This window comes from Bacteroides finegoldii DSM 17565 (assembly GCF_000156195.1).
Taxonomy (GTDB): domain Bacteria; phylum Bacteroidota; class Bacteroidia; order Bacteroidales; family Bacteroidaceae; genus Bacteroides; species Bacteroides finegoldii.
Genome location: NZ_GG688326.1, coordinates 1 through 57,671, shown reverse-complemented (window position 1 = coordinate 57,671; position 57,671 = coordinate 1). Strand labels below are relative to the sequence as shown.

Sequence of the window (57,671 nt, the reverse complement as noted above, 5' to 3'; positions counted from 1 at the left end):
TTTGCCAGAGCGAACGTTATAAAAATGTTTTAATGCCGGGATATACACATCTGCAGATTGCCATGCCCTCTTCTTTCGGACTATGGTTCGGTGCTTACGCCGAAAGCCTGGTGGATGATATGCTGTTTCTGCAGGCTGCATTTAAGATGTGCAACCGTAATCCGTTAGGTTCTGCTGCCGGATATGGTTCTTCGTTTCCGTTGAACCGGACGATGACAACTGAGTTGCTCGGTTTTGACTCTATGAATTATAATGTGGTATATGCCCAGATGGGACGTGGCAAGATGGAACGTAATGTTGCGTTTGCGTTGGCCACGATTGCCGGAACAATCTCCAAATTAGCTTTTGACGCTTGTATGTTCAACAGCCAGAACTTCGGATTTGTGAAGTTGCCCGATGATTGTACTACGGGTTCCAGTATTATGCCTCATAAGAAGAATCCGGACGTGTTTGAATTGACACGTGCCAAATGTAATAAGTTGCAATCGCTTCCCCAACAAATCATGATGATTGCCAACAATCTGCCTTCCGGTTATTTCCGTGACTTGCAGATTATAAAAGAGGTCTTTCTTCCGGCTTTCCAGGAATTGAAAGACTGTTTGCAGATGACAACTTACATCATGAACGAGATTAAGGTAAATGAACATATCTTGGATGATGACAAATATCTGCTCATTTTCAGTGTGGAAGAAGTGAACCGTTTGGCACGCGAAGGTATGCCTTTCCGCGATGCATACAAAAAGGTCGGTCTGGATATTGAAGCAGGTAAATTCTCGCATAGTAAGGAAGTACATCATACACATGAAGGAAGTATAGGCAATTTGTGTAATACAGAGATCTCTGCATTGATGCAGCAAGTGGTCGATGGATTCAACTTTTGCGGGATGGATAGAGCAGAGAAAGCACTGCTTGGAAGATAAAATGAACTTTCGGAGGATAGTTTTTTAAACTTTCCTCCGAAAAGATTTGGCAGAAACAAGTAAACTACTTATCTTTGCACCCGTTGAAAAAATGCGGAAATAGCTCAGTTGGTAGAGCATAACCTTGCCAAGGTTAGGGTCGCGAGTTCGAGTCTCGTTTTCCGCTCTTCTTTGAAAGGATGCTCGAATGGTGGAATCGGTAGACACGAGGGACTTAAAATCCCTTGGCCATTGCGGCTGTGCGGGTTCAAGTCCCGCTTCGAGTACGAGTATTCTTTACTAATCCCCTTGTAAACGTGTTGTTTATGAGGGATTTTTATTTTATTACGGGCATATTGCGGGCAAAAGTAAAAATGAATCCCCTTTTCACACACGTGTAATGACCCCCAAAAAATCTTCATGCTTATTTCTTTCCCCTTTTTTATAGCATCCACAAAATCCACATTTTGAGCATATCTTTCATACATGCGAATGACTACGGAAAAATCTTTGTAGTGTATCAGTTCCAAATAACAGCTATTTGGAGTTATAGGACATGAGGATTATCAAAAATCACATTTTACCCTTACTAAAACCTTACTATATTTTTTGTTTTACCCTTGCCGTAATCTTGCCGTTATTTAACAATTCATCTTAGGGTAATCTTAGGGTATTTTGCTCGTTTTCCCGTCGTTTTCCCGCCGTTTTCTCTAGTTATAAGGTGAGAATAATCACCTATTGGAATCTAAGCGAATAATGTAAATATAGATAAATGTACATGATTTAGAAAACAGTGCATGTTCGAGGTACTTATAACCGTTTCCAAACCGTTTTCTTGCTTCGAAAGCAATAGTATGTTTGTACTATGAGTGTGAGATTTTCCCACGTTATCCTATGCCGTTTTACTTGAATAACGCTTGTTTAACGCTCGTTTTCGTGTTTTGTTTGTGTCTAAGCGGTTTTCTTTTGCCGGGCGAACAATATATCATCCGAAAAGAAAAAGCCCTAAAATCGCAAACCTTGAAAGCGAAAACGGGTGTAAATAAATGATGCTGCCTCATCTCACGACGAAACAGCATAAACACAAAATTCTTTTAAATGTAAGCCCGGCAACCGTATTGTTACCGGGGTGGCTTTGTTGATTGGCGTCAACTTTCATGTGTCATTTATTGATGTGAGTTGTAGACCATTTCATTTAGTACTGTACAATTGTCTTTACTGAGACCTGCATTAAAACTGGTGCCGGATTCCACAGTTACCAGCCTGTCAATAACGCAAGTCTGGCAATACATTACGTTAACCGTTACTTTATCGTTGTTCTGTAGAATCTTCAGCAGTCTTTCGATGAACTGTTCTCCTTCTTCTGTCCGCTCTTTGCTTGCGGGTTCTATTATCATTCCCATAGTTATATTGATTGATTTCTGTTGTTATCGTTAAACATTTCATCCCAGATACAGAAAGCAAGAAGGATGATACAAATAATTAGTGTAGCGTTCATAATTGATTAAACATCAAAGAAGTGTTCTCCGGGCTTCTTGAAAAAACGATATCCGGTATACAAGCAACCTAATACTATCAATATTTTCATCTCGTTATAGTTTAAGAGTTGTAACCTGTTGGTATATCGTGGAGGCTCTTATTATTTCTAATGGTGTGCCGGTCACTTCTATTGCTGTGTACTCTTCGTATTCGAATACATTATGCTTTATTCCTTCTATCTTTAGCATGGTAGTAATATCCTCTACTTGCTTGCTCTCGTGGAGCTTGTAGACCTTTGTTTCTGTCATAGTGTATATTTTATGATGGGGTAGCGTTTTACGACCCCATCCGATTAATAATCAATCACCACAATACAACCCACATCCGTAGCCCATTGCACGACTAATACGGTCCTGGTACTCATTATAAGAGATACCCTCTTTGCGTGCTGCTATCTCGGCTTTCATGCGTTCCGCTTTGGCTTCCGCTTCTCTTCTGATCCGGTCGGCTTCGATTTGTGCACGAAAAAGAACCGAACTAATAGCGGCTTGCTCTCTTTTCTCACGTGCCTTTTCTTCATGTACTTTTTCTTCCTCTTCGATTGCTTTGCATTTTTCTGCTATGGACTTTTCCCATTTTGCTGTTTTCCAAGATTTACGGAGTGCATCGGCAAATGTCGGGTACTTTGCACAGGCGTTCGTAAATAGGGCCCAAGCTTTTTTCATTATCTTGCTTAAATCGTAACGTGCCATATCTTTATATCGTTTTATGTTATTATTATGACGCAAATATATCGTATTAAAATATACAATCAAAATAAATAGCACGGAAATATCATGTATAAGAGTATATTTAACCTTTATTTATACTTTTGTTCGATATAATGTAGTATGTTTGTACTATAATCTAAAACGATATAATATGGAACTAAGAATTAAAGATGTATTAAAGGAAAAAAAAGTGACCGTTGTATCACTTGCAGGAATGATAGGGATAACTCAGCCAAATATGAGTAATATTGTTAATGGTAAATCTACACCTTCTCTCGAAACATTGGAAAAGATTGCATCAGCTTTAGAGGTTGATATTACAGAACTGTTTGGACCTTCTTCTTCCGGTGGTATTATTGGAGTGATCCGCATAAGAGATACCAATTACAATATAAATAGCGTATCGGACTTGTCCTGGCTGCTGGATAGAATAGAAAGCGGAGAAATTGTTTTATAATATCAAAGTAGAATAGTCATGAATGAAGATTTAAAACAGTTGTTAGATAAAGCTGACACACTCAAAGAAGAGTTATCCGCTTTACGTCCATTACCGGAAGATGCGTTGCAAAAGATACAGGACGCCTTAGATATAGAATACACTTACGAAAGTAACCGAATCGAAGGTAATACCCTTACATTGCAGGAAACCGCCTTAGTGGTAAATGAAGGCGTTACCATATCCGGCAAGTCTATGCGTGAACATTTGGAAGCTATCAATCATAGCGAAGCTATTGATTATATCAAAGATATAGCGAAGAAGGATATAGAGATAAGCGAACGCACTATCAAAGAAATACATGCTCTTATCTTGCATGGAATAGATCGTGAAAATGCCGGGCGGTATCGCACCGTTCCCGTTATGATTTCCGGTAGTACCCACATGCCGCCACAACCTTATCTAATACAGAAACAAATGGAGGATTTTATGATAAAGTACCGACAGATGGAGGAAGAAAAAGTACATTCGGTACTTATAGCCGCATATCTTCACGACGAACTTGTACGTATTCATCCGTTTATTGATGGAAACGGGCGAACGTCACGTTTATTGATGAATCTTTATCTTTTACGGAATGGGTATACATTGGTTACTTTAAAAGGTAGCAATGAGGATAAAATAAGTTATTATAAAGCACTGGAAGAATCTCATACAGAGAATAAGCCGGAAGCCTTTCAAAAACTTGTTGTTGAGGCCGAAATAGCCTCTTTGCAAAGATATTTGTCTATAATGCAATAGGGTATGAATACAAATGAAATAGATAAATTGAGCTTTTGCAAAGCTCATGCCTTGTTTGAAACTGGAGATATAGATCGTATTGAGGTGGCAACCGTAAAAGGATTGTGTGACATACACCGTTATTTGTTCGATGGGTTGTACAGGTTTGCTGGACAGGTGCGTACGTTGAATATAGTAAAGGGAAACTTTCGTTTTGCTAATTGTATGTATCTTGATGTGATGCTCCCAGTAATAGAAAAGATGCCGGAAACGAAATTTGAGGAAATCATTGCTAAATATATATGATTGTAGCCATATCCGAAGAATTGCTGTTTAAGCTAGTAGAATTTGCAGAAAATCTGGGTCGTAAAAAAGAACGGATCAACTCCTTTAAAGAATCTCAATTTATATCTCAAAATCAGGCACATATCCGGTATGGCAAAGGAAATGTTACTAAATGGGTAAAAGCTGGCATAGTGAAGAAATATAAAGATGCTGATGGAAAGTTACGTTCCGGCGTTCGTTATGATGTGCTTGACCTGGAATCAGCCGCTTTTAAATGTAATTATATGAAAGAACTTTCCCCTTTGGCAAAGGCTGAAATGAGAGAAATAATAAGCCCCGTTCCTTGATTGGTTCGGGACTTTTGTTTATACTTAGCCATTAAAACTATAATTTATATTCATCGTTCAGACGTTTTATGACTCTTTTTATTGTTGAGGCTGATAGCTTATGCTTGTTTGAAAGAAAGTCCCGAATTTCGGCTTTTTTTCGTCCTTCTGCAAGCATATCTCTATACTCATAGAACATAAAGATACATTATATCATCTGCGCTCACTCCGTTTCTGTTCATTGTAGCAAGTAGAAAGCGGCTTGATGCTAAAACCTCATATGCTTTCATCTGCTTTGGGAATATAAGGTAAGAAATCAAAGCCTTTAAACTCTTTACTGTTGATGGTATGAGTTACCTTTTGTTTATCAGAAAGACCTATAATTCGGGAAACTATATTGGGATTAAACGCACCAACAATAGCACCTTCTAATTGTTGTGTCCTGATGACATTCTCTATGCGTGTAATGACTACGGAAAAATCTTCATGACTACCTTTTTTAAAATCGTTCCAAAAGGACTTACTAACATCTAAATAAGCCATTAACCCGGTCAGAGAGTAAGGACGTTGTGTAGGGTTTTCTTCTTTTTCCTTTATTTCTCCTTTCGTTTTATTCTTGATTACTTTCCATGGAGTCCTGTCACAATAGGCAAAATACTCACAGGCTGCTTCCCACAACTGTTCAGGAGAAGCAAAACGCTTGCTTCTCCCATGCTTATTTCTCAACTTCCAAAATTGGTTTCCTTTAGGTGCAGACATAACTAATGTTCTTTTAATTGTTTGATTAAATCCGCTTCTTCCTGGTTCTTGACTACAACGGTCAATCCTGTAGAAACTTCTCCTGAATGCTCGGTGTTCTGTTTGTTCTTCCATCTATCAGGAGCAAGGTTTGTAAGAAGGAATATACCAGCTCCCACATTAGGCTCAACACGGACATTTTTTCTTACTTCCTTTTTCAACTTCTTTTTCTTGCCTTCCATATAGTATTCGGAAGAAACCTGTTCGTATTCATACCCAATGGCAGACCTTGCAAGGGAAGAAACAACATTGCGTTCTAACCCGTTTTTGAAATCTTCTTTCGCTTTTTTATAGCAGTTCCGAAAGTTTCATTTTCCATCCATCGGTAATAGGTACTCTTTCCGATTCCCATTACATTACAAAAATCAATAAGCTTTGTACCACCATAATCTATAAGCCCGTTCTCACATACCCAGTCAACACACTTTTGAATTATCTGTTCATTAAATTTTGCCATATCTTCAATAGTCTTTTATATTTAGTCATTAAATTACAAATCTCCTAGATGATCCAGAGCTTCGTCCGGTATTTCCATATTTATAGCCTCCTCCATAGAGATGGAATGTCCCAAATACTCTTCTAAAAGCATTTTTCTAGTTTGATTGGCCTGTTCGGTAATGCTCCGAATCTTTTCTTCTACATTTTCTTCCATGTCATTATAATTTTAAAAGTTTGCACTCGCATATATCATTCTCATTAGTCTTTATCTCTATGATAGCCAAATAACAGCCATATTGTGCTAGATAAACCGGTACATCCATCTCTAAATCTCGTAAATCGATACTGTTGAGACGGATATACTCGGTCACTACCTTTGCATCATTGATTAGTCCTTTGTACGTCTGGTAGTTATTTGCAATTAAGGTAGTCCATTCTAGCCCTTTGAATACTCCTTTTGTACCGTCAAGAAGCAATATTCGGGGATTTGTTTTATTGTATTGTAACTCCCCGTTTTCGTTGTAGGAATACATAGGGATATAAGCTACTCCATTCTTTGTATCGCAAGCGGAGAAAGGCAGTTTAATAGCATCACGTTCGTAATCTATCGTGGCATCATTGACCTGTATATTTCCATCGTAATCCCCTTTTACCTTATCATCTTCTTTATACCGGAATCTGTTATTTTGAGCTATATTGTCAAGAGTATATTTAAGGCTTCGTGGAGTTGCACTCCTATAAGCCATAATAACACGGTTAGTCCAATCTACAGCTTTAGATTTGTTTGCAGACAGATTATCGAAGGGAATAAACTTGATTCCATTTACGCCATCCGGTAAGGCAAACAGACCAACCATTGAGGCAATGGCCTTGATAAAGTCTATTTGTTTAACATCAGGAAGATTGGGAACTAAGGGAAGTTTCTCTCCAAAAAGAACTTCACCTCTAGCTGATAATGTAAGATTCAAATCGGTATATTGAGATGCCGTAGTAGTTGTATCATTCGTGTTTAACACAAAGAATAATGTATCTTCTTGTTTTAGTGATACTGTTGCATCAATGTTAAATCCTGCATTATATTGCTTATTGCCAATTTCCTGAAATGATGTCGGCTTTATAGAATGCACGAGAGATTCATTAACCCGTATTTCCAAATATACTTTATCGATATTACTTGGATTGTACGCCATTGTAAATGTTGTAAGAACAATCCCCTTTACTTTAGTATTTACTGAATCATGGGAAGATGAAAAACCTCTAGTTGTTAATGTTCTAAAAGGTGATACAGAAGATTGATATGTAAATTCCCTTATATTTCCGTACTTAAGTTGAGTACTATCTCCATTGAATTTGATATTAAGACCTATATTTCCGGATAATTGGGTACTTCCTCCTGTTAATTGTTCCCTGGATACTCCATCTCCTGTAAAATTGATTCTATATTTGTCATACAATTTTTGTGAATCATTCCTTGTCAAAAGAGGAATAATCATTCTGTTTATAACAGTAAGTTTTTCAGAAGGAAAATTAAACGTCACTCCGCTTTGCTCCTGAATCTTGTCTAAAATCCATTTCACAGTAACTACAGGATGATACCACACGTTCGGATCACCGGAATTGAATCCGTAATCAATAAGAGGAAACTGTACAGAATTGCTTCCTTTATTATTCCACACTACCCAATCTACTCCCTCTTCTGTTCCATATTCCAAATCCGTTAGCTTCTTACCATCGTTTACCACACCAGCGAAGTTAGTGACATTACCCCAAGTTAAAGCTATCTCTATAAATTCTCCGGTTTCAAGTAATACTACAATTGCATCTTTGATTATCTCAATACCATTTCGCAATAATGTACCTTTATGTTTTAGATAAGGATAACGGCTCGTTGAGCTCGGCATGTGAGAACACTCAATCAAAGCAAGATTTCTCGCTGTTTTCGGTAGCTTGATAGTATAGCTGCTATTACTTACGATCTTACTAATATCGGTTAGCAAATTACTTTTATAACTCAAAGTAATATCCGTTTTACCTAGATCAACCTTTGTATTATTGATGTATAATTCGTCTCTTATCATAATCATATTTTTATTTATGCCGGGTAGATCGTCCGAAGCAGACCTACCCGGTATTGGGTTATACAATCTTTGCCAACACTTTAATTAACTCTTTTGCTGATTCGTTAGTCAGACATACGGAGATGGTTCCATCCTCCGCAATATCGTCCGCCTCCAGATTACCGATCTCGAAAATTAGTTCATCGATATGTACGCCATCTTCTTTGGCATGATGAACGGAAAAATCGTATCCTGAAAAGTTATGTAATGACATCCCGTTTTCCGCTACTCCCCTCGTGCTAAGTTTTAGTAAGCGGATTGCCAAATTAACGGCTTCTTCCTTACTGATACTACATACCAAATTGTTATCTTCTGTCAAATCTGATTCAGGATCAATTTCTCCAAAAAGAAAAGTAATCTGTTCGGGTAACCTTTCCTTTCCCTTGTGCGTAATGGCGCACGGTGATGTCTTTTGTACACTGAAATTTAAACCGTCTTGGTTCTCGATCGAATAAACTTTTTTTCTCATAACGTTAAAAATTAAATTGGTTATTAAAATATTTGTTCTCTAATTTTTTTGCAACGATTAGACAAACACCTATCCGGTAATACTTTTCCTCGCTTGATGGACGTTTACTTGAATGGTTCTTTTTAAAATTAGCCTACGAAGGTTTTATAAACCCATTATCTAAATAATATCTCGCTTGCTCATATTTGGGGAATGTCAAAGCCCAATAACCAAAGGCATTGTTACCGGGATAGCTAACATAGTTAAACCGTTTATTTATCTTGCGTTTAAACACTTCATAAACGATTGCTCCTCCTGGGAATATACGTTTGTATAAGTAAACTTCAGTTTGGGGATTATATCCGATTTGGATAAATCGCTCTTTGTTCTTAATAAACTCTTTCTTTAATTCTTTAATTGCTTCCATAACTTTTAAATGTTGCTCTCGCTCATTTTAAGGTGAGCGAAAATGATAATCTATTCTTTTTGGTACTCTTGCTCATCTGACAGATGAAAGTGATTTTCGCTCGCTTTATTTTGGCTAAATATATTTTTTTGCTCGTTTATCTCTTCCATACCAAACTCTACTCTCGGATTCCGTCGGTCTATCCGTTTCTCCGCATGAATCTCAAAACATAGGCTGTCGTTTGTAATAGCCTCCACCATTTGCAAGCAATCAAGGATCGTTTTTAGAGCATTATCCAGGTCGAAGCGAATATTTCCATGCCAAACACGAATAAATAGCTTGAAACGACCGGAAATGCGCTTTCCTCGATACTTCTTGCATTGTAGGCAGAAGGATTTCTCATACTCCCTGATTCGGTCGTTTTTGATGATCCGTTTCTGGCCGTCTTTGCCCGGTACGGCTTGATAGTTATTTGCTTTCGCTATCACTTGCCCGTATATTATTTCTATTTCCATACTCAAACGTTATATGTTATTTGCCGGGAAACTCCTATCTCTTTGGCATAAGCCATTATTTCACCAATATTCATACCTTTCTGTGTATGCCGTTCTCGAAGAAGAACGTCCGCCACGTCCCAGTTATCCGGTAATCCTTCACATATCCGGCTAACTGTTACATCTATTCCGGCGCTGTGCAATATTTCGGCTTTTTCTTCCCATTTTGCCAACATTCCACTATCAGGATATAAAACTACTCTTTTGCCTGATAACGGCTTGAAAACGGCTGTTTCCGTCCATTTGCATCCGTTACAGCCTCCCGTTGCTATCCAAGTGATTTCGGGCATCAAAATAGAGCATATAAGGGCTGATTTCTCACTTTCAACAATTCCTATCCGGGATGAGGTTTTTATTAAATGGCAACCGAAGAATGTTTGCTGAAGATTAGCCTCATAGTTTTTGAGAAGCGTTTTCCCGGCAAACCAAATCTTATCCATCGGTCGAGTATCTGGAATATACTTTTGCGCCTTATCGCTCCACATCTCCGCCCGGTCTTGTTTTTTCATCCGTTTTCCCGTATTGGGATTATAAGCCATAACCTTTAGTTGGCATAATTTGCCTTTTTCGTTAATCTGTGGAAAGGTGGTAGATAATCCGTCATTGTTTCTCCAGTGACGAGATGTCCCGACATTATAGAGATCAAATACCCGGTTTGCCTCAACATCTCCGAACTCTTTAGACATAAACCGGAATAGATTGTTTCTGTCTCGGTGTGTATCTGTTGCCAACAACGAAGAAGGTAGATAAGATACGGGAATTGCTTTAGGTGGTTCCGGCTGTTTCCATGTGGTAAACTCATTTCGTTTATCGGCCGGGTGTGCCTTGAAATATTCCGAAGGTGTCAGATGATAGCCGCAACGTTCCCGGTTGCAACGTCCGCACGATTCATCAATAGGAACATTCCTTTCATCAACATAATAAGTAAATTCTCCTTTATGTCCGCATTGCGGGCAGGTGTGGCGGGTGCTCGTTCCTGCGTATTTTTGTAGGTGATATGTATGTTCACTCATAAATCAAAATCTTTATAAATTTATGGCACCGTATTAATAACCGTATTTTTACCGTCTACCGTCCTAACCGTATTCACCCCCTTCTATAGAAGGGGTGATGAGTACGGTAAAAAAGTACGGTACGGTAACGGTTATTAAAATGGTAGTGTATCATTAGCTTTTTCAATCTTTGGCAGGTAATAACAGCCTACCTGATTTTTGATAATATATCCATTCTCTACCGCTTTCGTAACATTCTTTTCTGCCGCTCTTTCTTTCACTCCAAGATGTAACATTAGTTTCTGTCTTAAATCCGAATAGGTTATAGTTGCCGGATATTGAGGCATGATGCTTGATAAAGTCTGTTGTAGTTTATCCGTTTTTGCTTCAATGGGTATGTATTCAGCTTCAACGGGAAGCCCTTCCAAAACCATAAATGCAAAGTCCATCGGTCGCATATCTCTAGTTTTAGCCCATTTGCACAACGTTACATCTCCTTTAGCCTCCGCAAAAATTGCTGTTTCGCACTTCCGCAAAGCTTCCGATCCAAGATGTCCCCGGGCCTTTTCACTTCCTACATTGGCGTGAATGACTGTCAGAACGTGGCAATCATATTCTTTTGTAAAAGCCATCAAATCATTAATTACAGACGTTGATTGCTCCGAACTGTTAGGGTCGGCTATTAGATCACTAACTCCATCAAGAACGACAAAATCAGGATGATATAGATTCATGCACGCATAAAAGATTTTATGTCTTATTGGCGGCTGATACTCTCTCAACATGTGAATAATGATATTATCTGAATTGATGTTAGTTGGAAGCCCTGCAATGCGGTGTAGTCTCCGCCCGATCTTCGCCACGTGCCCCGGTGCTTGCTCCGTATCAATCCAAAGTAACTTTCCAGATCCGTTCGGGTTGTCTAATCCCATACACCCGTTTTCATTCAGGAACGCCCCGGCAATACCGGAACATAGAAAACTCTTTCTTGCACCGGGTAAACCAATAACGAAAGAAAAATTCCCCCGGGTACATACAGGTAGGTTTCCTTTTGATACGAGCATTTGCGGATCGGGTATATTTTGTGATAAGTCCAGGCGGCTACATTGAATAGCATCCATTATATCGGATGGAATCTCAATCACAGGCTTTTCAAATTCGCTAACAATCTGTTTTATTGCTTCACTCATTGCCATTAACCTCCCAATCAATAGACATTTGCCGTTTATCCGGCTCTAACCAATATAGTTTTCTTCTATCGTCCAAACGAACGTCTTTAATATTCCAACCTTCTTTTCTAAGGTCAGATATGACTTTCCGGCTATCGTTTCCGCCAGTAAGGGTGTTTAAATCTTTACTAGTGTACTTGCCACTATCTAAGAATAGTTTGCGAATCTGTTGTTTGATTCGAGATGATTTGCTATCTTTGCTCCTGTTGTTGAGGAGATTGGCGGTCGTGGAGGCTGCCTTTTTCTTTTCTTCCATAGTCAGCCCCTTTCTTATTTAGTAGTATCTATGTAGTGATCCTCCATGAATTTTTCTAAGTCGGCACGTTTTACATAGATTTTTCGTCCGAACTGGCTGAAAGGGATTCTTCTTTCATCTCGATAGGTTTGCCAAGTTTTAGCCGATATTCCAAGTCTTTTTCTTACTTGGGTGGATTCTATCCATTGGCTATTAACTTCTTCTTCTGATTTCTTTTGAAGAAGGCTTTTTACTTCTCTTACTTCGTCCATCAATCCATTAAGAAAAGATTGTGGAACTACCGCCATTGATAGGGAAGCCGGTGCATTACTTTCATTTACCATTGCATCATATATTTACAGGTTAAAACTTAATTCTGATTGCTGTGATGCAAATGTAATATGGTGTAATTATTTGATTGATAATGTTTTGTAGAACTTAATCGTAGAAAGTGATACACCATAATGTTCTAAAAATGGAACATTATGGTGTACAAAAAGCCTATTAATATTCTATTATTAGAACATTAATAGGACTGTATTTATTATTTATGTTCTATTTAGTATGACATCTGGTAATTGGTATCTGATTTGATAACTAATTTATAGTTTGTACACTCATCAAATAACCTTTTCATGTATTGAATATTAGCGTATTTGTTTGTTTTGTTCCATCCGTTTTTTATTTCATCTTCAATAAAGCCCCAATGATCTAAACATTCATATGCATATCCTAGATGTTCATGTTTTTTTTTGCAACCATATTTTATAAAGACTAACAATGCAGAGTATTGTCTTTCATTGGTTCTTGGGGCGCCCTTTCTTTGTTTAGCTTTTATCCGATCTTTTAACTCGTTTATAGTCTCTTGAATTTGTTCGATGGTAATCTCTCTTTTTAAATAAGATCCTGATCTATAATATTCTATCATATCATCGTCGATGTCATCATAGCTATATCCACCCGCTATTTCTTCTGCACTTAGTCCAGCTTCTATCGCATATTCTCTCCAATAGTTATCTATAAAGTCATGCACATCTTCGGATAAATCGCATTCAAGTATTTCTCTTGCTTCATCGTAGGTCATAGGACTAGAATCTAAATCGGCATCTTTATATTCAGATTCTAATGCCATTTCTATTTTTTGCTTTAAAAAAGTGGGGAGTTTGCATCTTTTTTTTGCACTGCTGATGATTATTCCGTTTGTGTCTGTTTTACATACTAATAAGGCAGTAGCGATTTCTAGCTCTTTCTGAAGGTGAGCTAATACTTCTTTCCTTCTTGATTCGTTTAAAAATTCAACATTTGCATACCTTATTTGTGATAGTGCTTGATAGATATCTTTTGCATATTCTTCAAATGGGGATTTTAACAAAATACGTAAAAAGGATTCTTGATGCTGCTCATCTTCCTTTTCAATTTTTTCAAGCTCTTCAGGGGGGAGGGTAAAATTGATTTTTCTTTTCCCTCCAGTAACCAATAGGGTGTCTTTGGGAGGGTATATGAATCTTTTTCTCATGGCCGCTTCAAATGCAAGCTCTGCTATTTTTTTGTTCGTTTCATCTTCCATATCTATATCTTTTTATTTTTCAATTCTTTTAAGTATATCCCTTAATTTATCAGGAGCGATCTCCTGAAGTTGTTTTATTAATAATTCTTCATCAATATTGTTGGTGTCAAATACTTGTTTCATTGTTGCATCTTGACTTGTTGTATCAAATTTCGAAAGATATGTTTCTGTTATCTTTAAACTAGTATGTCCTAGAGCTTTGCTGATGTCATAAACGTTGGCTTTCTTCTGTCTCGCTATATTAGCAAATGAATGTCGGGCTATATGCATGGAAATCTTCTTTTCGATTCCCGCCAATGTTGCTAATTTTCCTAGATACTTGTTTAATAAACTGTTTTTACTGTTGGTATGTTGAAGCAACATCTTCTTTAATTCATAGGGGAGTTGCTCTTTTTCTTCCCAGGTGGCAGCTTTTGCGTATGGCGCTTTATTATCAAGCAGAGGAAAAATATACTTCGATGTTCGGCTATTCAAGTCTACGTATTTCGTAATAATAGCCATTGATTCAGGAAGTAGAAGTATTTCTTTTAATGTTCCAGTTTTGTCCATGCGATAGCTTATCCGCCATCTTCCATTTTCGTATATTATATTATTCTCCCTTAATTGTATTAAATCCCCAGCTCTCATCCCAGCGCAGTAAAAAGCTAATAGAAAACAATTTCTAGTATGCCATATTAAACTGCCTTCTTCTAACTGTAAGGCTTTTAAAGATTCTATTTCTTCAATAGTTAATTTTTCCTTGTTTGTATCAATGGTTTCGCATTCGAAATCATCAAAAGGATTGTTTTTAAGAGATAGACCTTTCTCTCTTAATTCTATTCTTCCTTTATTGTAAAGGCTTTTAAAATTATCGAATTGTTTACTAATAGTATTTGGGTGTAAGGTTAGAGAAGAATTTTTAGAGTTGGGAACTTTCTTTAGATATGCTTTAAACTTGTTTAAGAAAGATAGGTTTATTTCGTTAAAAAGTAAATCCTTCTTTAATCTCTTCAAATATTCTTCTAGTTCTTTCCCGTTGCGTGGGATTAAAGGTATTGCGGTTGGGGTGATCCCGTTTATGAAAAACTTTAATTTATTGAGAAGAGTTATGTATTTGGTGTATGTTCGGTATTCTCCGGCTTCATAGGTACGTTGTGCATATTCTTCTGCATAGCTAATAAAGGAAAAAGAATTTGCTTCTGCATTCATTCCTGATATGATTTTTCCTGATGTAACCGCTCCTTCGATTGCAAGCTCCTGATAGGTTTCTTTGGCTTTCTCTATAGTTTTGGATAGTATCATGTTCCAAGCTTTAGAATTTGGTTCTGAAGGTCTGATCCAATTATCACCTTTGGGGGTAGGATTCCAATCGGATTTTCTGTTAACTTCTATACTGGTCTTTAGCTTTTTCCTGATTCCGTTTACTGTCACCCGTAAAAAGACGGAATATTTTCCATTTCTTGACGGCTTATCATTTAACTCAAATCTATAAGTTGCCATAATCTTATTTTTTATCTATGGCAAATATAATGATATCTAATTTTACGGGCAAATTTACGGGCAAATATTTGTTACTCTATTACATTTTATTACCTTTGCATTGTTTTTTAGATTTCTTATTATATTGTATTATAGATAATTATAGATGTGTTTTGATATGTTTGAATATAACTATATTAGTCCCGCTTCAAGTACGAGTATTCTTTTTTTTTGAAAGGCTTTATGAATATAGATTCATGAAGCCTCATTTGTTTTTATGAGTGTACTATGTACGGCTAACACCGGAAAGTACGATGGTGAAGAAGTTGTTCAACTTTATTTGAGAGATGAATATGCTTCAGTAGTGCAACCGTTGAAGCAATTGAAACATTTTGCACGCCTCTTTTTGAAGTGTGGAGAAGAACAGGAAGTGAAGTTTATTTTGTCCGAAGAGGATTTTGCACTTGTCGATCGGAATTTGAAAAGGGTGGTAGAACCGGGAACTTTCCAAGTAATGATCGGTGCTGCTTCTGATGACATCAGATTGCAGACGAAAGTGGAGATAAAATAGGAGATACTCTCTATTCATCTATGAAACAAAAATATCAAATTTAGATCTCACAGTGATTTGCACCTGTTTTATTGTCAAATTGTCAATATAATATCTAAACGGATGAATATCAGGTAGCTACTGTCTGACAATAGCCACTGAAAACAGGCTGACAATAAAAGATATCAACTTTTATTGTCAGCCTTGCTTTTGTATCTTATAATATCTTTACTACCTGATAGACAGTACCTTTATAAGTATGTTTCGAGGTAATTCCGCACTTTTGAAGCATTCTCCCGAAATGATATACTTTGTTGTCGGACAATGAAATACCGCTTTTCTTCTTCAAGTAATTCAGTATTTCTACCGGAGTAAAGAATTCACCTTCCTCTCCCGCTTGTGGAGCCCTAAAGTATTGATAAAACAGTTGGAGCATAGCCGGTGTTTGCTCAAACTCCCGGTTGTTCTCGGTCATAATCTGCTCGTCTTCACTATTAAACCAGTAACGCTCACCATGAGAAATTTCGTGCATGGCTTGCGCGTAAAGCTGCTCATAATCTATCGGCTGTGTAGTGTCGATGTTTCCTGTCACTTCAATACAGATGAAGCGACGGCTCCCCGAAGGGTCGGTCAACAGATCCTTCTGATTGCTTGTACCGATAAATGAAGCATACCGTTGTAACTCAAGCACCGAGCGGCCATGTGGTTTTCGAAGGTTGACCACCGGTTTTTGGAGAATATGTTTCAGAAACCCCTGTTGGGTCAGCGTAATCTGATCGAACTCATCAATGTTGATGAGCGCAAAACGATTCAGATACAGTTCCGCATCCCGTTTCTGGCTGAAATCAATACTGTCCGTATAGTAAGCCCGGAGTGCAGGCGGAATCATTTCACGGCAAAAAGTAGATTTATGAGTTCCTTGTGCTCCCACTAATATAGGCGATGTACTATTGGCATACATTTTATTTACTCCTCTCCAATGCGAAACCATATTCAAGAACCAGCGATGAAAAAGTAATTCCCAATGCGGATTATTGCAGGGAACCCTGTTGGCTAACGCATGGATACGGTCTTTCCCATCCCAATGTGGCAGGTGAAACAGAAACTCCTCTAGCGGATTATAGATAGGCACACGGTTGGAGTGCAAGTAACGGTCTATGTCCCTGTCCCATACTCCGATTCCTTCAGATTGGGCGTCCAGCATAATGCTGTTTTGTGCCCGTTTGTCGATGGGATGGAAATAGAACCGGAACGAGAAACGCTCCCGGTATTCCACCTCTCCGATCTGCGTATTGTAACGGAACTCATAACGGCGGTTCATAAATTCATCCATTTGCAGGCTAAGGCGTTGCTCTTTGGTCAGACAGTTGCTTTTCGGCACTCCCTTACATTCCTTATATACGTTTCTTATCATTTCACGTACCAGCATTGGATTCTTTCTTTTGTTGTAACGGATGATGGTGCGTCTGGTTGCCTCCTCTTCCGGAATGCCTGAGTAGTAGCAGTTCTCGGCAAGCGGGACTATTAATATTTGCAAATCATGATCGTTTCGATGCCAGTCCGTTTCCATTTCTTCGAATGTTTTCCGCAATGTCGCTTCATAAAGCAATGCTACCGTATCTTCCGTGTCATACCCCGGCAGTGCTCGATTCAGCGGAGATGCTTCAGTGCTCGATTTCTCATGATAAGTCATCTCGCCGGGCATACCGATGGGCTGTGAAAGATAGAAAGGTACGGGAGCGGGACGATAAATCAAGTCCGGATCATAGCTAAGACGTGAGAATTGTTCCAGTTTCGGCTCTTTTAATAGAATGTTGAAGGGAAGTTGAGGCTGATAACATTTAATGGCAAGCCGGTAAGCATGTGCCTGAAAAACTTCGGCTTCTTCCGTTGTTTGCGGTAAAGTGCCGTCCGGACGGGTGAAGCAACTCCATATCTTGACGCTTTTACCACTTGCTCCCATAAAAGCCAGCATTGTTTGGGGAAGTTCGGCAGCCTTTTGCTTCACGATTTCCACTTCTGTCTTTCCGGCTAGCGGACCGATGGTCAGTTTTACAATGCCATTGTAGGTTTTCATTCGCTTCACTCCGTTCACTCGCCCGAAGGCTGCTGCGGGAATCACTCGTGGTAGTTTGCTGGCGAAGGAACAAGGCTCATCGGGTAGAACAAAATGCAGGGCCTGACGTAATCCGGTTACCGGGCGGAGCTTGGTTTCTTTTTTCATTTTTTCTATCAGCAGGTCGATGTCTGTTACGCTTAGTGCCTCCGTATCTCCGTTTTCCCTGATCTGTGTAATCTTCATTTTTCTTCTCTTGATATTTAATGAGAGTAAGTGTTTGTTATTGGTTTCAAAGGTACGGATAAGGTATCTGTAAAGCAAACTATTTGCGCTTTATCGCGATAAAGAATGTGCTTTCTTGTTATACTCTATTCAAGAAGGCGGACTTGAAACATTAACAAGCAAGTAAAGATATGCTCGCCACTGTGTATTGTTGCATAAAGACACCGTTATTCTTACGTTAACTTACCGGTATTGGTAGTTCGCCACGGCCGTGACGAGATCTTCCCACGGCTGTGGTAGGAATTCGTCACGGCTGTGGAAAGAAGTCACCACGGCCGTGGGAAGGTAAAGATACCGGTACTTTACAGGGAAAACGCATTATACTCTTTCCTTAATATTTTATACATTTATCTTACACCAATATTGTCTTTTCATCTTATTAATAAGATATTTATCTTTCATTTACAATATTATTTGAGTACATTTACGTGATTATAAATCACAATTAAAATGAAGCAAGAAACTAAAAGAAAGATTGAGATCAGCAACCTACATGAATTTGCTGATTCATTAATATTGATAGATAACCGGATAGACCGTTGTAAAAAACATCAGGCCAGTACCATTGTTCTTATTGCAATTTCTGCTGTTATATGTGGCGCTGATACTTGGAATTCAATAGAAGACTTTGGTAAAAGTAAAGAATCTTTTTTTGCAGCCAAGCTTTCCAATTTTAATGGTATCCCTTCCCATGATACATTTAATCGCTTTTTCTCGGCATTAGATCCTTTAAAATTTGAAGAATCTTATAGGCAATGGGTCCAAAGCATTCTCAAATGTTATTCGGGGCATATAGCCATTGATGGTAAAACCATACGAGGAGCCTATGAATCTGAACAGGACAAGCGTCATCGTAAACAAGGAGTGCTTCCTGATTCAAATACGGGAAAGCACAAATTACATGTCATCAGTGCATTTGCAACAGAACTGGGAATCTCCCTTGGACAGTTATGTACACAAGAAAAGGAAAATGAGATAGTTGTCATTCCTGAATTATTAGCTATGTTGTGTATAAAAGATTGTATTATTACAATTGACGCTTTAGGATGCCAGCGTACAATTGCAGAGAAAGTCATAAAGGGAGAAGGTGACTACATTTTTATAGTGAAAGATAATCAACCGAAATTAAAGGAAACAGTACTATCAGTAACAGAAAGTATTGTATCAAAAGGTACAACAGTACGATTTGACAAATATGAGACGCATGAAGAAGGACATGGCAGGAATGAGTCGAGAATCTGCTATTGCTGCAACGATCCTGGTTTTCTGGGAGCAGATATTAGAAAGAAGTGGAAAAATATACAGTCTTTCGGATATATTGAGAATACCAGAAATACAAACAAAGGCACTACAGTGGAAAAAAGATGTTTTATATCTTCCTTGAAACCTGATGCGCAGAAGATACTTAAAAATAGTAGAGAACACTGGGAAATTGAGAATAATCTACATTGGCAGCTAGATGTCAATTTCCATGAAGATAATACCAGAAGAAGAAATATATCAGCATTAAACTTTTCCGTACTGGCGAAAATTGCATTGGCTACATTAAGAAACAACAAAAGAGAGATACCAATCAATAGAAAAAGATTAATAGCAGGGTGGGATAATGAATTCTTATGGGAACTTATTTTACATGATTTATAATGCGTTTTCCCTGCGGTACTTTAGCTGAACAATACTGCTGCTTTAGCCGAACAATGCTGCTGCTTTAACGGAACAATACTGTTACTTTAGCCGAACAATACCTGCTTCTTTAGTGAAAGATACCGGATGTGCAGTACTCATTTAACTACTCATTTAACGGGGCGACATTCGCTTCGTAGCGAGTTTATATTTCTTATAGGCTCTTTGCTAATATTGAACTTCCTCTCTTTCAATACAAAACTTCCTGTATTTATTTCCGTATTTCCACTTTGTTTCGAAAAAAAAAGCATATCTTTGTCATACGCTTTCTGTTCACCAGCGTGGTGAAAACAGGTAAGAAGCGTTATTTATTTTGAAATAGGAATATTATTGCATTATCCCTCGTCCTTGAAATCTAGCAAGTTTCTGTCCGTAGAGGGGTGGTTCAACAGATATTCCACGTGAACGGTCGTATATCAACATATTGATGGAAGATGTGTTATATATAAACGATTAGCGTGGATGTCTGTTGTTATCATTATCTTATGGACGGGTTTGCTAGGCCTCAAGGACAGATAATGATTCAACAGCATTCACGCTTTTCTTGTACCCGGTTGGTTTCATGATCCTTATAAATCCCCAACTCTAATCTCCTGTCCGCCCGGAATACAAAAAGCGCGAATGTTTGTTGAATCAACATCAATAGAGTGCTATTTATTCCTTGTTGTATAACAAATTAAAAACAAACACTATGTCACAATGGATTAGCATAGAAGCGGCAGCCGAGAAATACCGACTCGAAAAAGAGTATATCTGGCTCTGGGTGGAAATGAAAAAAATCACAGTGTCTTATGAGAACGATACAGTTTCCATAGATGATGATAGTATCCAGCAATTCATAAAACGGACTAAGCTGGGAATTACGTCTGAATATATCGATGAATTAGAGCAACTTTGCATGGAAAAAAACAAAACCAGCCGATTGTATGCTTCACTCTTGAATATGCGGGATCAGGAATTAATGGCAATTAGAGGACAAAGTTCGCGACTGGACGGTTTATGGAAAATGGTGGAGGAACAATACGAAAGACTGCGATCCTTCGAGAAGAATTCTATGTCGGACAACGCTATTTGTAGCAACTGCTGGATCAGAAAGATATGCAGGAGATTGAAACGAATTCTATAATTCTGCTGTGAATTTATCTATTAAATAACAGGCTGACAATAAAAGTACGATCTTTTTATTGTCAGCCTATTGTCATAGCCTATTGTCAGGGTGCAATGAGTTGCTAGTCACCGTATTATCCAGCCAAAACTCCTGCTGACAATAAGAACCCTCCAATTTATATGTAAACCTAAAACCTATGAAACTTTTCTGTTATTAATTACACGCATGGCCGCAGTATAGTATTCGCAAGGAACAGAAATCAAAATACTGTTTAAACCATTGTCTTTCGTTGACACTTGAATATAAGCTGCATTCAACAAACTCTTTACGCTGGCTACCTCCCAAGGACTACCAGCAAAAACTTTGACTTGAGAAATCTTTCTACTTGTAATCATGATCTTTATAGTGTGTTTTTGTTTTTACTGCGACAAAGATAAGAGAGAAAAGCAACATAGAGGTGCAATATTGTTTCATATATAGTATACAAATGATTCATTGAATCAGGATTTGTATTAATTGACCAGTTTTTTGCGTTAATAAGAGTTGTTTTCCCTCACATCATTCATTTCTTATTTTGCGTATTTGTTATTGTTTCTACAAGGCTATTGATATAAACCTCTATATTATCATAGGCAGTACTTAGATTTCTTCCGTTTGCATCATATTTGTTTGGGTTCAATCCGTTGGCGGTTTCCCATTCGTCAGGCATGCCGTCATTGTCAGAATCAGTAATTTGTGGCAATGATTTTAATGTTGGCCATGCGCTCCAGTCGCTACCAGCTCCGGAAGGCTTTAGGTCTTTCTGACTATCGATAAGTCCGCCCTTAGGATAATTCTGACTTTTCCAATGGATGATACCTTTGTCGCAATGTTCACAAGGACCGTTCGGGCAGGGGGCATCTCCTAATCCGTTGTGTTCGTTCTTTCCGATGAATTGTGCCGTTCCTGTGCGTGTCTCTTCAACGATACGAGTATCTATATCATCTCGTTTGAGACTGCAACCCGCATATTTCAACACCAGCTCGTAAGCTTTTTGTGCTGTGTGGGTAGTTACCGCATCTACTTCTACCGGAGTATCCCGTTTCAGTTCATCGAGAGAGTGACCGGTGTTGTTACGGATACCAGTCCAGTTGTCTTTGTTCACTTTTGCGGCGGATGCTTCTGTCAGTTGGTTTCCTGCCTCGAAGTAATTCCGGCTGATATGATACTGTCCCAATACCCCTTTGATCGGTGCAAAATCTCCATCAGAAGAGCTGATGTCGATAGCCATCACACGGTTGGCCACTTTGGCATCCGTAGCGGGTCCGGGTTTGTAGTAGTTGTCCACAATGTTAATACCCATTGCTGCGCCGCCATAACATCCGTTACCGCTCCAGTTATAAATAACATTATTACGCATATCAGTACGTTCCTGACCTTGATATTTTACTCCGGAACCGAAACGTGGTGTGCGACTGTCATGGTGTGCCATCAGATTATGATGATAGGAAGCGTTGACTCCTCCCCAAATACCGCCATATCCATGAGGGCCTTTGGTATGTCCCGATAAGCGGAGACTTTCTGAAATAATACACCATTGCATAGTAAAGTTAGTATTATCATAGAATGAAGCACATTCGTCAGTGCTCCAACTGATGGAACAATGGTCAATCATGATATTGTTTTTCTGGCGTCCTCCCAGAGCATCTGCACCGTCGGAAGCCGAAGAGCCCAGCAAATCCGTATCTCCCATTCGGAAACGCAGGTATCGTAGAATTACATTATCGGCCGATACATTTACTGGAAAGTGAGCCAGGCAGATACCGTCTCCGGGAGCTGTCTGTCCGGCTATCGTGACATCACCGTTCCGAATGTCCAGTGTCGATTTTAGATAAATGGTGCCGGATATACAGAAGACAATTATACGAGGCTCCTTTTGTTCGATGGCATACCGGAGGGTACCCGGTGCTTTGGAGTCTTCCAGGGATCTGACAATATATACCTTTCCACCTCTTCCTCCTGTAGTGTTCATTCCTCCTCCTTCAGCTCCGGGAAAGGCATATGCTGTTTCTTCCACTGGTGGAGATACGGAGGGAGAATCCGGTGGAGTCTCCTGTTCTTTATTTTCTTCATTGACTGAAGATGTGGAACAGGAGGAGAACGCTTCTACTTGTGTGGCAAACAGTAGTGCCACGAAAATGAATTTTACCTTGTTGTTTTTCATATCTTACCTGATTTTTTATAAAGTGTGATGATAGTGATACTGATACAAATGTAAGCGGATAGAATTTGATAGACAACTGGTTGCATAGATAGTGCACCAGATTGCACAAAAAGTCCGCAACTTTTGAATGATATTAAAAAAAGTCCACGCAAACAAACAAATAGTGAGAAAGTATTCATGTTGTTCCGTATACTTTTGTAACGTGAAATAGTAACTGCTCAAGACAGGACGACCAAATAATAATGGAATAAGAATCTATCATTAAGAATATAACAAATAATTTATGAAAGCACATTTATTTTCAAAGATGTCCCAAGGACTATTGTTGTTATCAGCTTTGCTGGCAACAAGTTGCAAGGAAAGTAGCAATAACTTTTTTGTTCCCGACCATGAAGCCCCTTCTTTGGTGTCTGTAACTCCTGCAAATGGTGAAACGGCCGAAGAAAACAATACGATTCTGCTTACTTTTAACGAGTATGTGAAAGCGGGAGAAGAGAAAGCGAATTTTAATGGCGAGGAAGTGGAGTTGACTTTCAAAGGTAAAACAGCGTCTTACGCTTATACTGCTTTGGACTATAATCAGGTCTGTCAGTTCAGCCTCCCCAAAGGTGCAGTCATAGACTTTCAGGGAAATGTATTCGAAGGTGTTAGTATTCAGTTTACAATCAGAGAACGTCCTCAACCGGAAGCACGCATATTTGATGCGGTGGTCAGTCCTGACGGAAAAGGAAACTATACCAGTATACAGAAAGCAATAGATAATGTCCCCTCGAAAAGAACAGAACCTTGGCTTATTTTCGTGGCGAACGGAACGTATGAAGAACAAATAATCATTCCTGAAGACAAACCGTATATTCATCTCATCGGACAGGATGTGGATAAGACAATTGTCAAGTTACGAATTAACAGCTCAACCGAAGCCAGTGCGACTGATCCGGATGTGTGGAAGTACTCTTATAAGAACTTAGGAAAAACGGAAGCCGCTATGGTGTCAGTGAAGGCTACGGATTTTTACGCAGAGAATATATCTTTTGTAAACGGATATGGCAAAGAATTACAGAAAGGCCCTATGGCATTGGCAATGTATACCCAGAATGACCGCAACTCATTCAATAATTGCAAATTCCTCTCGTACCAAGACACCTGGCAGACCGGGCCTAAATCGGATAACGGCAGACTGTATGCACAGAATTGCTGGATTGAAGGAGCCGTTGATTACTTCTATGGAAACGGGAATTGCTTTCTCGAACATTGCACCTTTTATAATATGAGGGATGGCGCAATTATTGTTGCTCCTTCTCATAAAGTAGGAACACGTTGGGGATATGTGTTGAATAATTGCATTGTGGATGGAAATGAATTGGCTGATACAGAAAGTGTCAAGTTGGGGCGTCCCTGGCACAATTCTCCGATAGCTGTATATCTCAATACGATTTTTAATATAAAGATAGCTCCGGAAGGATGGACGGATATGGGAGCTATTCCTCAAATGTTTGCTGAATATAACAGTAAAGATAAGGAGGGGAATACTGTAGATTTAAGTCAGCGTAAAACGCAATATACCTATCAGGATGAACAAGAGAATCCGGTGACAGGCATTTGTCAGGCTGTCCTTACGGCAGGTGAAGCAGCTCGGTATACGTATGAAAACGTTGTTCGTGAGGGCGATAATTGGGACCCGAAGAAATATATGGAACAAATATCCGCACCGGAAAATCTGAAAAGAGAAAACGGAATATTAAGTTGGGATGCTTCAAAATATGCAATTTGTTATTTGGTAATTGCGAACGATGAAACTGTACAAATAACCAAGGAAACGTCTTGTAATGTTGAGGAAGGAAAGACATATCAGGTGAAGGCCGTTAGTGAGTATGGGTCTTTGAGTGAACCTTCAAAAGAGTGATGACAATTAAAACTTTAAAATATGAAAATGATAAGTAAAGTATTCAGTTGTATGTTGGCTTTTTCTTCTCTGTTGGGGAATGTGGAAGGACAAAACATCTATAGAATATGGTATGACAAACCCGCTTCTTATTGGGAAGAAGCACTCCCGGTTGGTAATGGACGGATTGCAGCAATGGTGTTCGGTGACCCTCAACTGGAACAAATACAGTTGAACGAAGAAACAGTGTCGGCGGGCTCTCCTTACCAGAACTATAATGAAGAAGCAAAAGCGGCTTTGCCGGAAATGCGCCGGTTGATTTTTGAAGGAAAGTACGAAGAAGCGCAGAACATGGCGGCAACGAAGATTCTTTCACAAGTGGGGAATGAAATGCCTTACCAGACAGTGGGTCGTCTGAATATCCGTTATCAAGATCACAAAAAAGTAAATAATTACTATCGTGATCTGGATATAAGCAATGCAGTAGCTGTGACTCGCTACGAAGTAGACGGAGTGGAATTTACCGAAGAAACATTTGCATCATTTACCGATCAACTGGTTATCAGGCATATCAAAGCATCCAAACCGGGAACAATCAATTGCGAACTGTTTTTTAATACCCCGATGAGAGATCCGAAACGTAGTATTTATGGAAAGAAAGGTTTGCGGCTGGAAGGTATTACGTATGGCAGCCGTTATTTTCCGGGTAAAGTGCACTATTGTGCCGATTTGGATGTGAAACATAAAGGTGGAAAAGTGATAACTGCCAATGACACGTTGCTTAGCGTTCAAGGAGCCAGTGAACTTACATTGTATATCTCGATGGCGACTAACTTTGTCAACTATAAAGATATATCGGGCGATCCGTATCAACGGAATAAAGCTTATTTGAAAAATGCAGCGAAAGATTATAGTAAAGCGAAAGCCGCTCATATTGCTGCTTATCAGAAACAATTCAATCGTGTAACTTTGGATTTGGGTGAAACTTCCCAAGCCAATAAGCCGATGGATGTACGTATCAAGGAATTTTCTTCATCCTATGATCCGGCATTGATAGCATTGTATTTCCAGTATGGACGTTACTTATTGATTTCATCTTCACAGCCCGGATGCCAGCCCGCCAACTTGCAGGGCAAATGGAATCATAACCCGGGACCTCCCTGGAGCTGCAATTATACAACGAATATTAATGCTGAAATGAATTACTGGCCGGCGGAAATCACCAACTTGGCCGAACTTCATAAACCATTCATCCAGATGGTACGTGAATTGAGCGAGAATGGGCGTGAAGCTGCCAGTCGAATGTATGGTTGTCGTGGCTGGGTGTTGCATCATAATACGGATTTGTGGCGTATGACGGGTGCGGTGGACCGTCCTTATTGTGGGACATGGCCTGTGGCTAATGCATGGCTTTGCCAGCATTTATGGGACCGTTATTTGTTTTCCGGTGATAAGAAGTATTTGGAGGAAGTATATCCGATGATGAAAAGTGCTTCGGAATTCTTTGTCGACTTTCTGGTACGCGACCCGAACACGGGTTATCTGGTTGTCACTCCTTCCAACTCACCCGAGAATTCTCCGCGCTGGATAAAGAAGAAAAGTAATCTTTTTGCAGGAATCACGATGGATAATCAGTTGGTTTTTGATTTATTTTCAAATACATGCGAAGCTGCCAAAGTGCTGAACGCAGATACTGATTTTTGTGATACATTGAAGAATATGCGCCGGCAGTTGCCTCCGATGCAGGTAGGGCAGTACGGACAATTGCAGGAATGGTTTGAAGACTGGGATCATCCTAATGATCGTCACCGGCACATCTCTCATCTTTGGGGGCTATATCCCGGTTATCAGATTTCTCCTTATCGTTCTCCGGTACTCTTTGAAGCGGCAAAAAACACATTGATACAACGGGGAGATCCTTCTACCGGTTGGTCAATGGGATGGAAAGTTTGTTTCTGGGCCCGTATGCTTGACGGGGATCATGCTTATCAGTTGATAAAGAATCAGCTGACTTATGTCAGCCCTGAAATACAAAAAGGACAGGGAGGCGGAACGTATCCTAATTTATTCGACGCGCATCCACCTTTCCAAATAGATGGTAACTTCGGTTGCACGGCTGGTATTGCCGAAATGCTGGTGCAAAGTCATGATGGTGCGATTCATCTGTTGCCTTCGTTGCCTTCGGAATGGAAGAGCGGGACAGTGAAAGGGTTGCGTGCCCGGGGAGGTTTTTTGATTGATGAATTGATCTGGAAGGACGGTAAGCTGGTAAAAGCTGTGTTACGTTCGGAAACCGGAGGCAATCTGCGCCTGCGCTCTTACTGGAAATTGGCTGCTGAAGGAGCATTGTTGAAACAGAAGAAGGAAGAGGAAGCGAATTCGAACGCATTATTTAAAGTACAGCAAATCTCACGCCCGATGATTAGTGAAAAAGCGCCTTTAAAAGGAGTGACATTACGTGATACTTATTTGTATGATGTGGATACACGCGAAGGAGAGGTGATTATTGTTACAGTAAAATAAGACATTCTATATAAAAAGTCCACGCTTTTGCATAAATAATGAGTGGAAAACAGATGTAAAAGTGTGACTTTTGTAACATCAAAAATGAAACAAATTAATCAAGATAATACTATGGATGTACAAAGACATTTATTTTTGAGAAGATGCTTTGCGTATATATGTTGCTTGCTCTTGTGCTTTATAACGGCGACAACAGTATATGCACAGAAGGTATCTGTGAAAGGAACGGTGGTGGATACCAACGGTGATGCTATTATTGGTGCTAGTGTGAAGGTGTTGAAAAAGTCCTCCGTCGGTACAATTACCGACTTGGATGGAAATTTCACTTTGTCTGTTCCCGAAGATGCAACAAAGTTGGAAATTAGTTTTGTAGGAATGAAATCAGTTGTTGCGACTGTGAAACCGGGCAAACATCTGAAAGTTGTGTTGGAAGAAGACAATCAGACTTTGGACGAAGTGGTAGTGGTAGGATACGGAACCTCACGTCGCGGAGATTTGACCGGTGCGATTTCTTCAGTGAGTGAGAAGGTTTTGAAGGATATTCCGATAACTTCTGCGGCTGCGGCTATTACAGGAAAACTGGCAGGTGTGAATGTAGTGGCTACTGATGGATCGCCCGATGCAACAATCCAGATTACAGTGCGTGGTGGTGGTTCTATTACCCAGGACAATTCACCGTTATATATTGTTGACGGTTTTCAGGTGAGTAATATCAATGATATTCCTCCCGGTGATATTCAAAGCATTGATGTTTTGAAAGATGCTTCTTCTACCGCCATCTATGGAGCTAAAGGTGCGAACGGCGTTATTCTTGTTACTACAAAAAGCGGTAAGGCGGGAAAAACAGAAATCTCATTCAATGCTCACTGGGGTGTCAGTAATGTGTATAATCTGACGGGGGTACTTTCACCTTACGAATACTACTGTTATCAGAAAGAACTTGATCCGGGCACCTCTCTGACTAGTAGCATTAATTCGATGTATGGACGTTGGGACGACCGCAATATTTATCGTTCGGTAGAAGGCACGAACTGGCAGGATAAAGTATATGGAAACACCGGATTCAAACAAAGCTATAACGTTGGTATAACAGGAGGAACGGATGCCACATTGCGTTATAATTTGAGTTATACGCGGGATGATGAGAAGTACATTATGCTCAACTCCAATTATGTGAGGGATAACTTGAGTGTGAAGATGGATAAAAAGTTGAGTAACAAATTGAAGTTTGAGTTTTCCAGTCGTTTGACTAGAATGGTGATTGACGGTGCGGGTACCAATGGAGGTAAATTGAGAGATGCCGTTCTTTTCTCGCCAATCAACAGCCTTGCAAGTATAGATGCGGGAGATGCTTTTGGGGGTGAAATTGATTACTCGGATGATGCATTGTTATCATCATTGAATGATCCTGTATATAATACGGTGAATGAGTATAAGAAGCAAAACCAGTTTTCTATGACTTATAATGCCGGCTTTAACTGGGAAATTGTTAAAGGATTGACTTATCAGCTGAAAGGTAGTTACGCATACACTTATAATTATACCGATAATGTCTGGTTAAAGAAAACCGGAGAGTCGAGCTCCAATGCCGGTCAGCCCGTAGCCAAACGTACGGATGAGAAAGGTGCACGATGGAACTTACAGAACATATTGAGTTACCGGTTCTCTCTGAAAAAGAATCACCGCCTTGATCTGATGGCCGGACATGAAATGGTGAGTAATTACAGAAATCAGATGATTGCCTCATCCAAATATTATCCTATGGATTTTACGGCGAGCGAAGTGTTGGCTATGTGGAACTATGGAGAATCCCAACCAACGTATACCACTCTTGGTGAACCTTCCCGTACGGCATCTTACTTCGGTCGTTTAAACTATGCTTTCAAAGACCGGTACATGTTCACTTTTACAGCCCGTGCCGACGGAACGAATGTGTTCGCTCCTGAAAACCGTTGGGGATTTTTCCCGGGTATGGCATTGGCATGGCGCATTTCCCAGGAAAAATTTATGAAGCAGACGGAAGACTGGCTGGATAATCTGAAACTTCGTGTGAGTTACGGGTCAGTTGGTAATGCGCGTGTCAATTCATACTGGAGACAGGATTATAAAATGGAATCTTCTGCCAATAGGCAATATTATCTAAATGAAACAGTACAGAGTGCCCTGAAATTGCAGAACACCTTGCGGAACGAGAATCTGACTTGGGAGACGAAGTTATCCTCTAACGTGGGAATAGATGCCAGCCTCTTTAATAGCCGTTTGAATGTGACGGTTGACTTCTATAATGATATAACGAAAGATTTAATCTTACGCATGGATCTTCCTTCAAATTCGGGATATGAATATCAGTATCAGAATGTAGGCCGCAGTACGAACAGGGGAGTTGAACTTACGCTTAGCGGAACGATTATCAATAGTAAAGATTTCTATCTGGGCGCTAACTTCAATATATCATTCAATAAAAATATAGTGAATAAACTGGATGGAACGGCAACCGTATTGAGTGCGCAATCCAACTGGCGACCGGATATCGGCTCTGATGATTTTCGTGCTATTGTAGGTCAGGCGGTAGGACAGATTTATGGATTCGAAGTAGAGGGCTTTTATTCTGTAGACGACTTTACGTTTGATGAGAATACGAAAAAATGGATACTGAATGAAGGGGTAGTAGACGACAGGGCTTTGTTCTCTAACGACCTGCCTAACTTTGGTCCGGGCTTTATCAAACTGAAGGATCAGAATAATGACGGTGTGATCGATGCGGATAATGACCGTAAAGTGATCGGTAGTGTACAGCCAAAGCATATTGGAGGATTCGGGCTGAATGCTGCATGGAGAGGGTTTGACTTGGCGGCAATGTTCAACTGGTCATATGGCAATAAAGTATATAATGCCAATAAGATTATGGCATCCACTCATACGAATCGTAAATATAATAATATCAGAGATTTTATGAGTTTGGAAAACCGTTGGTCGATTATTGATCCGGAAACGGGTGCCAATGTAATGTATGGTAATGATGCCAATCCGGAGCGCTTTGTTGAAATCAATTCCAAAGCCTCTATCTGGATGCCTATGATGGGGCGTACGCTTGTGACGGACTGGGCGATTGAAGATGGTTCTTTTTTGCGTTGTAGTAACCTGACGTTAGGGTATACGCTTCCGGTTACTGTGACTCGTAAGCTAGGAGTCAAGAACCTGCGCGTGTATGCTACGGCCAATAACCTGTTTTGCTGGACAGCTTATTCCGGACAGGATCCTGAAGTGAGCACACAACGTTCTACCCCTTTGACTCCGGGTGTGGATTATTCTGCATATCCGAAAGCACATTCTTATGTATTCGGTCTTAATGTTACTTTTTAATACTTGAAAAATGAAAATACAGAAACTATTTTTAGCGGTTTTATCCTCCTCTGTGTTATGCACCTCGTGTATGGATAATTTTTTGGATACCGAAAGTCCTTCTATTCCAAGTGATGAGAATCTGTTTAAATCGACCGCTCTGACGGAAGCAGCCCTGATGGGTGTGTATGCAACAATGACGGACACCTATATATATGGTCAGAAACTGTGTGTCAACTGGCAGGGAGCTTCTGACGTGGAGGTTGGTTCGGGTGCGTTTTCTACGGAAAACTATAATTCGACACTTCGTGATGAAGGTGCTGGCAATTTTTATGACGATAATTATAACCGGAATACCAGATGGGACAAACTTTATTATCTGGCAGAATCCGCCACTACTATCGTAGATGGTATACGTCGGTCCCCGTTGATGCAATCTACTTCGGACAAGGCTGTCATGCGTAGATATTTAGGAGAGGCATTAGCACTAAAAGCGTTAGGCTATTTTGAATTGATCCGTTATTGGGGAGATGTGCCATATAAAGAGCATGCGTCTGAAAGCGGATTGGGAAATGTCTATATAGGAAAAGTGGATCGTGATATTGTTTATAATTATATCATAGAGGATTTGAAAGAGGCAATTGAATATCTGCCTTGGATGGGAGAAGAATCATATACGGTAGAACGCATGAATAAAGGTTTTGCCAAAGGACTGTTGGCAAAAGTAGCGCTATTTGCCGGAGGATGGTCTGTACGAGATGGAAATCAGTTTCCGGACTTGGATGTGGAACATCATCCGACCATTCCGGAAATGAACGGATATTTCGTCGGTCGCCCTAAGAATTGGAAAGATTATTATGAACTGGCTGCCAAACAGTGTGCGGAGATTTTGGGAGCGACTGATAATCCTCATGAGCTTGATCCCAGTTATGAGAATATTTGGTCTACTGTCAATCATCTGGAATACAACAAGTATAATGAAAACCTGTTTGAAGTCGCTTTTGGTGAAGGACAGAATGGAGATGTGGGGGCCACGATGGGATACAACCTGAACAGAGGAGTTTTTAATACCACCCAAGGTATGGGAGGGGCAGGATATGCGGCTACTACTGCTTACTATTTTTATTCATTTGATCCGGCAGACACCCGTCGGGATGTTACTTGTGTTTTCCAGGAATATATCAATGAGAATGGAAAAAATAAGGAAGTTATTCGCTGTAATCCATTAGGAGTGGCTTGTGGTAAATGGCGTTGGTATTGGATGACTGATAATTATATGAAAGTCCGTTTCCCGAAAGCTAATTCACGTATTGCTACTGGTATCAACTGGATTTTGATGCGGTATTCAGATATTTACCTGATGTTTGCGGAGGCTCAAAATGTATTGACAGGGCCGGATGCAGTTAGTCCGACTGCCGGTATGTCTCCCCGACAGGCTTTGGAAAAGGTTCGTGAAAGAGCATTTGGTACTGGTGCTCCCGAAATCACGCAGTATGACGCGGATTTCTTCACGGCTATTGTCAATGAACGGGCATGGGAGTTTGGTTGTGAATCTATTCGTCGTCAGGATTTGACACGTTGGGGATTGTTGGCGGAGAAAATAGAAGAGATGAAAATAGGTCTTTGTATGTTGTATGACTACAAGCCGGTGACTATTTTCGGGAAGACTTATCAAGTGGATGAAATACCGAGAAAAATCTATTATAAATATGAAGACTCTGATAATCCGGAATACATTGATATGTCGTCTGTTAACTTCAATGAGGATATGGGAACCGGTACTGCTTCTACATCAAAAGGACAGTATGAGTGCAACTGGATCAGTATGCAGGTGACATTGAATAAGGATGGTGATATAAATGCAACCCTGAATACTAATTATGTGAAAACAATGGCTAGAATATTGGTTTGCGGTACAGGACTGAATGCGTCTTACGACTATTCGAATTTGTTTGGCAGGCTAAACTGGGGCGGTGAAGCCGAAGCGGAGTTCCGTAAATATTCTGTTGGTAATGGAGTGTGTAATTATCGCCATGTATTCGCTATTTATTATGAGGATGTCAATAAGACGCAAGGGTATGTTTCTAATTCGTATGGTTATAAATAATTAATGGTAGGAAAAGATGAAAAGACTAGTTAATAGATTATCCGGAGCATGCCTGTATGTACTATTGGCTTTGATAGTGGGTATGTCTTCCTGTGAGGACGATGCCAATGACTGGACAGTTAATAAGAACTATGATGCTTTGTTCCGTCCGTTGACGTTCGATAAGTCGGCTACCGATGCGACTTCGGTTACATTAAGATATTCGCAGATTGTGAATGCAAAAGTCTATATTTTTGAGTTTTATACGGACAGCTTGGAGTTTAATGCGGAAAATTATGTAAGGACAGATACGATTCTGAAAGATACATTGACTGTATTTTCAGAGAGTAATACGCCTATGAGGGTGGAATATCGTACTTTGTTTCAGGAGTTCAACGGTTCTACGCAATATTCTGTTCGTATGAAAGGAGAAGATGCGCAGGGAAAGGCAAGCACTTATGTCAGTGTAGCATTTAAAACTCCGGATGAGCAATTATTTACCGGAGTGGAAGTTACAGCTAATTCCGCAACCTTGACATGGGAAGAAACGAACAGAGTAACTCATCTGACGTTGGCTCAAATGGTGGATACGAAATATGGTGAGGAAAAACAGATTGATTTGACTTCGGAAGATATAGCGGCTTGTTCGAAAACACTCTCCGAATTGGAGAATGGAGCGACCTATCGTGTTCGGATTTATAATAATGATGCATTACGTGGTTCGTATGTATTCAAAACACTGGGATTGGGTGGTAGCGAAATCCTTTTTGTGGAGGCTACGGAAACCGGAGTCATTGATTTAAGTACATTGTTATCTAATTTTGTGAAAGAGAAAGAATGTAGTAATGTAACTGTCCAACTTACTCCGGGGGCGGTGTATAAGGTAAGTGAACTAAAGATTCCGGGATTGGATAATATTTTGTTTACCAGTACGGAAGCTAATGAAAATAATCGTCCACAGCTTATTGTGACTAATAAAATATCATTGGCTTCTCCGATACAGTCTCTGTCATTCGAGTTTGTTTGTCTAAATGGAAATGGCGAGGCCAGTTATATGACGGATTGGAAAAATAGTTCTTATGCCCAGTCTATTTCATTCACAGGCTGTGCTATACAGAACATAAAACGTACGCTTGTACGTATTAGCGACGGAAGTGGTGTGTTCATGACGGATATTACGATTGATAACTGTGTCATATCCGAAGTTGGTACGGACGGATATGGAATGATTAATTTCGGAAAAAATATCGATCAGTTGGAAAAGGTTTCTATAACGAATAGTACATTGATTAATATTGGTGACCAGTTGATGGACGTGAAAGGGGGAATCGGTGATGTGATATTGGAAAATTGTACTTTCTATAATTCTATGGATGCTAAGAAGGAATTGCCTAAAGTTTTCCGTTTTGATAATGCGGCAAGTACTCCGCCTTCTCCGAAATCTGCGACAATGCGGAATTTGATTTTCTCCGGTCCGAACAAAGGAAAGAAAATGAATAGTGGAAATGGTGCTTATGACATTTTGAACTTCTCTGATAATTGTTATATCACCTCCGACCTGCAGGAAGGCAATAACAGGTTTGAAGAAATAACGAGAATAAAACAAAGCTCGGATGACTTGTTCGTTGATCCATTGAACGGTGATTTCCATATTAAACCGGGAGCCGGGTTTGCCGGAACGGGTAATGCTGGTGATCCACGTTGGTATTAATTGATCCTATAATTGTTAGGTATAAAGAATATCATGAAGAATATTGTATTATCAATTTTATTGATGAGTGCCTGTGCAATGATTTATGCACAGGCGGACTCATCGCCTTATCAGGCTATTGTAGCTGTTGATGGTAGTGGAGATTATAAAACGGTTCAGGAAGCAATCAATGCTGTACCTGACGGACAGACGAAACCTTGGTTGATTCTGATAAAGAATGGCTTGTATAATGAGCAGGTGATTATCCCTAAGAATAAGCCATACGTACATTTAATAGGCCAGGATAAGGATAAGACCATTATTCATTTAAACTTGAATGTTGGTAGTAAACTGACCGGTAAAGAAATAGGTGGAAAAACAGCTTATTGGGAACACTCGGTTCATAATCCTTCCTCTCCAGTTTATAAATACGAGGGATCGGTAGTGGTGGTAAAAGGAGACCACTTTTATACGGAAAACATTTCGTATGTGAATGACTGGGGAGTTTTATCAGATAATGGTCCGCAGGCTTTGGCTATGAATAGTCAGGCAGATTGTGCTTCCTTTTATAATTGTAAGTTCCGTTCTTTTCAAGATACTTGGATGACTGCCAATAATGATGTCAGTCGGCACTATGTGAAAGATTGCTGGATAGAAGGCGCGGTAGACTATTTTTATGGTGGTGGTGATGTGTTGCTGGAAAACTGTACGCTTTATAATGTACGGAGTGGAGCAGTAATAGTGGCTCCTTCCCATAAAGATGCCAAATATGGTTATGCTTTTCGTAATTGCATTATAGATGGAAACAGTGAAGCGGCTGACGGACGTTTGAAGTTGGGGCGTCCATGGCATAATAATTCGAAGACGGTGTATATCAATACCATTATGCTTATCCCTGTCGCTGATGAAGGATGGACGAATATGGGAACGGTTCCCGGAATTTTTGCCGAATACAATAGTCGTGATGCACAGGGTAATGTGTTGGATTTAAGTAAACGCAAAACGGAATATCAATATAAAGACCGCCAAACCGGTAAGGAAGTATCGGGTACCTGTCAGGCAACTATAACGAAAGAGGAGGCGGACAAATATACGTACGAAAATATGATTCCGGGTAATGATGGCTGGAATCCGCGTATTATGATGGAGAAATTAGGAAGTCCGCGCAGTCTGGTTTATCAGCAAGGCACTCTTAAATGGAATCCTGTGAAGAATGCGATCGGATATATTGTATATGATGGAGAACAGATTCTCGGGACGACTACTGATACCTCTTTTCCGGTGTCGGAAGTGAATTATGCTTTGAAGGTATCTGCCGTGAATCAATATGGAACGCAAGGTAAAAAAGGTGTATTGTAATTGAATATAGAAAACTGGTAAGGAAAGGGGAGGTGCTTATGAGGCATCTCCCTTTCTTTCTTTATATTCTGTAGGAGTGACTCCCATGATTTTTTTGAAGCGCCTGCTAAAGTACTTCGGGTCATTGAAACCGGTCATATAAGCAATTTGGGAGAAACTGTATTCACTTTTTTCAATTAGCTGGGCGGCTCGTTTGATGCGCATTTCACATACGAAATCTACCGGAGTCAGCCCAACAATGGATTTTAATTTTCGGTAGAATACCGTACGGCTTAACATTAGTTTGTTGGCGAAGTCGTCGATGGTGATATCTGTATTATCCATTTGTTCCTCCATAAACGCCATTACTTGTTGCATGAATTGTTCATCGTATGGAGTCACTTGAGGTTGTGAAGGCTCCCACCCATTTATATGATCCTCTTCTTGAGTATGCTCTGACAGTTTCGATAAATATAGATCTTGTAGCTGTTTACGTTGACGGAGCAGCGACAAGATTTTGGTTTTTAAGTATGTAGAGCTGAATGGTTTGGTAATGTAGTCATCGATACCTTGTTCCAGTCCTGCTATCCGATCATCTAAAGAAGATTTTGCTGATAGTAATATAATAGGAATATGGCAGGTGTTATGATCGGCTTTGATTGCTTTCACCATGTCTAATCCATCCATGATCGGCATCATGACATCACTGATTATCAGATCCGGAATGTACTGCTGTGCATATTTTAATCCTTCTTTTCCATTTGCTGCTTCGAGAACAGTGTAAGTCTCTGACAGGATATTCCATAGGAAATGACGTAATTCATTGTTGTCTTCGACAATAAGAATGGAAGTTTTTTCATCCTCTGTGTCGGTTTTATTTTCATTCTCTGCGTATGCTGCCTTGAAGGATGTATTATCCGAATCTTCTTCAGTAGCTTGTATCGTCGGTGAATTATTGTCACTGTCGGATAAAATAAATTCGGCTTGTTGATCGTCTGCAAATGCTTTTTCTTCCTTAGGAAGTGTGACAATGAATTCACTTCCATTTCCCGGCTCGCTTTTCACTTGGATATTTCCGTGATGTAATTCTATTAATTCGCGTACCAGTGAAAGCCCAATGCCGGATGAGGGCTGCAAGATATTGTATTGTGCCAGTGTTTCAAATCGATAAAATAGGGATTGTTGCTTTTCGGGAGCAATGCCAATGCCTTCATCGGATACGGAGATGGTGACTTGCTCCGAACCTGTTATCATATTTACCGTTACTTTCTTCCCGTTCGGTGTATATTTGAAGGCATTTGAAAGTAGATTGAAGAATATCTTTTCAAATTTGTCACGGTCTACCCATGCGTATATTTTGTCTGTATTAGTTTGAAGTTGGAAATCAATTCTCTTTTCTTTTGCTATAAGGTGGAAGCTTTCCATTATCTTCTGTAATTGGGAAACGAGTTCTGTCTTTTCTACCAACACTTTCATCTTCTTATTTTGGATTTTGCGGAAATCCAGTAGTTGATTAACCAGACGAAGCATACGTTCTGTGTTTTTATGTACCAAATTTAGATGTTCCCGAACTGTCGGAGAGATTGTTTCATGCGCTAGAATTTCTGATACAGGGCTGGATATTAAAGTTAAAGGAGTGCGTAATTCATGTGAAATATCAGTGAAGAAGCGTAATTTGATATTGGATAAATGTTGTTCCAAGTCAACCTGATGCCGCAAACGGTAGATATAGAACAGAATGTATACAATGATAGTAGTGAATAACACGAACATGACAATATAGAATAACCATGCCCAGTATGTTTCCCAAAAAGTGGGTAAAACATGAATGGGGAGAGTGCGTATATTATCGGTCCATACTCCGTCGCTATTGCTGGAACGGATTTGCAGTTGATATTCTCCGGCAGGTAAATTTATGTATGTTGCAGAGCGGTTATTACCGGCTTCGTTCCATTCTTCTTCCAGGCCTTGCAGGCGATAGGCGTATTCGATGGCATCGGGATTTACATAATCAATGGCTGCAAATTGAAAGGTGACATTACGTTCCGAAGGATTTAGTTCCAGTTCTTTTATGTCATCAAGCGCTACATGAAGTTGACTTCCTTGTATTTTGAGTCCGGTAAATACAATAGGAGGTACGTAAGAACTTTTTTTCATTTGTTCTGTGTTGATTTCAAGTATCCCTTGATTGGTTCCGAGAACGATTTTCTTTTGACTGGTTAGTGTGGGAACTGCTTCAGTGAGATTCAGTTCTCTCTGAAAGTAATTACTTCCATAATTCTCAAATGTTCCTTGTTGTGGATTGAATTTGGATATGGAGTTTTCGGAGATTACCCATAATTGTTTTTGAGTATCTTCGAGCATTGAAAGTACCAAATCAGAAGCTAATCCGTCTTTGATTGTATAACTTTTGAATTGTATATCTTCCGTGAGCAGATTTTTAGAGATAACCTGGCTGATTCCTCCGGTGAATGTTATTACATAAGTGTTTTTTCGACTGTCAGTAAATATCTGCATGACATCATTACTGCTAAGGCTGGAATCTACATTAGGGATACGGTTGCTGTGATAGAACTTAATTTCTTCAGGCTGATCGAACTTATTGGAGAATGTAAGTAAACCATTGGTTGTGCCAATCAATAACACTCCGTTGGGGGCTTCTGCGATATGTCTTATTTTGAGTGAAGTAGAAACAGGATAGTTTTTCAGCCGGTTGCCGCTATGGATAAAGTTGGTAGAACCATCAGGTGCGTGTGATAATAGGTTGAGGCCACCTCCATAACATGCGATCCATATATTGTCATGACTATCCTGAATAATACTATAGACACTATTGTTGCTTAAACTGTATGTATCTTGTGGCTGATGGACGAATTGTTGTAAAAGATAGGAGTGCTCATTTTTCTTCTTTAGAAGGATGAGGCCGTCTTTTTTGGTTCCCATCCATATATTTCCTTGTTTATCTTCCATAAAACAGTACACACTTTTTCCGAAAGTAACCTCTTGAGGGGTGATTATGCCCTGTGGAGAAAGGTAGCCTTCTAATGTCCCATCCGGACGGTAAATTCTGACGTTTCCCTTTTTGGAAGCAACCCAGAGACGTTTCTGTTTGTCGGCAAGAAAAGCACGTATTTCCAATCCATTGTCTATGGGACGTATTCTGTATTTATTGGGATAGAAAGATATTTTGTCTACGCCCCGGTCATTGGTAATCCATACATTCTGTTGCCGGTCGGTATAATAATAGCGAATAGAGGGGGCAAATAGGGAAGCGGGATTATTTTCATCTGCAAAGTATAGTTTCAGTTGATTACTGTCGCGGTCATAATAGCACAAATGCCCTTTTTGAGGACTCATCCATAGTGTGCCTTCATGGTCTTCAAAGATCATGTACCGGTTGTCGCGTTCATATTGGATTAGGTTTTGTATAGGAGCTGTGAAGTGCTGCTTATCTCCTGTTTTCAGATTTAGCTTTATCACACCGGAGGTATTGGCAAAGATCCAGACTTCTCCGGTTTTGTCCTGATAAAAGAAATGAGCTTCATTGGATGGCTGGGTGGCTGTTTGTATATTAAAATGTTGGAATTTTTTCTTTTCTGTATCGTATGTTATAAATCCGTTGTCAGTTCCTAAGCCGATCTTGTCATTAGAAGGGGAAATGGAAGATATGGAATAGATATCTGTGATAGGACATGGTAGCTCCTGGAATTTTATATTTCCGTTCTTGGGATCATATATTGCGATTTTTCCGGAAGTTGAGATAAGATATATTCTCTTATTATATTCTTTGACCATTTTGAACGGATAATCGCTGTTGATTCGTTTTTTCCCGATGATGGTTACTCCCTTATCTGTCATGATCCATTCGTCCCCGTCGGAATCTTCGTAAATGTCGAATATCTTGTTTCCTTTTAAATTTTGGTTGAAACTGCTGTATAAAATGATATCTTTTCCTTCTTTGCAGGTTTGCTCATTGATTCTGAAAGCATAACCTTGTTCGCAGGTGATCCATGTAATCCCTTTATTTAAGGTATAGATATTGCTGACTATGTTGGTCTGTTGTAGGGATGATTCAATAGGAAGGAGTATGTCAATAAACTTCTCTGTTTGAATATCGAATAGATATGCACGGTTATCATAAGATTTGCACCATATATCTCCGTCTTTGCTTTCTGTAATATAAGAGAAGCGGTTGGTCGTTAACGTACAGCCGTCTCCCGGGAATGCTTTGTAATTTTTAAATGTGTATCCGTCGAATTTGTTCAGTCCATTCCAGGTGGCGAACCAAAGAAATCCTTTTTTGTCTTGCATTATATTCACTACTACTCCTTGCGAAAGGCCACTATTGACAGAGAAGTGTTTAATCTGGCAAAGAGGTTGAGCTGCTACAGTCAGACTGGTGTATAAGCATAAAAGGAAAACATAGAGTGTCTTCATGATATTATAAATTATGTGTAGAGCAAAAATAGATAAAACTGGATTAAAAAGGAAATATAAAACCGTGATTGAACATAAAATGCACGCTTTTGCATATTTAATCCACCTGTCTATCCTCTATCAAGCACAATTATTACCCTATAAGGAGAGAAGATACCTCGTACTTTTGTTTTGACAATTAGAACTGGTAAAATTTTAAATGAAAACTATAAATGAAACGTCTATTTATTTGTGTAGTGGGACTTGTTATAGCCGTAACCGCATGGTCTCGTACCTTTAATATGAAGGAGCTTGGAGCTGATCCCCGAGGTATTGAATCTTGTACGGAGTTAATAAACCAAACGATTGAAAAAGCATCTTCTGAAGGTGGAGGAACTATTTATTTCCCGGCAGGTGTTTATTTGACAGCCACTATCCACATGAAAAGTAATATAACTTTGTATGTGGAGTCCGGAGCTGTTCTTCGTTTTTCAGATCGTTTTGAAGATTATCTTCCTTTTGTGAAGATTCGTTGGGAAGGTACAGTGATGAATACTTTGTCTCCCCTGATTTATGCGCATGATGCGGAGAATTTGACTATAACCGGGCGTGGAACATTGGACGGTAATGGATTTAAATGGTGGAGCTGGGAGAAAGAAACACGGGAACTGATTAAAAAAAACGGAGGAAAATTGCCTGCTTTGAATAAACTACAACGAATGTGGGAAGAGGCTAATGAAGAACTGGAAATCTCGGATTATTATAAACCTTCTTTAGAGCGTCGTATGTTTCGTCCTCCTTTTATTCAGTTTTATGAATGTAACAATGTGTTGATAGAGAATGTGAGAATTGTCAATTCTCCTTTTTGGACCATAAATCCGGCTTTTTGTGATAATGTAACAGTGCATGGAGTGACGATATATAACCCCTCAAAAGATCCAAAAGGTCCCAATACGGATGGAATAAACCCTTCTTCTTGCCGGAATGTACGTATTTCTGATTGTTTTATTAGTGTGGGAGATGATTGTATCACAATTAAATCGGGGCGTGATGCTGATGGACGGAAATATGGAAAGGCATGTGAAAATATAACGATAACTAATTGTGTTATGCTTTCCGGTCATGGAGGGGTAGTTATTGGTAGTGAAATGTCAGGCGGTGTAAGGAGAGTGACAATTTCTAATTGTGTTTTCGATGGTATAGATTCCGGTATTCGTCTAAAGTCCTCGCGCGGGAGAGGAGGGGTCGTTGAAGAGCTTCGGGTAGATAATATCGTCATGAAGAATATTCAGCGGAATGCCTTCATTTTTGATTTGTTCTATGATAAAGAGTCAAAAATGGAGCCTGTCAGTGAGCGGACTCCTGTTTTCCGGAACATTCATTTAAGCAATATTACAGGTTCTGATATCAAGCAAATTGGTTATATTAAAGGGATTGAAGAAATGCCCGTACAAGGCTTGTCCTTTTCAAATATTAATATGAAGGCAGAGGTTGGATTTATAGTTGATATTGCTGAAGATATTCGTTTTGATAATGTGGATTTCTCTTCGCAGACTGGTTCACCGTGGCAATTCAGTAAGTGTAAGCAGATTGTTCTGAATAATGTTAGATCGAAGTATCCTGTTACCCAACAACCGATTGTTACTTTTGAAGATGTCGATAATGCTATTATTAATGATTGTTTTCAGATGACTCCTGTGAAGGATTTTTATAAAGCTAATAACAGTCATATTATTGAAGGACATAATTATTGGAAAAAAGAGAGTTTTAAATAAACAGGAACTATCATATTATTTCTGTTGAATTTTATTGTTGGGTAGATATGAGAAGAACGATATTACATCATCTGTAATATCGTTCTTCTATTGATTAGAGTTGTTTATAATTTACTTCTTATCGTTTTCGCGAATCTCTACCCGGCGGATCTTACCGCTGATTGTCTTAGGTAGCTCTTCTACAAATTCAATCACACGCGGATACTTATAAGGAGCAGTCACTTTTTTTACATGATTCTGCAATTCCTTAATCAGTTCTTCACTTGCACGGGCTTTGTAGTCTTTCGAAAGAACAATCGTAGCTTTTACTACCTGTCCGCGAATTTCGTCCGGTACACCGGTGATAGCACATTCAATGACTGCCGGATGCGTCATCAACGCGCTTTCTACTTCGAACGGGCCGATACGATAACCGGAACTTTTGATAACATCGTCCGCACGGCCTACAAACCAGAGATAACCGTCTTCATCTTTCCAGGCAACGTCACCGGTGTAGTAGATACCGTCATGCCAAGCTTCGCGAGTACGTTCCGCATCACGATAGTACTCTTTGAAGAGACCGATGGGTTTACCTTTGCTGGTGCGGATTACGATTTGTCCTTGTTCTCCGGCTTCAACGGAACGACCTTCGTGGTCTATCAAGTCAACGTCATATTGAGGATTCGGCAGTCCCATGCTTCCCGGTTTCGGTTCCATCCATGGCATCGTGGCTACGGTCAGTGTTGTTTCAGTCTGCCCGAAACCTTCCATTAGTTTGATACCTGTCAATTTTTTGAAGGTATCGAATACGGCCGGATTCAATGCTTCGCCTGCAATGGTGCAATATTTGAGTGAGGACAAGTCGTATTTCGTCAGGTCTTCATGAATCAGGAAGCGGAAAATGGTGGGAGGTGCGCAAAGTGAAGTGACATGATAGTCGTGTATCTTTTGCAGGATATCTCCGGGAGTAAATTTCTCGTGGTCATAAACGAAGATATTCGCTCCGGCAATCCATTGTCCGTAGAGCTTTCCCCAAACAGCTTTTCCCCAACCGGTATCGGCGATGGTAAGATGGAGGCTTTCCTCATTCAGATTGTGCCAGAAACTACCGGTTACGATATGTCCCAACGGATAGGTAAAGTCATGTGCTACCATTTTGGGTTCGCCGGTCGTGCCGGAAGTAAAATACATCAGTGAGATGTCATCATTGGTATTGGCATGGCGGGGACGTACGAACGGAGCGGCATTCTCAATTCCCTGATGGAAATCTTCGAAACCTTCGGGAATCTCAGGACCGACGCTGACCAGCTTCTCCACAGTGGGACAGTCGGGCATAGCCTCCTTGATATGTTGGAGAATCACTCCTTCACCGGCAGCCACAATCATCTTGATATCAGCGGCGTTGCAACGGTAGACTATATCTTTCTTTGTCAGCAGGTGAGTGGCGGGAATGACGGTCGCTCCCAGTTTATGAAGTGCGATAATGCTATACCAAAATTCATAGCGACGTTTTAAAATCAGCATTACCATATCCCCGCGTCCGATCCCCAGACTTTGGAAATAAGAAGCCGTCATATCCGTATAACGTTTCATGTCGGCAAATGAGAACTGTCGGCTTTCGCCTTTGTCGTTTGTCCAAAGCAGGGCTTTCTTGTCGGGTTGCTCGGCAGCCCAAGCATCCACTACGTCATAACCGAAGTTGAAATTCTCCGGGACGTTTATTTTTAAGTTCTTGATGAAATCCTCTTGTGAGGCAAAGTTAGTCTTTGCTAAAAATCTTTCTATCATGATATTGTTACATAATTACAGCCAGAAAACGTACCGTTTTGCCGTCGAGCGCTTTCATGCCATGTGGAAGTTTGGAGTTAAAATAAATGCTGTCTCCTTGATTAAGGATAATTTCTTTCCCTTCGATGTTGATAAGCATACGACCTTCAATCACAAGGTTGAATTCTTGTCCGTTGTGCTTGTTGTAATGAATCGGCTCGTCATCACCTTTCGGCTCAACGGTCACAATGAAGGGATCGGCGGTGCGGTTCATGAATCCGGAAGCCAATGACTGGTATTTGTAGGCTTTCGTACGTTCTATACTGACACCTTTGCCTGCACGGGTTACGAAATAACTGCTCATCTTGGGCTCCTCACCGAACATCAGCGCATCAAGGGCTATGTTATAAGTGCGGGCTATCTTTTGCAGCATACTGACGGAGATGTCATAGTCGCCTGTTTCTGCGAGCCGGTATTCTTCGGCGGATATGTCACTGTCGCGGGCGATGTCCTCAGCGGTCAATTCCAACACATCCCGCAATCCACGGAGACGTTCTGCTATTTGTCTAATCTGATCATTCATGTTATTTAGTGATTAGTTTGTTAGTGATTAATGATTTGCAGCAGCCATTATTTGCTGGCCTTCATGGCTTTAATGATAGCGGAGGTGAAACCGTTATGTTCCAGCTCGTTGATTCCTTTGATGGTGATTCCTCCCGGAGTAGTCACTTTGTCGATTTCCACGCTGGGATGAGTGTCATTATTCAGAATCAATGAGGCGGCTCCTTTCAGAGATTGTGCCACCATAGTCATGGCGTCTTTCGGACGGATACCCATTTCGATACCCGCTTGCATGGCTGCCTGAACGTATTTCAGAACGTATGCGATACCGCAGGAAGCCAACGCCGTAGCGGCTGTTATTTTGTCTTCGGGGATAAGCATGACTGTGCCCATCTCGCTGAATAGCCGGAGGATGAACTTGTCTTGTTCGTCATTTGTATTGCGGGCAGCAACGAGTGTCATACTTTCCAGTTCACTGATGGCGGTGTTAGGGATGAGGCGGAACATCGGCATTTCTGGTACTACCACATAATGTGCCAGCTCTTCAAAACTGATTCCTGCGGCTACGGATATAAGTATCTGCTTGCCCTTCAGCTTCAACTCGCGCATTACCGGCTGCATAAACCAAGGCTTTACGGCGAGGATAACGATGTCCGCTCCCGTTGCCGCTTCCGCGTTATTGTGAGTTGTAGAGATGTTCGGAAATTCTTTCTTCAGCTGTTCCAGCTTGCCGGCGCTGGGGTTGGATACGATAATGTCTGAATCTTCTATCAGACTTCCTTTTGCCAGACCACGGGCGATAGAACCACCCATGTTGCCTGCACCGATAATAGCTATTTTCATACGACGCTTGTTTTTAATGAATTGTTACAGACAAAGGTAACGGTTAATTGCGAAAAAACAAAAAGCAGCCCGGATAAGAAATAAAATTCTGAGGTAGGCTGCTTTTTATCGTTGGCTGTTTATTAATCAATATGAGCGGTTAGAGTACTTTTTTGAACCGGGCGAGGAATTCGTCGGCCTCCTCCATACTGAGACAGAGAGGGGGAAGCAGGCGAAGTACATTCGTGCCGCTTGCGCCGGTAAATACATGTTCGTCATAAATGAGACGGCTACGCAACTCTTTGATCGGTTCTTCAAATTCGAGTCCGATCATGAGTCCGCATCCGCGCACTTCTTTGATTTGCGGGAATTTCTTAAGTTCTTGCAGCAGGTAGTTACCAACCTTAGCCGCATTCTCTACGAGATTCTCCTGTTCGATGACGTCCATTACGGCAAGAGCCGCAGAACAAGCGAGGTGGTTTCCGCCAAAAGTCGTTCCCAATTGTCCGTATACAGGTTTGAACATCGGGCTGATTAAGACGCCTGCCATCGGGAAACCATTTCCGATCCCTTTGGCTACAGTGATGATATCCGGCTTGATGTCACAATATTGATGGGCGAAGAATTTACCGCTACGTCCGTATCCGCTCTGAATCTCGTCGAGAATCAGTATCGTTCCAGTTTCGCTGCAGGCTTTGCGGAGTTCCTGCATAAATTCAGCGGTCGGTATCTTGATACCGCCTACCCCTTGAATCCCTTCAATGATCACAGCACAGGTATCTCCTTTTGACAATTCTTGCTTCATCGCGTCGATGTCGTTCAGAGGGAGATAGGTCACGTGACCGTTATTGTTGATAGGTGCGATGATCGACGGATTGTTGGTGGCTTCTACCGCCAGAGACGTACGGCCGTGAAACGCCTTGTTGAAGGAAACGATTTTGGTACGTCCGTTATGGAACGAAGCCAATTTCAGAGCGTTCTCATTGGCTTCCGCGCCACTGTTGATAAGAAACAGGCTGTAGTCCTCGTAGCCGGAGATTTTTCCCAATCGTTCGGCTACCTGTTGTTGCAGCTTGTTGATGACGGAGTTTGAATAGAAACCCAAGTTTGCTACTTGGCTACTGACCATTTCTACATAGTGCGGATGTGCGTGTCCGATGGAGATAACGGCATGACCTCCGTAAAGGTCCAGATATTCCGTGCCGTTTTCATCCCAAACGTGACAACCCTTCCCTTTGACTATGTTGATATTATATAAAGGATATACGTCGAATAATTTCATAATTCTGTTATTTTTAAAAAGCACTCGGCTTCAAACGTAGGCCTACGGTTTCTTCCAGATTGAACATCAGGTTCATGTTATGAACAGCTTGTCCGCTGGCGCCTTTCAGCAAGTTGTCGATACAAGAGATAATCAATAGCTTGTCGCCATGCTTTTCCAGATGTATCAGACATTTATTAGTATTGACGACTTGTTTCAAGTCAATATTCTTGTCTACGATGTGTACAAAGGAGTCTTTGGCATAATATTCTTCATACATACGGACAATCTCTTCCTGTGATACTTTGGTCTTTACTACCAGAGTGGCAAAGATACCGCGTGGAAAGTCGCCCCGGTACGGGATGAAATTAATCTCTGCATCGAAGCTGTTCTGCAATTGCTTGAGTGACTGCTTGATTTCCGGCACGTGCTGGTGTTCGAATGCTTTGTACACACTCATATTATTGTTTCTCCAGCTGAAATGACTGGTAGCTCCCGGTTTTACGCCGGCTCCGGTACTTCCTGTAATGGCATTTACCATCACGTCGTCTGTCAACATCAGATTCTTGGCTAGCGGAAGCAAGCCAAGCTGGATACAGGTTGCAAAACAACCGGGATTGGCTACGTGCTTCGCCGTACAGGTGGCGCGGCGGTTCAGTTCCGGCAGTCCGTAGATGAAGTCATGATCGTCACTTTTGATGCGGTAATCCATGGAAAGGTCGATAATCTTCAAGTCTTCCGGTATGTTATGGCTTTCCATGAATTTCTTTGTGTCACCGTGGGCAGTACAGAAGAAGAGAACATCGATTTCGTCCAAAGGCAATTGATCGGTGAATCTCAGATCTGTCTCACCGTACAATCCTTCATGTACGTCGGTAATTTTGTTTCCGGCATTACTGCTGCTGTTGATAAATACGATTTCGGTTTCCGGATGGTTGAGTAGCAGACGGATTAATTCGCCTGCTGTATATCCTGCGCCACCAATGATTCCTGCTTTAATCATATCTCTTCGTCTTTATGGTTATTATAGTAAACACGCAACGGAGTAGAAGTCACTTTGATAAAGCCTTTGGCGTCTTCAGCCGTCCAGCCTTTCTGCATCTCACCGTATTCTCCGAATTTAGTCTTAACAAGGTCATCTTCGGATTCTACGCCTACGGTAGAGAAAGAAAGCGGACGAAGTTCGAGGATAGCCGTACCGTTTACGTTGCGTTGACTTTCCTGCAACATCGCTTCGATATCACGCATGACAGGTTCCAAATACTGGCTTTCGTGCAGGAACATACCATACCAGTTGGCTACCTGATCTTTCCAATATTGTTGCCATTTGCTCAATGTATATTTTTCGAGGAAACGGTGAGCACCGATAATCAACATCGGAGCGGCAGCTTCGAATCCTACGCGGCCTTTGATACCGATAATCGTGTCACCTACGTGCATATCACGGCCGATGCCGTAAGCTGCGCCAATCTCTTCCACTTTCTGGATAGCCTTGATCGGGTCGTCAAACTTCTCGTCGTTGACAGCCTTCAGTTCGCCTTTCTCGAAAGTCAGACGGAGCTGCTCGCTTCCTTCTTTCTGAACGTGTTTCAAGTAAGCCGATTCCGGCAGTCCTTGTGCGGAATCAAGAATCTCACCGCCACAAATGGAAGTACCCCAAAGGCCTACGTTATAAGAGTATTTCAGTTTGGTGAAGTCTGCGCTGAAACCATGCTTGTTCAGATAGTCTATTTCCTCCTGGCGGCTCAATGCCATATCACGGGTTAATGTGATAATCTCCACGTTCGGTGCCAGCACTAAGAAAGTCATGTCGAAACGGATCTGGTCGTTACCTGCTCCGGTAGAACCGTGAGCGATGGCGTCCGCACCGATTTCATTGGCATAGCGTGCAATTGCCAATGCCTGGAAGATACGTTCGGAACTTACTGAGATAGGGTAAGTGCCGTTGCGCAGTACATTACCGAAAACCATGTATTTCAGACTCTTCTCGTAGTATTCCTGAGTGACGTCCAACGTTACATATTTCACAGCTCCCAGTTTGTAGGCGTTCTCTTCGTTCGTCTTTAGTTGTTCTGCGCTGAAACCGCCTGTATTGGCACAAGCTGCATATACTTCGTAACCTTTTTCTTTGGCGAGGTACATGACGGTGAACGATGTGTCCAGTCCGCCGCTGAATGCCACCACTACTTTTTTCTTCTTTTCTTCCATAGTGTGTATATTTTAAATGTTATTTCTTTCTTGTTCTTTTTTTATGTTCCGTGGGTCTGTCGGATCGTACAGCATGGCTGTGCAGATACAGAACTTACGGTTCTTGGCAACCAATATGTCGTGGTTGATACATCCTTCACATCCTTTCCAGAAAGCTTCGTCGTCTGTCAGCTCGTTGAAAGTGACAGGAACGTAGCCCAGTTCCGTATTCATCTTCATTACGGCCGCACCGGAAGTCAGACTGAATATTTTCGCTTTCGGCCATCGGAGGCGTGCCAGTTGGAAAGAAGCCTGTTTGATACGTTTTGCCAGTCCCAAACCACGGAAATCCGGATGAACGATCAGACCGGAAGTTGCTACATATTGCTTGTTCCCCCATGATTCGATGTAGGTAAATCCGGCAAATGTCTCTCCACAAAGTGCGATAATCGCTTTTCCTTCTTTCATTTTTGTCGCTACGTATTCGTGGGTACGTTCTGCGATTCCTGTTCCGCGTACTGCGGCAGCCTTTCTGATAGTGTCCAAAATAGTGTCAACGTAAACCTCGTGTGAGGCGTCGGCTACCATAACATCTATTTGCTGAGTGTCCATTTCTTTATTATATAATATAGGTATAGTTATTCGATATTCGGGATGACGACTGCCAAAAGCTGGCGTATCTTGCTTGGGGTAACTCCTTCACGCAAAACTAACATGATTGTGTCGTCACCGGCAATGGTTCCCAGAATGTCACTGAACTCATTGTTGTCAATGTCGTATGCCATGCTGCTTGCATAGCCGGGACGGGTACGGATGACGGCAATGTTGCCGGAGAAATGTAAAGAGATAAATCCGTTGCTGCGCAACATTTCACCGGCGCTTTGGTCGGTGGAACGTTTATACATGATGTTGTTGGGCAATACATATACATACTTTCCGTTCATACTGGCAGCCTTGGCTACTTTCAGTTGTTTCAAGTCGCGGGAGAGGGTGGCCTGTGTCAGTTCGTAGCCTTCACGGTTCAACTCTTGCAGCAGTTCTTCCTGTGAACCGAGCTCCTTGCTTGAGATAATCATTTTGATGGCATCTAACCGATTTGCTTTCTTCTTCATTGTATATTTATTCTAAGAATGGCGCAAAAGTATGCAATATTTCGGAGAAAACTTGCATAAAACCAAAGTTTTTTTGCATAAAAGTGAAAAATATGCTAAACGGTGAGAGCCTGCTTTTTTTGTTTTGTGTCAAAATGTATACCCTTTCAATCAAAATACATAAGGAAAGGGAGGAGGGAATCGCCTATCTTTGCCATGTAGGTAAATGGATACCTTAAATATATAGACAGAATACCATGAAACAAAACTTTTTTGCAGTCGACCTGGGCGCAACGAGCGGCCGTACAATCTTAGGAACTTTCATCGAAGGCGGATTAAATCTGGAAGAGATTAATCGTTTTCCTAATCATCTGATTGAGGTGGGTGGTCATTTCTATTGGGATATTTATGCATTATATCGCCATATTATTGACGGACTGAAGTTGGTTGCCCACCGCGGTGAATCTATAGCCTCTATCGGTATTGATACTTGGGGGGTGGATTTTGTGTGTGTCGGAAAAGACGGAAACCTGCTCCGTCAGCCATACGCGTATCGTGATCCGCACACGGTGGGAGCACCGGAAGCCCTTTTTTCACGTATATCCCGTAGTGACGTTTACAGTAAAACGGGAATTCAGATAATGAATTTTAATTCACTTTTTCAGTTGGATACTTTACGCCGTAACCATGACAGTGCATTGGAGGCGGCAGATAAGATTCTGTTTATGCCGGATGCGTTGAGTTATATGCTTACCGGAGAAATGGTGACGGAATATACGATTGCTTCGACAGCACAGCTGGTGAATGCGCAGACACGGCGTCTGGAACCGGAGTTGCTGAAAGCGGTTGGACTGAGTGAGAAGAATTTCGGTCGTTTTGTATTCCCGGGCGAGAAAGTCGGGGTATTGACGGAGGAAGTACAAAAAATAACAGGACTGGGGGCAATACCTGTCATTGCAGTAGCCGGTCACGATACGGGTTCTGCGGTTGCCGCCGTTCCGGCATTAGACCGTGACTTTGCATATTTGAGTAGCGGAACTTGGTCACTGATGGGAGTTGAGACTGATAGTCCGGTGATTAATGCTGAAACGGAGGCGTTGAACTTTACCAATGAAGGTGGCGTGGAAGGAACCATCCGTCTGTTGAAGAATATCTGTGGAATGTGGTTGTTGGAACGTTGCCGTCTGAATTGGGGGGATACAAGTTATCCTGAATTAATCAGTGAGGCGGATACGTGTGAACCGTTCCGTAGTTTGATTAATCCGGATGATGATTGCTTTGCAAATCCTGCTGATATGGAAAAAGCCATTATTGAATATTGCCGGGTTACCGGACAACCGGTTCCGGAGAAACGAGGACAAGTGGTGCGTTGTATCTTTGAAAGTCTGGCTTTGCGTTATCGTCAGGTTTTGGAAAATCTGCGTTCACTCTCTCCACGACCTATAGAAACATTGCACGTGATTGGCGGAGGTAGTCGGAATGACTTGCTGAATCAGTTTACGGCCAATGCTATCGGAATTCCTGTGGTGGCAGGACCGTCTGAGGCGACAGCCATCGGTAATGTGATGATTCAGGCTATGGCGGCAGGTGAAGCAACGGATGTTGCCGGTATGCGCCGGTTGATCCATAGCTCTATTCCGTTAAAAACTTATCAGCCGCAGGATACGGAAGCATGGGATGCGGCTTATATCCACTTTAAAAATTGTGTTCGATAATTAATTAGATAACCGACAGAATAATCATTTTAATAAAAGAATATCATGAAAAAAGAAGAACTGATTCAGAAAGCGTATGAAATTGCTGCGGAACGTTATGCGGCAGTAGGTGTAGACACCGAGAAAGTTTTGGAAACTATGCAGGATTTTCACCTGTCACTCCACTGTTGGCAGGCTGATGATGTGACTGGATTTGAAGTGCAGGCAGGTTCATTGACCGGAGGTATCCAGGCAACCGGTAATTATCCGGGCAAAGCTCGTAACATTGATGAGTTGCGTGCCGACATCTTGAAAGCCGCTTCTTATATTCCAGGTACTCACCGCTTGAACTTGCATGAGATTTACGGAGATTTCCAAGGCAAGGTGGTTGACCGCGATCAGGTAGAACCGGAACACTTCAAGAGTTGGATTGAATGGGGTAAGGAGCATAACATGAAGCTTGACTTCAACTCTACTTCTTTCTCTCATCCGAAATCGGGCGATTTGTCACTCTCCAACCCTGATGAAGGTATCCGCCAGTTCTGGATTGAACATACCAAACGCTGTCGTGCTGTTGCGGAGGAAATGGGTAAGGCACAGGGTGATCCGTGTATTATGAACCTTTGGGTACATGACGGAAGCAAGGATATCACTGTAAACCGTATGAAGTACCGTGCGTTGCTGAAAGATTCTTTGGATCAGATCTTCGCTACAGAATATAAGAATATGAAGGATTGCATCGAATCTAAGGTGTTCGGTATCGGTCTGGAAAGCTATACGGTAGGTTCCAACGATTTCTATATCGGTTACGGTGCTTCTCGCAATAAGATGATCACTTTGGATACCGGTCACTTCCACCCGACAGAAAGCGTAGCTGATAAAGTGTCTTCATTGTTGCTTTATGTTCCCGAACTGATGTTGCACGTAAGCCGTCCGGTTCGTTGGGATTCAGACCACGTTACTATTATGGATGATCCGACAATGGAACTGTTCAGCGAAATCGTTCGTTGCGGTGCTTTGGACCGTGTACATTATGGTCTTGACTATTTCGACGCTTCCATCAACCGTATCGGTGCATACGTGATCGGCAGCCGTGCCGCACAGAAATGTATGACCCGCGCTTTGCTCGAACCGATTGCGAAATTGCGTGAATATGAAGCAAACGGACAGGGATTCCAGCGTCTGGCTTTGCTTGAAGAAGAAAAAGCGTTGCCTTGGAATGCTGTTTGGGATATGTTCTGCTTGAAGAACAATGTTCCTGTAGGTGAAGATTTCATTGCAGAAATCGAAAAGTACGAAGCCGAAGTAACTTCTAAACGATAAGTTATGGATATTTTAATCGGCTTGTTGATTATAGCCATCGGTAGCTTTTGCCAGTCCAGTTCATATGTACCTATTAAAAAGGTAAAGGAGTGGAGCTGGGAAAGCTTCTGGTTGATACAAGGTGTATTTGCCTGGTTGGTGTTCCCATTCTTGGGTTCACTGCTGGGCGTACCGCAAGGAGGCAGTCTGCTCGACTTGTGGGGAGCGGGAGGTGCCGGTATGAGCATCTTTTATGGTATATTGTGGGGAGTAGGAGGATTGACTTTCGGACTTTCCATGCGTTATCTGGGGGTTGCGCTAGGGCAGAGTATCTCGTTGGGTACTTGTGCCGGTTTCGGAACTCTTCTTCCGGCTCTTTTTGCAGGCACAAATTTGTTTGAAGGTAACGGGTTGATTCTGTTGTTGGGTGTTTGCATCACATTGGCGGGTATCGCTATTATCGGCTATGCCGGTAGCTTGCGTGCACAAAACATGAGTGAAGAAGAAAAACGTGCTGCCGTAAAAGACTTTGCGCTGACAAAAGGGTTGTTGGTTGCCCTCCTTGCCGGTGTCATGAGCGCTTGCTTTGCCTTGGGGTTGGATGCGGGAACTCCTATCAAGAATGCGGCTCTAGCCGGTGGAGTAGAAGGGCTTTATGCCGGTCTTCCGGTAATCTTCCTGGTTACTCTTGGCGGATTTCTGACGAATGCCGCTTATTGTCTGCAACAGAATGTGGCTAATAAGTCAATGGGTGACTATGCCAAAGGAAAAGTGTGGGGCAATAATCTGGTGTTCTGCGCCTTGGCAGGTGTGTTGTGGTATATGCAATTCTTCGGATTGGAAATGGGTAAAAGTTTCTTGACAGAAAGTCCTGTATTGTTGGCTTTTTCCTGGTGTATACTGATGGCATTGAATGTAACTTTCAGTAATGTTTGGGGAATCATTTTGAAGGAATGGAAAGGAGTATCAAATAAGACTATAACTGTGCTGATAGCTGGTCTGATCGTACTTATCTTCTCATTAGTGTTCCCAAATTTGTTTTAAAATTTATAGGTACGGATTACAGAGATTACGCAGTTTTTTATAACTTGCGGCGAAATCTATGTAATCCGTATACAATTAAAAAATATATATAATGAAATCAATTTTAGAGAATCGTCCGGCACTTGCCAAAGAGGTAAATAAGGTGGCTGAAGTTGCCGGCTACTTGTGGCAGAAAGGATGGGCTGAACGTAATGGTGGTAACATCACTATTAATATCACAGAGTTTGTAGACGATGAAATCCGTCAGATGAAACCGATCAGCGAAGTAAAATCTATCGGTGTGACTCTTCCTTATCTGAAAGGATGTTATTTCTACTGCAAGGGAACTAATAAGCGTATGCGTGATTTAGCTCGCTGGCCGATGGAGAATGGTTCGGTTATCCGTATTCTGGATGACTGTGCCAGCTATGTGATTATCGCTGATGAGGCGGTGGCTCCGACATCGGAATTGCCTTCTCACCTGAGTGTGCACAATGACCTGTTGAGCAAAAACTCTCCTTATAAAGCATCTGTGCATACGCACCCGATTGAGTTGATCGCCCTGACACATTGTAAGAAGTTTCTGGAAAAAGATGTGGCTACCAATATGTTGTGGAGCATGATTCCCGAAACAAAGGCATTCTGCCCGCGTGGCTTGGGTATCATTCCTTATAAATTGCCTAGTTCTGTAGAACTGGCGGAAGCTACCATTAAGGAGTTGCAGGATTACGACGTTGTGATGTGGGAAAAACATGGCGTATTTGCAGTAGATTGCGATGCGATGCAGGCATTCGACCAGATTGATGTGTTGAATAAATCTGCTTTGATCTATATTGCAGCCAAGAACATGGGCTTCGAACCGGATGGTATGAGTCAGGAACAGATGAAGGAAATGACTGTTGCTTTCAATCTTCCTAAATAAAATAAACCAATAAACAACCATGAATCGCATTATTTTAAATGAAACTTCTTACTTCGGTGCAGGCTGCCGGAGTGTAATTGCTGTAGAAGCGGCCAGACGTGGCTTTAAGAAAGCTTTTTTTGTAACGGATAAGGATCTGATCAAGTTTGGTGTGGCTGCCGAAATCATTAAAGTGTTTGACGACAATCAGATACCTTACGAACTTTATAGTGATGTAAAAGCCAATCCTACTATTGCTAATGTACAGAACGGAGTGGCTGCTTACAAAGCTTCCGGTGCAGACTTTATCGTTGCTTTGGGCGGCGGATCTTCTATTGACACTGCTAAGGGAATCGGTATCGTTGTGAATAACCCGGATTTTGCCGATGTGAAGTCTTTGGAGGGTGTGGCTGATACCAAGCATAAAGCGGTACCTACTTTCGCACTGCCTACTACTGCCGGAACGGCTGCCGAAGTTACTATCAATTATGTGATTATCGATGAAGATGCACGTAAGAAGATGGTGTGTGTAGACCCGAACGATATTCCTGCTGTGGCTATCGTAGATCCTGAATTGATGTACTCCATGCCGAAGGGGCTGACTGCTGCGACGGGAATGGATGCCTTGACTCATGCCATCGAGAGTTATATTACTCCGGGTGCTTGGGCTATGAGTGATATGTTTGAATTGAAGGCGATTGAAATGATTGCACAGAATTTGAAGGCGGCTGTGGATAACGGTAAGGATGTGGCGCCCCGCGAAGCAATGTCGCAGGCGCAATATATCGCCGGTATGGGATTCTCGAATGTCGGTCTGGGAATTGTTCACTCGATGGCTCACCCGTTGGGAGCTTTCTATGATACGCCTCACGGAGTGGCAAATGCTTTGCTGTTACCCTACGTGATGGAATACAATGCTGAATCTCCGGCGGCTCCGAAATATATTCATATTGCGAAAGCAATGGGGGTAGATACTGCCGGAATGAGTGAGGCAGAAGGAGTGAAAGCGGCAATAGAAGCAGTGAAGGCTCTTTCGTTGAGTATCGGTATCCCGCAGAAGTTGCATGAAATTAATGTGAAGGAAGAAGATATTCCTGCTTTGGCGGTAGCGGCTTTCAATGATGTCTGTACGGGTGGTAATCCTCGTCCGACTTCAGTAGCGGATATTGAGGCTCTGTATCACAAAGCATTTTGATTGATAGGAGAAAGCGTATGAAACGGGAAGCTTTTAAGATGTTCTTGAAACCCGGGTTCGAGAAAGAATATGAGAAAAGGCACGCAGCCATTTGGCCGGAGCTGAAAAAAATGTTGTCCGATGGTGGAGTATATGATTATTCTATCTATTGGGATAAAGATACAAATATTCTTTTCGCCTGTCAGAAAACAAGAGGAGAAGAGTCCTCGCAAGATATGGGAGCCAATCCGATTGTGCAGAAATGGTGGGATTATATGGCGGATATCATGGAAGTAAATGAGGATAATTCGCCGGTTACGATTCCTTTGCCGGAGGTCTTCCACATGGATTGATTAAAAAAAGAGTGCGTCGGTTGTATACGATGCACTTCTTTTTTTGTACATTTGTCTGCTGTGGAAAACATTAAAGAAATCGTATGTAAGGATATGGGCATGACCGATGGTACAAGTTTAGGGCTTGAATTCAAGTATTTAATAGTAAATGACATGGACCGTAAGTTCGGTTTATGGGTGAATACAGTCGGCTATCAGTCTATCCCGCCCGATTCTCCTTACCCGTTGAAAGAGCATCCTTCCGGCTATTTTTTTAATGCGGAAAAAGGCAGGGTGCTTCGTGAATACCAGCTAGTTTATATTACTAAAGGACGCGGCCTGTTCTCATCCGATTCTACTCCAGAAAAGCAGGTTTGTAAAGGAAGGTTGATGGTGTTGTTTCCCGGACAGTGGCATACGTATCGACCATTGCGGCAGACCGGTTGGACAGAATACTATATCGGATTTGAAGGTCCGGCAATAGATGCGATTGTGGCTAATTCTTTTTTATCCCAAGAACAGCAAATATTGGAGGTGGGAATCAATGAGGAGTTGGTATCTTTGTTCTCCCGTGCTCTTGCGGTGGCCGAAGCGGACAAGATTTCCGCACAACAGTATCTTTCCGGCATTGTGTTGCATATAATCGGGATGATTCTTTCTATCTCTAAAAACAAGGTCTTTGAGATGAGCGATGTTGACCAGAAGATAGAGCAGGCAAAGATTATAATGAACGAGAATGTTTCGGGCAATGTTGATCCGGAAGAACTGGCGATGCGGCTGAATATCAGTTATTCATGGTTCCGCAGGGTGTTTAAGGAATATACCGGTTATGCACCGGCCAAATATTTTCAAGAATTGAAACTCCGTAAGGCAAAGCAATTGTTGGTAGGTACTTCTCAGTCAGTAAAAGAGATTTCTTTCTTCTTAGGTTTCCAATCTACTGAGTACTTCTTTTCATTCTTCAAAAAACGGACAGGGCTTACTCCGTTGGAATACCGTTCATTCGGGAGGGAAGAATAGAACCGAATAAAGTCAGTAGGGATATTCCTAAAATAATAAAATTTAAGGCAACTACTTCATTGCGAATTAGTTGCCTTTTTTGTATCTTTAAGCATTCCCCCCAAAAAACGGTTTGACGGCCAAAACGGGGGTAATCTAAAATAAAAACACATGGTAAAGATACAAAAAATCTCAGAAATCGAACCTCGTTTAGGTTTTACCGAGTTCGATATGCTAAAAAAATATCGTCAAAGTTTTGCAACGAGTGAATTAGGTCGACTCCATGCTCTGTTTCCTTTCTCGGAACTGGCCCGACAAATGCATTTGAAGTCCTCTGCTTTGGGGCGTAAAAGTTATTTTTCTCCCGAAGGTAAAATAGCCTTAATGGTCTTGAAGTCCTATACCAACTTTTCCGATGCACAAC

Annotated in this window: 49 protein-coding genes, 2 tRNA genes and 3 pseudogenes (1 of these 54 running past the window's edge); 25 read left to right on the top strand and 29 right to left on the bottom strand. The window is 41.1% G+C overall.

Annotated features, from left to right (window positions below; translation table 11 throughout):
• From argH to BACFIN_RS07310, 3 genes are all read left to right on the top strand, one after another.
• A protein-coding gene (gene argH, locus BACFIN_RS07300) for an argininosuccinate lyase (protein ID WP_007754932.1) crosses the window boundary here: on the top strand, positions 1-920 show its 3' portion. The gene continues 421 nt to the left of window position 1, outside the view; only the last 920 of its 1,341 coding nucleotides appear in the window; the start codon falls outside the window, past its left edge; the stop codon is at positions 918-920.
• A 93-nt stretch (positions 921-1,013) separates the two neighbouring features.
• Positions 1,014-1,086, top strand: a tRNA-Gly gene (locus BACFIN_RS07305).
• 15 nt (positions 1,087-1,101) lie between these two features.
• Positions 1,102-1,186: transfer RNA gene (locus BACFIN_RS07310), tRNA-Leu, on the top strand.
• A gap of 879 nt (positions 1,187-2,065) precedes the next feature.
• On the opposite strand, the gene BACFIN_RS07315 is transcribed toward BACFIN_RS07310, so the two are convergent.
• From BACFIN_RS07315 to BACFIN_RS07325, 3 genes are all read right to left on the bottom strand, one after another.
• Entirely contained in the window at positions 2,066-2,302 is a 237-nt protein-coding gene (locus BACFIN_RS07315; RefSeq protein WP_007754929.1) for a hypothetical protein, read from the bottom strand.
• A 189-nt stretch (positions 2,303-2,491) separates the two neighbouring features.
• Complete coding sequence (locus BACFIN_RS07320; RefSeq protein ID WP_007754925.1) at positions 2,492-2,686, bottom strand: hypothetical protein; 195 nt, start codon at positions 2,684-2,686, stop codon at positions 2,492-2,494.
• Between the two features lie 51 nt (positions 2,687-2,737).
• Entirely contained in the window at positions 2,738-3,130 is a 393-nt protein-coding gene (locus tag BACFIN_RS07325) for a hypothetical protein (protein ID WP_007754923.1), read from the bottom strand.
• A gap of 169 nt (positions 3,131-3,299) precedes the next feature.
• Here BACFIN_RS07325 and BACFIN_RS07330 point away from each other — a divergent pair, with 169 nt between their 5' ends.
• The 4 genes and pseudogenes from BACFIN_RS07330 (at position 3,300) to BACFIN_RS07345 (ending at position 4,996) form a co-directional block, all read left to right on the top strand.
• Positions 3,300-3,605 carry a helix-turn-helix domain-containing protein gene (locus BACFIN_RS07330; RefSeq protein ID WP_007754920.1) on the top strand — a complete coding sequence of 102 codons (306 nt, stop codon included), beginning with the start codon at positions 3,300-3,302 and terminating at the stop codon, positions 3,603-3,605.
• Between the two features lie 18 nt (positions 3,606-3,623).
• A complete protein-coding gene (locus tag BACFIN_RS07335; protein WP_007754917.1) occupies positions 3,624-4,385 on the top strand; it encodes a Fic family protein in 762 nt (253 codons plus the stop codon).
• A gap of 3 nt (positions 4,386-4,388) precedes the next feature.
• Positions 4,389-4,667 (top strand): annotated as a pseudogene (locus BACFIN_RS07340) (protein adenylyltransferase Fic); the annotation flags it as partial.
• Positions 4,667-4,996 (top strand): hypothetical protein, encoded by a 330-nt coding sequence (locus BACFIN_RS07345; RefSeq protein WP_007754915.1) that lies wholly within the window; start codon positions 4,667-4,669, stop codon positions 4,994-4,996. The pseudogene BACFIN_RS07340 and the gene BACFIN_RS07345, both read left to right, overlap by 1 nt.
• A 255-nt stretch (positions 4,997-5,251) precedes the next feature.
• On the opposite strand, the gene BACFIN_RS07350 is transcribed toward BACFIN_RS07345, so the two are convergent.
• The 14 genes from BACFIN_RS07350 to BACFIN_RS07405 form a co-directional block, all read right to left on the bottom strand.
• Positions 5,252-5,734 (bottom strand): DNA-packaging protein, encoded by a 483-nt coding sequence (locus BACFIN_RS07350; RefSeq protein ID WP_007754913.1) that lies wholly within the window; start codon positions 5,732-5,734, stop codon positions 5,252-5,254.
• Between the two features lie 2 nt (positions 5,735-5,736).
• Positions 5,737-5,955: a hypothetical protein gene (locus BACFIN_RS07355; RefSeq protein ID WP_007754912.1), complete on the bottom strand. Its 219-nt coding sequence runs from the start codon at positions 5,953-5,955 to the stop codon at positions 5,737-5,739.
• Positions 5,956-6,029: 74 nt separating this feature from the next.
• Entirely contained in the window at positions 6,030-6,230 is a 201-nt protein-coding gene (locus tag BACFIN_RS07360) for a protein kinase family protein (protein WP_007754910.1), read from the bottom strand.
• Positions 6,231-6,263: 33 nt separating this feature from the next.
• Complete coding sequence (locus BACFIN_RS22685) at positions 6,264-6,425, bottom strand: hypothetical protein (protein WP_007754900.1); 162 nt, start codon at positions 6,423-6,425, stop codon at positions 6,264-6,266.
• A 4-nt stretch (positions 6,426-6,429) separates the two neighbouring features.
• Positions 6,430-8,289 carry a hypothetical protein gene (locus tag BACFIN_RS07365; RefSeq protein WP_149923803.1) on the bottom strand — a complete coding sequence of 620 codons (1,860 nt, stop codon included), beginning with the start codon at positions 8,287-8,289 and terminating at the stop codon, positions 6,430-6,432.
• A gap of 58 nt (positions 8,290-8,347) precedes the next feature.
• Positions 8,348-8,797, bottom strand: a complete 450-nt coding sequence (locus BACFIN_RS07370) for a hypothetical protein (protein ID WP_007754887.1) — start codon at positions 8,795-8,797, stop codon at positions 8,348-8,350.
• Between the two features lie 133 nt (positions 8,798-8,930).
• Positions 8,931-9,203 carry a hypothetical protein gene (locus BACFIN_RS07375; RefSeq protein ID WP_007754884.1) on the bottom strand — a complete coding sequence of 91 codons (273 nt, stop codon included), beginning with the start codon at positions 9,201-9,203 and terminating at the stop codon, positions 8,931-8,933.
• 50 nt (positions 9,204-9,253) lie between these two features.
• A complete protein-coding gene (locus BACFIN_RS07380; protein WP_007754879.1) occupies positions 9,254-9,697 on the bottom strand; it encodes a RusA family crossover junction endodeoxyribonuclease in 444 nt (147 codons plus the stop codon).
• A 2-nt stretch (positions 9,698-9,699) separates the two neighbouring features.
• Entirely contained in the window at positions 9,700-10,749 is a 1,050-nt protein-coding gene (locus BACFIN_RS0219965; protein ID WP_032839722.1) for a DUF6371 domain-containing protein, read from the bottom strand.
• Between the two features lie 134 nt (positions 10,750-10,883).
• Positions 10,884-11,918, bottom strand: a complete 1,035-nt coding sequence (locus tag BACFIN_RS07385; protein ID WP_032839743.1) for an AAA family ATPase — start codon at positions 11,916-11,918, stop codon at positions 10,884-10,886.
• Positions 11,911-12,213: a hypothetical protein gene (locus tag BACFIN_RS07390; protein ID WP_007754874.1), complete on the bottom strand. Its 303-nt coding sequence runs from the start codon at positions 12,211-12,213 to the stop codon at positions 11,911-11,913. Before BACFIN_RS07390 ends, BACFIN_RS07385 begins: the two co-directional genes overlap by 8 nt.
• Positions 12,214-12,227: 14 nt before the next feature.
• Positions 12,228-12,536 carry a helix-turn-helix domain-containing protein gene (locus BACFIN_RS07395; protein WP_007754873.1) on the bottom strand — a complete coding sequence of 103 codons (309 nt, stop codon included), beginning with the start codon at positions 12,534-12,536 and terminating at the stop codon, positions 12,228-12,230.
• 215 nt (positions 12,537-12,751) lie between these two features.
• On the bottom strand, positions 12,752-13,759 hold the full coding sequence (locus BACFIN_RS07400) for a hypothetical protein (protein WP_007754872.1): 1,008 nt from the start codon (positions 13,757-13,759) through the stop codon (positions 12,752-12,754).
• 12 nt (positions 13,760-13,771) lie between these two features.
• Positions 13,772-15,238 (bottom strand): site-specific integrase, encoded by a 1,467-nt coding sequence (locus BACFIN_RS07405; RefSeq protein ID WP_007754868.1) that lies wholly within the window; start codon positions 15,236-15,238, stop codon positions 13,772-13,774.
• Between the two features lie 277 nt (positions 15,239-15,515).
• On the opposite strand from BACFIN_RS07405, the pseudogene BACFIN_RS07410 reads away from it, so the two are divergent.
• Positions 15,516-15,788, top strand: a pseudogene (locus BACFIN_RS07410) (fibronectin type III-like domain-contianing protein); the annotation flags it as partial.
• A 196-nt stretch (positions 15,789-15,984) separates the two neighbouring features.
• Here BACFIN_RS07410 and BACFIN_RS07415 read toward each other — a convergent pair.
• Positions 15,985-18,069 (bottom strand): BT4734/BF3469 family protein, encoded by a 2,085-nt coding sequence (locus tag BACFIN_RS07415; RefSeq protein ID WP_007754866.1) that lies wholly within the window; start codon positions 18,067-18,069, stop codon positions 15,985-15,987.
• A 489-nt stretch (positions 18,070-18,558) separates the two neighbouring features.
• On the opposite strand from BACFIN_RS07415, the gene BACFIN_RS07420 reads away from it, so the two are divergent.
• Both BACFIN_RS07420 and BACFIN_RS07425 read left to right on the top strand, forming a co-directional pair.
• Positions 18,559-19,752 carry an ISAs1-like element ISBaov2 family transposase gene (locus tag BACFIN_RS07420; RefSeq protein WP_007754863.1) on the top strand — a complete coding sequence of 398 codons (1,194 nt, stop codon included), beginning with the start codon at positions 18,559-18,561 and terminating at the stop codon, positions 19,750-19,752.
• Between the two features lie 730 nt (positions 19,753-20,482).
• On the top strand, positions 20,483-20,917 hold the full coding sequence (locus tag BACFIN_RS07425; protein WP_004305010.1) for a hypothetical protein: 435 nt from the start codon (positions 20,483-20,485) through the stop codon (positions 20,915-20,917).
• A gap of 176 nt (positions 20,918-21,093) precedes the next feature.
• Here BACFIN_RS07425 and BACFIN_RS07430 read toward each other — a convergent pair whose 3' ends face one another.
• Together BACFIN_RS07430 and BACFIN_RS07435 are read right to left on the bottom strand one after the other, a co-directional pair.
• Entirely contained in the window at positions 21,094-21,294 is a 201-nt protein-coding gene (locus BACFIN_RS07430) for a DUF2007-related protein (RefSeq protein WP_004299812.1), read from the bottom strand.
• A 167-nt stretch (positions 21,295-21,461) separates the two neighbouring features.
• Positions 21,462-23,102 carry a pectate lyase gene (locus tag BACFIN_RS07435; RefSeq protein ID WP_004324613.1) on the bottom strand — a complete coding sequence of 547 codons (1,641 nt, stop codon included), beginning with the start codon at positions 23,100-23,102 and terminating at the stop codon, positions 21,462-21,464.
• A gap of 283 nt (positions 23,103-23,385) precedes the next feature.
• Between BACFIN_RS07435 and BACFIN_RS07440 the strand changes: the two genes are divergently transcribed.
• The 6 genes from BACFIN_RS07440 to BACFIN_RS07465 all read left to right on the top strand — a co-directional run bounded on the left by BACFIN_RS07440 (position 23,386) and on the right by BACFIN_RS07465 (position 35,984).
• Positions 23,386-25,005, top strand: a complete 1,620-nt coding sequence (locus BACFIN_RS07440) for a pectinesterase family protein (RefSeq protein ID WP_007754858.1) — start codon at positions 23,386-23,388, stop codon at positions 25,003-25,005.
• Positions 25,006-25,026: 21 nt separating this feature from the next.
• Entirely contained in the window at positions 25,027-27,507 is a 2,481-nt protein-coding gene (locus tag BACFIN_RS07445; protein ID WP_007754857.1) for a glycoside hydrolase family 95 protein, read from the top strand.
• Between the two features lie 111 nt (positions 27,508-27,618).
• A complete protein-coding gene (locus tag BACFIN_RS07450; RefSeq protein WP_050761287.1) occupies positions 27,619-30,870 on the top strand; it encodes a SusC/RagA family TonB-linked outer membrane protein in 3,252 nt (1,083 codons plus the stop codon).
• A gap of 10 nt (positions 30,871-30,880) precedes the next feature.
• Positions 30,881-32,956, top strand: coding sequence for a RagB/SusD family nutrient uptake outer membrane protein (locus BACFIN_RS07455; protein WP_032839721.1), 2,076 nt, complete (start codon positions 30,881-30,883; stop codon positions 32,954-32,956).
• Between the two features lie 16 nt (positions 32,957-32,972).
• Positions 32,973-34,646, top strand: coding sequence for a DUF5123 domain-containing protein (locus BACFIN_RS07460; protein ID WP_004299827.1), 1,674 nt, complete (start codon positions 32,973-32,975; stop codon positions 34,644-34,646).
• Positions 34,647-34,679: 33 nt separating this feature from the next.
• On the top strand, positions 34,680-35,984 hold the full coding sequence (locus tag BACFIN_RS07465; protein ID WP_007754842.1) for a pectinesterase family protein: 1,305 nt from the start codon (positions 34,680-34,682) through the stop codon (positions 35,982-35,984).
• 36 nt (positions 35,985-36,020) lie between these two features.
• On the opposite strand, the gene BACFIN_RS07470 is transcribed toward BACFIN_RS07465, so the two are convergent.
• Positions 36,021-40,400, bottom strand: a complete 4,380-nt coding sequence (locus tag BACFIN_RS07470; protein WP_007754840.1) for a hybrid sensor histidine kinase/response regulator transcription factor — start codon at positions 40,398-40,400, stop codon at positions 36,021-36,023.
• Between the two features lie 212 nt (positions 40,401-40,612).
• Here BACFIN_RS07470 and BACFIN_RS07475 point away from each other — a divergent pair, with 212 nt between their 5' ends.
• Positions 40,613-42,154, top strand: a complete 1,542-nt coding sequence (locus BACFIN_RS07475; protein WP_007754838.1) for a glycoside hydrolase family 28 protein — start codon at positions 40,613-40,615, stop codon at positions 42,152-42,154.
• A 111-nt stretch (positions 42,155-42,265) separates the two neighbouring features.
• Here the strand turns inward: BACFIN_RS07475 and BACFIN_RS07480 are convergent, their stop codons facing one another.
• From BACFIN_RS07480 to BACFIN_RS07515, 8 genes are all read right to left on the bottom strand, one after another.
• Positions 42,266-43,921, bottom strand: coding sequence for an AMP-binding protein (locus BACFIN_RS07480; RefSeq protein WP_007754836.1), 1,656 nt, complete (start codon positions 43,919-43,921; stop codon positions 42,266-42,268).
• Positions 43,922-43,928: 7 nt separating this feature from the next.
• Positions 43,929-44,483, bottom strand: a complete 555-nt coding sequence (locus tag BACFIN_RS07485; protein ID WP_007754835.1) for a helix-turn-helix domain-containing protein — start codon at positions 44,481-44,483, stop codon at positions 43,929-43,931.
• Between the two features lie 47 nt (positions 44,484-44,530).
• On the bottom strand, positions 44,531-45,304 hold the full coding sequence (gene proC / locus BACFIN_RS07490; protein ID WP_007754833.1) for a pyrroline-5-carboxylate reductase: 774 nt from the start codon (positions 45,302-45,304) through the stop codon (positions 44,531-44,533).
• A gap of 139 nt (positions 45,305-45,443) precedes the next feature.
• Positions 45,444-46,565: an aspartate aminotransferase family protein gene (locus BACFIN_RS07495; RefSeq protein WP_032839720.1), complete on the bottom strand. Its 1,122-nt coding sequence runs from the start codon at positions 46,563-46,565 to the stop codon at positions 45,444-45,446.
• Positions 46,566-46,578: 13 nt separating this feature from the next.
• On the bottom strand, positions 46,579-47,547 hold the full coding sequence (gene argC, locus BACFIN_RS07500; RefSeq protein WP_007754830.1) for an N-acetyl-gamma-glutamyl-phosphate reductase: 969 nt from the start codon (positions 47,545-47,547) through the stop codon (positions 46,579-46,581).
• The gene (locus tag BACFIN_RS07505) at positions 47,544-48,752 is read right to left on the bottom strand and encodes an argininosuccinate synthase (protein WP_007754828.1); all 1,209 of its coding nucleotides are present in this window, start codon (positions 48,750-48,752) and stop codon (positions 47,544-47,546) included. Before BACFIN_RS07505 ends, argC begins: the two co-directional genes overlap by 4 nt.
• 12 nt (positions 48,753-48,764) lie before the next feature.
• Positions 48,765-49,343 carry a GNAT family N-acetyltransferase gene (locus BACFIN_RS07510; protein ID WP_007754823.1) on the bottom strand — a complete coding sequence of 193 codons (579 nt, stop codon included), beginning with the start codon at positions 49,341-49,343 and terminating at the stop codon, positions 48,765-48,767.
• 26 nt (positions 49,344-49,369) lie between these two features.
• The gene (locus BACFIN_RS07515) at positions 49,370-49,843 is read right to left on the bottom strand and encodes an arginine repressor (RefSeq protein ID WP_007754821.1); all 474 of its coding nucleotides are present in this window, start codon (positions 49,841-49,843) and stop codon (positions 49,370-49,372) included.
• 236 nt (positions 49,844-50,079) lie between these two features.
• Between BACFIN_RS07515 and rhaB the strand changes: the two genes are divergently transcribed.
• From rhaB to BACFIN_RS07555, 8 genes and pseudogenes are all read left to right on the top strand, one after another.
• The gene (gene rhaB / locus BACFIN_RS07520; RefSeq protein ID WP_007754817.1) at positions 50,080-51,537 is read left to right on the top strand and encodes a rhamnulokinase; all 1,458 of its coding nucleotides are present in this window, start codon (positions 50,080-50,082) and stop codon (positions 51,535-51,537) included.
• A gap of 45 nt (positions 51,538-51,582) precedes the next feature.
• A complete protein-coding gene (locus BACFIN_RS07525) occupies positions 51,583-52,839 on the top strand; it encodes an L-rhamnose isomerase (protein ID WP_007754804.1) in 1,257 nt (418 codons plus the stop codon).
• 3 nt (positions 52,840-52,842) lie between these two features.
• Positions 52,843-53,862: an L-rhamnose/proton symporter RhaT gene (gene rhaT, locus BACFIN_RS07530; protein ID WP_007754791.1), complete on the top strand. Its 1,020-nt coding sequence runs from the start codon at positions 52,843-52,845 to the stop codon at positions 53,860-53,862.
• Positions 53,863-53,953: 91 nt separating this feature from the next.
• Entirely contained in the window at positions 53,954-54,763 is an 810-nt protein-coding gene (gene rhaD / locus BACFIN_RS07535; protein WP_007754775.1) for a rhamnulose-1-phosphate aldolase, read from the top strand.
• A 19-nt stretch (positions 54,764-54,782) separates the two neighbouring features.
• Complete coding sequence (fucO, locus tag BACFIN_RS07540) at positions 54,783-55,937, top strand: lactaldehyde reductase (RefSeq protein WP_007754773.1); 1,155 nt, start codon at positions 54,783-54,785, stop codon at positions 55,935-55,937.
• 17 nt (positions 55,938-55,954) lie between these two features.
• Positions 55,955-56,269: an L-rhamnose mutarotase gene (gene rhaM / locus BACFIN_RS07545; RefSeq protein ID WP_007754771.1), complete on the top strand. Its 315-nt coding sequence runs from the start codon at positions 55,955-55,957 to the stop codon at positions 56,267-56,269.
• A gap of 99 nt (positions 56,270-56,368) precedes the next feature.
• The gene (locus BACFIN_RS07550) at positions 56,369-57,268 is read left to right on the top strand and encodes an AraC family transcriptional regulator (RefSeq protein ID WP_032839740.1); all 900 of its coding nucleotides are present in this window, start codon (positions 56,369-56,371) and stop codon (positions 57,266-57,268) included.
• A gap of 150 nt (positions 57,269-57,418) precedes the next feature.
• Positions 57,419-57,671 (top strand): annotated as a pseudogene (locus tag BACFIN_RS07555) (DDE transposase); the annotation flags it as partial.

Bases quoted from the DNA above. Each gene is read 5' to 3' on its own strand.
- BACFIN_RS07315 (WP_007754929.1), bottom strand. From the start codon at position 2,302: ATGGGAATGATAATAGAACCCGCAAGCAAAGAGCGGACAGAAGAAGGA.
- BACFIN_RS07320 (WP_007754925.1), bottom strand. From the start codon at position 2,686: ATGACAGAAACAAAGGTCTACAAGCTCCACGAGAGCAAGCAAGTAGAG.
- BACFIN_RS07325 (WP_007754923.1), bottom strand. From the start codon at position 3,130: ATGGCACGTTACGATTTAAGCAAGATAATGAAAAAAGCTTGGGCCCTA.
- BACFIN_RS07330 (WP_007754920.1), top strand. From the start codon at position 3,300: ATGGAACTAAGAATTAAAGATGTATTAAAGGAAAAAAAAGTGACCGTT.
- BACFIN_RS07335 (WP_007754917.1), top strand. From the start codon at position 3,624: ATGAATGAAGATTTAAAACAGTTGTTAGATAAAGCTGACACACTCAAA.
- BACFIN_RS07345 (WP_007754915.1), top strand. From the start codon at position 4,667: ATGATTGTAGCCATATCCGAAGAATTGCTGTTTAAGCTAGTAGAATTT.
- BACFIN_RS07350 (WP_007754913.1), bottom strand. From the start codon at position 5,734: ATGTCTGCACCTAAAGGAAACCAATTTTGGAAGTTGAGAAATAAGCAT.
- BACFIN_RS07355 (WP_007754912.1), bottom strand. From the start codon at position 5,955: ATGGAAGGCAAGAAAAAGAAGTTGAAAAAGGAAGTAAGAAAAAATGTC.
- BACFIN_RS07360 (WP_007754910.1), bottom strand. From the start codon at position 6,230: ATGGCAAAATTTAATGAACAGATAATTCAAAAGTGTGTTGACTGGGTA.
- BACFIN_RS22685 (WP_007754900.1), bottom strand. From the start codon at position 6,425: ATGGAAGAAAATGTAGAAGAAAAGATTCGGAGCATTACCGAACAGGCC.
- BACFIN_RS07365 (WP_149923803.1), bottom strand. From the start codon at position 8,289: ATGATAAGAGACGAATTATACATCAATAATACAAAGGTTGATCTAGGT.
- BACFIN_RS07370 (WP_007754887.1), bottom strand. From the start codon at position 8,797: ATGAGAAAAAAAGTTTATTCGATCGAGAACCAAGACGGTTTAAATTTC.
- BACFIN_RS07375 (WP_007754884.1), bottom strand. From the start codon at position 9,203: ATGGAAGCAATTAAAGAATTAAAGAAAGAGTTTATTAAGAACAAAGAG.
- BACFIN_RS07380 (WP_007754879.1), bottom strand. From the start codon at position 9,697: ATGGAAATAGAAATAATATACGGGCAAGTGATAGCGAAAGCAAATAAC.
- BACFIN_RS0219965 (WP_032839722.1), bottom strand. From the start codon at position 10,749: ATGAGTGAACATACATATCACCTACAAAAATACGCAGGAACGAGCACC.
- BACFIN_RS07385 (WP_032839743.1), bottom strand. From the start codon at position 11,918: ATGAGTGAAGCAATAAAACAGATTGTTAGCGAATTTGAAAAGCCTGTG.
- BACFIN_RS07390 (WP_007754874.1), bottom strand. From the start codon at position 12,213: ATGGAAGAAAAGAAAAAGGCAGCCTCCACGACCGCCAATCTCCTCAAC.
- BACFIN_RS07395 (WP_007754873.1), bottom strand. From the start codon at position 12,536: ATGGTAAATGAAAGTAATGCACCGGCTTCCCTATCAATGGCGGTAGTT.
- BACFIN_RS07400 (WP_007754872.1), bottom strand. From the start codon at position 13,759: ATGGAAGATGAAACGAACAAAAAAATAGCAGAGCTTGCATTTGAAGCG.
- BACFIN_RS07405 (WP_007754868.1), bottom strand. From the start codon at position 15,238: ATGGCAACTTATAGATTTGAGTTAAATGATAAGCCGTCAAGAAATGGA.
- BACFIN_RS07415 (WP_007754866.1), bottom strand. From the start codon at position 18,069: ATGAAGATTACACAGATCAGGGAAAACGGAGATACGGAGGCACTAAGC.
- BACFIN_RS07420 (WP_007754863.1), top strand. From the start codon at position 18,559: ATGAAGCAAGAAACTAAAAGAAAGATTGAGATCAGCAACCTACATGAA.
- BACFIN_RS07425 (WP_004305010.1), top strand. From the start codon at position 20,483: ATGTCACAATGGATTAGCATAGAAGCGGCAGCCGAGAAATACCGACTC.
- BACFIN_RS07430 (WP_004299812.1), bottom strand. From the start codon at position 21,294: ATGATTACAAGTAGAAAGATTTCTCAAGTCAAAGTTTTTGCTGGTAGT.
- BACFIN_RS07435 (WP_004324613.1), bottom strand. From the start codon at position 23,102: ATGAAAAACAACAAGGTAAAATTCATTTTCGTGGCACTACTGTTTGCC.
- BACFIN_RS07440 (WP_007754858.1), top strand. From the start codon at position 23,386: ATGAAAGCACATTTATTTTCAAAGATGTCCCAAGGACTATTGTTGTTA.
- BACFIN_RS07445 (WP_007754857.1), top strand. From the start codon at position 25,027: ATGAAAATGATAAGTAAAGTATTCAGTTGTATGTTGGCTTTTTCTTCT.
- BACFIN_RS07450 (WP_050761287.1), top strand. From the start codon at position 27,619: ATGGATGTACAAAGACATTTATTTTTGAGAAGATGCTTTGCGTATATA.
- BACFIN_RS07455 (WP_032839721.1), top strand. From the start codon at position 30,881: ATGAAAATACAGAAACTATTTTTAGCGGTTTTATCCTCCTCTGTGTTA.
- BACFIN_RS07460 (WP_004299827.1), top strand. From the start codon at position 32,973: ATGAAAAGACTAGTTAATAGATTATCCGGAGCATGCCTGTATGTACTA.
- BACFIN_RS07465 (WP_007754842.1), top strand. From the start codon at position 34,680: ATGAAGAATATTGTATTATCAATTTTATTGATGAGTGCCTGTGCAATG.
- BACFIN_RS07470 (WP_007754840.1), bottom strand. From the start codon at position 40,400: ATGAAGACACTCTATGTTTTCCTTTTATGCTTATACACCAGTCTGACT.
- BACFIN_RS07475 (WP_007754838.1), top strand. From the start codon at position 40,613: ATGAAACGTCTATTTATTTGTGTAGTGGGACTTGTTATAGCCGTAACC.
- BACFIN_RS07480 (WP_007754836.1), bottom strand. From the start codon at position 43,921: ATGATAGAAAGATTTTTAGCAAAGACTAACTTTGCCTCACAAGAGGAT.
- BACFIN_RS07485 (WP_007754835.1), bottom strand. From the start codon at position 44,483: ATGAATGATCAGATTAGACAAATAGCAGAACGTCTCCGTGGATTGCGG.
- proC (WP_007754833.1), bottom strand. From the start codon at position 45,304: ATGAAAATAGCTATTATCGGTGCAGGCAACATGGGTGGTTCTATCGCC.
- BACFIN_RS07495 (WP_032839720.1), bottom strand. From the start codon at position 46,565: ATGAAATTATTCGACGTATATCCTTTATATAATATCAACATAGTCAAA.
- argC (WP_007754830.1), bottom strand. From the start codon at position 47,547: ATGATTAAAGCAGGAATCATTGGTGGCGCAGGATATACAGCAGGCGAA.
- BACFIN_RS07505 (WP_007754828.1), bottom strand. From the start codon at position 48,752: ATGGAAGAAAAGAAGAAAAAAGTAGTGGTGGCATTCAGCGGCGGACTG.
- BACFIN_RS07510 (WP_007754823.1), bottom strand. From the start codon at position 49,343: ATGGACACTCAGCAAATAGATGTTATGGTAGCCGACGCCTCACACGAG.
- BACFIN_RS07515 (WP_007754821.1), bottom strand. From the start codon at position 49,843: ATGAAGAAGAAAGCAAATCGGTTAGATGCCATCAAAATGATTATCTCA.
- rhaB (WP_007754817.1), top strand. From the start codon at position 50,080: ATGAAACAAAACTTTTTTGCAGTCGACCTGGGCGCAACGAGCGGCCGT.
- BACFIN_RS07525 (WP_007754804.1), top strand. From the start codon at position 51,583: ATGAAAAAAGAAGAACTGATTCAGAAAGCGTATGAAATTGCTGCGGAA.
- rhaT (WP_007754791.1), top strand. From the start codon at position 52,843: ATGGATATTTTAATCGGCTTGTTGATTATAGCCATCGGTAGCTTTTGC.
- rhaD (WP_007754775.1), top strand. From the start codon at position 53,954: ATGAAATCAATTTTAGAGAATCGTCCGGCACTTGCCAAAGAGGTAAAT.
- fucO (WP_007754773.1), top strand. From the start codon at position 54,783: ATGAATCGCATTATTTTAAATGAAACTTCTTACTTCGGTGCAGGCTGC.
- rhaM (WP_007754771.1), top strand. From the start codon at position 55,955: ATGAAACGGGAAGCTTTTAAGATGTTCTTGAAACCCGGGTTCGAGAAA.
- BACFIN_RS07550 (WP_032839740.1), top strand. From the start codon at position 56,369: ATGACCGATGGTACAAGTTTAGGGCTTGAATTCAAGTATTTAATAGTA.